50 protein-coding genes, 1 tRNA gene and 1 pseudogene (2 of these 52 running past the window's edge) are annotated in these 57,671 nt (G+C 73.7%); 41 read left to right on the plus strand and 11 right to left on the minus strand.

Annotated elements, in window-relative coordinates:
• Positions 1 to 398, plus strand: the 3' portion of a protein-coding gene (locus FHR77_RS03200; protein WP_167258783.1) for a mechanosensitive ion channel family protein. 877 nt of this gene lie to the left of the window's left edge; only the last 398 of its 1,275 coding nucleotides appear in the window; its start codon lies beyond the left edge, outside the window; it ends in the stop codon at positions 396 to 398.
• A gap of 79 nt (positions 399 to 477) precedes the next feature.
• Here FHR77_RS03200 and FHR77_RS03205 read toward each other — a convergent pair whose 3' ends face one another.
• A complete protein-coding gene (locus FHR77_RS03205) occupies positions 478 to 657 on the minus strand; it encodes a hypothetical protein (protein ID WP_167258785.1) in 180 nt (59 codons plus the stop codon).
• A gap of 114 nt (positions 658 to 771) precedes the next feature.
• Between FHR77_RS03205 and FHR77_RS03210 the strand changes: the two genes are divergently transcribed.
• On the plus strand, positions 772 to 1,926 hold the full coding sequence (locus FHR77_RS03210) for an SLC13 family permease (protein WP_167258787.1): 1,155 nt from the start codon (positions 772 to 774) through the stop codon (positions 1,924 to 1,926).
• A gap of 68 nt (positions 1,927 to 1,994) precedes the next feature.
• Here FHR77_RS03210 and FHR77_RS15855 read toward each other — a convergent pair.
• Positions 1,995 to 2,720 (minus strand): annotated as a pseudogene (locus FHR77_RS15855) (sugar phosphate isomerase/epimerase family protein); the annotation flags it as partial.
• Between the two features lie 95 nt (positions 2,721 to 2,815).
• The gene (locus FHR77_RS03215; RefSeq protein ID WP_167258789.1) at positions 2,816 to 3,811 is read right to left on the minus strand and encodes a magnesium transporter CorA family protein; all 996 of its coding nucleotides are present in this window, start codon (positions 3,809 to 3,811) and stop codon (positions 2,816 to 2,818) included.
• A gap of 17 nt (positions 3,812 to 3,828) precedes the next feature.
• Here FHR77_RS03215 and FHR77_RS03220 point away from each other — a divergent pair, with 17 nt between their 5' ends.
• From FHR77_RS03220 to serA, 17 genes are all read left to right on the plus strand, one after another.
• On the plus strand, positions 3,829 to 4,599 hold the full coding sequence (locus FHR77_RS03220) for a fructosamine kinase family protein (RefSeq protein ID WP_167258791.1): 771 nt from the start codon (positions 3,829 to 3,831) through the stop codon (positions 4,597 to 4,599).
• A 103-nt stretch (positions 4,600 to 4,702) separates the two neighbouring features.
• Positions 4,703 to 6,208 (plus strand): alpha,alpha-trehalose-phosphate synthase (UDP-forming), encoded by a 1,506-nt coding sequence (gene otsA / locus FHR77_RS03225; RefSeq protein ID WP_056053476.1) that lies wholly within the window; start codon positions 4,703 to 4,705, stop codon positions 6,206 to 6,208.
• On the plus strand, positions 6,205 to 7,023 hold the full coding sequence (otsB, locus tag FHR77_RS03230; protein ID WP_167258793.1) for a trehalose-phosphatase: 819 nt from the start codon (positions 6,205 to 6,207) through the stop codon (positions 7,021 to 7,023). The genes otsA and otsB overlap by 4 nt, the downstream gene beginning before the upstream one ends.
• Before the next feature lie 176 nt (positions 7,024 to 7,199).
• The gene (locus FHR77_RS03235; RefSeq protein ID WP_167258795.1) at positions 7,200 to 10,166 is read left to right on the plus strand and encodes a Na+/H+ antiporter subunit A; all 2,967 of its coding nucleotides are present in this window, start codon (positions 7,200 to 7,202) and stop codon (positions 10,164 to 10,166) included.
• A complete protein-coding gene (locus FHR77_RS03240; RefSeq protein WP_056053479.1) occupies positions 10,163 to 10,798 on the plus strand; it encodes a Na(+)/H(+) antiporter subunit C in 636 nt (211 codons plus the stop codon). Before FHR77_RS03235 ends, FHR77_RS03240 begins: the two co-directional genes overlap by 4 nt.
• Complete coding sequence (locus tag FHR77_RS03245; RefSeq protein ID WP_056053483.1) at positions 10,795 to 12,393, plus strand: Na+/H+ antiporter subunit D; 1,599 nt, start codon at positions 10,795 to 10,797, stop codon at positions 12,391 to 12,393. The genes FHR77_RS03240 and FHR77_RS03245 overlap by 4 nt, the downstream gene beginning before the upstream one ends.
• Entirely contained in the window at positions 12,390 to 13,025 is a 636-nt protein-coding gene (locus FHR77_RS03250; RefSeq protein WP_167258799.1) for a Na+/H+ antiporter subunit E, read from the plus strand. The genes FHR77_RS03245 and FHR77_RS03250 overlap by 4 nt, the downstream gene beginning before the upstream one ends.
• Entirely contained in the window at positions 13,022 to 13,285 is a 264-nt protein-coding gene (locus FHR77_RS03255) for an MrpF/PhaF family protein (RefSeq protein ID WP_341777198.1), read from the plus strand. The genes FHR77_RS03250 and FHR77_RS03255 overlap by 4 nt, the downstream gene beginning before the upstream one ends.
• Positions 13,282 to 13,833, plus strand: a complete 552-nt coding sequence (gene mnhG / locus FHR77_RS03260; protein ID WP_167258801.1) for a monovalent cation/H(+) antiporter subunit G — start codon at positions 13,282 to 13,284, stop codon at positions 13,831 to 13,833. The genes FHR77_RS03255 and mnhG overlap by 4 nt, the downstream gene beginning before the upstream one ends.
• Before the next feature lie 87 nt (positions 13,834 to 13,920).
• The gene (gene ilvD / locus FHR77_RS03265) at positions 13,921 to 15,633 is read left to right on the plus strand and encodes a dihydroxy-acid dehydratase (protein WP_056053492.1); all 1,713 of its coding nucleotides are present in this window, start codon (positions 13,921 to 13,923) and stop codon (positions 15,631 to 15,633) included.
• 94 nt (positions 15,634 to 15,727) lie between these two features.
• Positions 15,728 to 17,611, plus strand: a complete 1,884-nt coding sequence (locus tag FHR77_RS03270; RefSeq protein WP_167258803.1) for an acetolactate synthase large subunit — start codon at positions 15,728 to 15,730, stop codon at positions 17,609 to 17,611.
• On the plus strand, positions 17,608 to 18,114 hold the full coding sequence (ilvN, locus tag FHR77_RS03275) for an acetolactate synthase small subunit (RefSeq protein ID WP_056053495.1): 507 nt from the start codon (positions 17,608 to 17,610) through the stop codon (positions 18,112 to 18,114). Before FHR77_RS03270 ends, ilvN begins: the two co-directional genes overlap by 4 nt.
• An 83-nt stretch (positions 18,115 to 18,197) precedes the next feature.
• Positions 18,198 to 19,223, plus strand: a complete 1,026-nt coding sequence (gene ilvC, locus FHR77_RS03280; protein WP_056053498.1) for a ketol-acid reductoisomerase — start codon at positions 18,198 to 18,200, stop codon at positions 19,221 to 19,223.
• Between the two features lie 268 nt (positions 19,224 to 19,491).
• A complete protein-coding gene (locus FHR77_RS03285; RefSeq protein WP_167258805.1) occupies positions 19,492 to 20,625 on the plus strand; it encodes a mannitol-1-phosphate 5-dehydrogenase in 1,134 nt (377 codons plus the stop codon).
• Positions 20,622 to 21,128: a hypothetical protein gene (locus FHR77_RS03290; RefSeq protein WP_167258807.1), complete on the plus strand. Its 507-nt coding sequence runs from the start codon at positions 20,622 to 20,624 to the stop codon at positions 21,126 to 21,128. Before FHR77_RS03285 ends, FHR77_RS03290 begins: the two co-directional genes overlap by 4 nt.
• On the plus strand, positions 21,125 to 21,517 hold the full coding sequence (locus tag FHR77_RS03295) for a hypothetical protein (protein WP_167258809.1): 393 nt from the start codon (positions 21,125 to 21,127) through the stop codon (positions 21,515 to 21,517). The genes FHR77_RS03290 and FHR77_RS03295 overlap by 4 nt, the downstream gene beginning before the upstream one ends.
• Positions 21,518 to 21,696: 179 nt before the next feature.
• Positions 21,697 to 23,286, plus strand: coding sequence for a phosphoglycerate dehydrogenase (gene serA, locus FHR77_RS03300; protein ID WP_056053508.1), 1,590 nt, complete (start codon positions 21,697 to 21,699; stop codon positions 23,284 to 23,286).
• Between the two features lie 98 nt (positions 23,287 to 23,384).
• Here serA and FHR77_RS03305 read toward each other — a convergent pair whose 3' ends face one another.
• Positions 23,385 to 24,020, minus strand: a complete 636-nt coding sequence (locus FHR77_RS03305) for an MBL fold metallo-hydrolase (protein WP_167258811.1) — start codon at positions 24,018 to 24,020, stop codon at positions 23,385 to 23,387.
• A 93-nt stretch (positions 24,021 to 24,113) separates the two neighbouring features.
• Between FHR77_RS03305 and FHR77_RS03310 the strand changes: the two genes are divergently transcribed.
• Positions 24,114 to 24,186, plus strand: a tRNA-Glu gene (locus tag FHR77_RS03310).
• A gap of 181 nt (positions 24,187 to 24,367) precedes the next feature.
• Complete coding sequence (locus FHR77_RS03315; RefSeq protein ID WP_167258813.1) at positions 24,368 to 24,907, plus strand: hypothetical protein; 540 nt, start codon at positions 24,368 to 24,370, stop codon at positions 24,905 to 24,907.
• A gap of 22 nt (positions 24,908 to 24,929) precedes the next feature.
• Here the strand turns inward: FHR77_RS03315 and FHR77_RS03320 are convergent, their stop codons facing one another.
• From FHR77_RS03320 to FHR77_RS03330, 3 genes are all read right to left on the minus strand, one after another.
• Positions 24,930 to 25,616, minus strand: a complete 687-nt coding sequence (locus FHR77_RS03320; protein ID WP_167258815.1) for an alpha-ketoglutarate-dependent dioxygenase AlkB — start codon at positions 25,614 to 25,616, stop codon at positions 24,930 to 24,932.
• A gap of 62 nt (positions 25,617 to 25,678) precedes the next feature.
• The gene (locus tag FHR77_RS03325) at positions 25,679 to 27,289 is read right to left on the minus strand and encodes a PQQ-binding-like beta-propeller repeat protein (RefSeq protein WP_167258817.1); all 1,611 of its coding nucleotides are present in this window, start codon (positions 27,287 to 27,289) and stop codon (positions 25,679 to 25,681) included.
• Positions 27,286 to 28,755: an outer membrane protein assembly factor BamB family protein gene (locus FHR77_RS03330; protein WP_167258819.1), complete on the minus strand. Its 1,470-nt coding sequence runs from the start codon at positions 28,753 to 28,755 to the stop codon at positions 27,286 to 27,288. The genes FHR77_RS03325 and FHR77_RS03330 overlap by 4 nt, the downstream gene beginning before the upstream one ends.
• Before the next feature lie 211 nt (positions 28,756 to 28,966).
• Here FHR77_RS03330 and leuC point away from each other — a divergent pair, with 211 nt between their 5' ends.
• The 6 genes from leuC to FHR77_RS03360 all read left to right on the plus strand — a co-directional run bounded on the left by leuC (position 28,967) and on the right by FHR77_RS03360 (position 35,621).
• The gene (leuC, locus tag FHR77_RS03335; RefSeq protein WP_424955524.1) at positions 28,967 to 30,460 is read left to right on the plus strand and encodes a 3-isopropylmalate dehydratase large subunit; all 1,494 of its coding nucleotides are present in this window, start codon (positions 28,967 to 28,969) and stop codon (positions 30,458 to 30,460) included.
• Positions 30,460 to 31,059, plus strand: coding sequence for a 3-isopropylmalate dehydratase small subunit (gene leuD / locus FHR77_RS03340; RefSeq protein WP_167258821.1), 600 nt, complete (start codon positions 30,460 to 30,462; stop codon positions 31,057 to 31,059). Before leuC ends, leuD begins: the two co-directional genes overlap by 1 nt.
• Entirely contained in the window at positions 31,056 to 32,423 is a 1,368-nt protein-coding gene (gene murA, locus FHR77_RS03345) for a UDP-N-acetylglucosamine 1-carboxyvinyltransferase (RefSeq protein ID WP_056053530.1), read from the plus strand. The genes leuD and murA overlap by 4 nt, the downstream gene beginning before the upstream one ends.
• Before the next feature lie 6 nt (positions 32,424 to 32,429).
• Positions 32,430 to 33,254: a lysophospholipid acyltransferase family protein gene (locus tag FHR77_RS03350; RefSeq protein ID WP_341777200.1), complete on the plus strand. Its 825-nt coding sequence runs from the start codon at positions 32,430 to 32,432 to the stop codon at positions 33,252 to 33,254.
• 94 nt (positions 33,255 to 33,348) lie between these two features.
• Entirely contained in the window at positions 33,349 to 34,362 is a 1,014-nt protein-coding gene (locus tag FHR77_RS03355; RefSeq protein WP_056055762.1) for an NAD(P)H-dependent glycerol-3-phosphate dehydrogenase, read from the plus strand.
• Between the two features lie 104 nt (positions 34,363 to 34,466).
• Positions 34,467 to 35,621: a D-alanine--D-alanine ligase family protein gene (locus FHR77_RS03360; protein ID WP_167258823.1), complete on the plus strand. Its 1,155-nt coding sequence runs from the start codon at positions 34,467 to 34,469 to the stop codon at positions 35,619 to 35,621.
• A 34-nt stretch (positions 35,622 to 35,655) separates the two neighbouring features.
• Here FHR77_RS03360 and FHR77_RS03365 read toward each other — a convergent pair whose 3' ends face one another.
• Positions 35,656 to 36,252 carry a DUF3515 family protein gene (locus tag FHR77_RS03365; RefSeq protein WP_167258833.1) on the minus strand — a complete coding sequence of 199 codons (597 nt, stop codon included), beginning with the start codon at positions 36,250 to 36,252 and terminating at the stop codon, positions 35,656 to 35,658.
• Positions 36,253 to 36,276: 24 nt separating this feature from the next.
• Here FHR77_RS03365 and thiL point away from each other — a divergent pair, with 24 nt between their 5' ends.
• The gene (thiL, locus tag FHR77_RS03370) at positions 36,277 to 37,350 is read left to right on the plus strand and encodes a thiamine-phosphate kinase (protein ID WP_167258834.1); all 1,074 of its coding nucleotides are present in this window, start codon (positions 36,277 to 36,279) and stop codon (positions 37,348 to 37,350) included.
• A gap of 82 nt (positions 37,351 to 37,432) precedes the next feature.
• Here the strand turns inward: thiL and rsmD are convergent, their stop codons facing one another.
• Positions 37,433 to 37,999, minus strand: coding sequence for a 16S rRNA (guanine(966)-N(2))-methyltransferase RsmD (gene rsmD, locus FHR77_RS03375; protein ID WP_341777201.1), 567 nt, complete (start codon positions 37,997 to 37,999; stop codon positions 37,433 to 37,435).
• A 130-nt stretch (positions 38,000 to 38,129) separates the two neighbouring features.
• Here rsmD and FHR77_RS03380 point away from each other — a divergent pair, with 130 nt between their 5' ends.
• The 11 genes from FHR77_RS03380 (at position 38,130) to smc (ending at position 53,904) form a co-directional block, all read left to right on the plus strand.
• Positions 38,130 to 39,836 (plus strand): acyl-CoA dehydrogenase family protein, encoded by a 1,707-nt coding sequence (locus FHR77_RS03380; protein WP_167258836.1) that lies wholly within the window; start codon positions 38,130 to 38,132, stop codon positions 39,834 to 39,836.
• Positions 39,837 to 39,883: 47 nt separating this feature from the next.
• On the plus strand, positions 39,884 to 42,109 hold the full coding sequence (locus FHR77_RS03385; protein ID WP_341777202.1) for an ATP-dependent DNA helicase RecG: 2,226 nt from the start codon (positions 39,884 to 39,886) through the stop codon (positions 42,107 to 42,109).
• A gap of 111 nt (positions 42,110 to 42,220) precedes the next feature.
• On the plus strand, positions 42,221 to 42,703 hold the full coding sequence (coaD, locus tag FHR77_RS03390; RefSeq protein ID WP_167258837.1) for a pantetheine-phosphate adenylyltransferase: 483 nt from the start codon (positions 42,221 to 42,223) through the stop codon (positions 42,701 to 42,703).
• Positions 42,704 to 42,796: 93 nt separating this feature from the next.
• Positions 42,797 to 43,828: an AAA family ATPase gene (locus tag FHR77_RS03395; RefSeq protein WP_056053545.1), complete on the plus strand. Its 1,032-nt coding sequence runs from the start codon at positions 42,797 to 42,799 to the stop codon at positions 43,826 to 43,828.
• 17 nt (positions 43,829 to 43,845) lie between these two features.
• Positions 43,846 to 45,129, plus strand: coding sequence for a DUF58 domain-containing protein (locus tag FHR77_RS16555; RefSeq protein ID WP_167258838.1), 1,284 nt, complete (start codon positions 43,846 to 43,848; stop codon positions 45,127 to 45,129).
• Positions 45,122 to 47,392, plus strand: a complete 2,271-nt coding sequence (locus tag FHR77_RS16560; protein WP_167258839.1) for a transglutaminaseTgpA domain-containing protein — start codon at positions 45,122 to 45,124, stop codon at positions 47,390 to 47,392. The genes FHR77_RS16555 and FHR77_RS16560 overlap by 8 nt, the downstream gene beginning before the upstream one ends.
• Positions 47,393 to 47,403: 11 nt before the next feature.
• Complete coding sequence (locus FHR77_RS03410; RefSeq protein ID WP_341777203.1) at positions 47,404 to 47,991, plus strand: YceD family protein; 588 nt, start codon at positions 47,404 to 47,406, stop codon at positions 47,989 to 47,991.
• An 82-nt stretch (positions 47,992 to 48,073) separates the two neighbouring features.
• Positions 48,074 to 48,277: a 50S ribosomal protein L32 gene (gene rpmF, locus FHR77_RS03415; RefSeq protein WP_043593937.1), complete on the plus strand. Its 204-nt coding sequence runs from the start codon at positions 48,074 to 48,076 to the stop codon at positions 48,275 to 48,277.
• A 64-nt stretch (positions 48,278 to 48,341) separates the two neighbouring features.
• Positions 48,342 to 49,040 carry a ribonuclease III gene (rnc, locus tag FHR77_RS03420; protein ID WP_056053555.1) on the plus strand — a complete coding sequence of 233 codons (699 nt, stop codon included), beginning with the start codon at positions 48,342 to 48,344 and terminating at the stop codon, positions 49,038 to 49,040.
• 3 nt (positions 49,041 to 49,043) lie between these two features.
• Positions 49,044 to 50,030 (plus strand): bifunctional DNA-formamidopyrimidine glycosylase/DNA-(apurinic or apyrimidinic site) lyase, encoded by a 987-nt coding sequence (mutM, locus tag FHR77_RS03425; protein ID WP_167258840.1) that lies wholly within the window; start codon positions 49,044 to 49,046, stop codon positions 50,028 to 50,030.
• A 118-nt stretch (positions 50,031 to 50,148) separates the two neighbouring features.
• Positions 50,149 to 53,904, plus strand: coding sequence for a chromosome segregation protein SMC (gene smc, locus FHR77_RS03430; RefSeq protein ID WP_167258841.1), 3,756 nt, complete (start codon positions 50,149 to 50,151; stop codon positions 53,902 to 53,904).
• 111 nt (positions 53,905 to 54,015) lie between these two features.
• On the opposite strand, the gene FHR77_RS03435 is transcribed toward smc, so the two are convergent.
• Positions 54,016 to 54,597: a histidine phosphatase family protein gene (locus FHR77_RS03435; protein WP_167258842.1), complete on the minus strand. Its 582-nt coding sequence runs from the start codon at positions 54,595 to 54,597 to the stop codon at positions 54,016 to 54,018.
• 72 nt (positions 54,598 to 54,669) lie between these two features.
• Positions 54,670 to 55,680, minus strand: a complete 1,011-nt coding sequence (locus tag FHR77_RS03440; protein ID WP_056053566.1) for a TerC family protein — start codon at positions 55,678 to 55,680, stop codon at positions 54,670 to 54,672.
• Positions 55,681 to 55,872: 192 nt separating this feature from the next.
• Here FHR77_RS03440 and ftsY point away from each other — a divergent pair, with 192 nt between their 5' ends.
• Both ftsY and ffh read left to right on the plus strand, forming a co-directional pair.
• Positions 55,873 to 56,742, plus strand: a complete 870-nt coding sequence (ftsY, locus tag FHR77_RS03445; RefSeq protein WP_056053569.1) for a signal recognition particle-docking protein FtsY — start codon at positions 55,873 to 55,875, stop codon at positions 56,740 to 56,742.
• 88 nt (positions 56,743 to 56,830) lie between these two features.
• Positions 56,831 to 57,671, plus strand: the 5' portion of a protein-coding gene (gene ffh, locus FHR77_RS03450; RefSeq protein WP_167258843.1) for a signal recognition particle protein. 728 nt of this gene lie beyond the right edge of the window; the window shows 841 of its 1,569 coding nt (coding positions 1-841); the start codon lies at positions 56,831 to 56,833; its stop codon lies off the right edge, out of view.

A 57,671-nucleotide genomic window follows, 5' to 3' on the forward strand; every position in this document is an offset into this window, starting at 1 on the left:
CCACGGGAGGCTACGTGCGCGTGCGGGTCCTCGTGACGGCGAAGGACGCCGGCACGCTCTTCGACCTCCGCTGCCTCGTCCGGGAGGACCTCGTGACGTGGCTGCACGCGCAGGCCCCCGAGGGGGTCCCGCGCAGCCGCCTCCAGATGGTCGACGCCGAGCCCGTCCGCCCGCGGCGCCCGGGCGCGTCGAGCTCCGGCTCCGGCGGGCTCTTCACCGGCGAGAACGCCGACAGCGAGCGCACCGCCCTCTTCACGCAGGCCATCCCGATCCCGATCGTCCACGACGCCGACCCCGCGCCCCGGCCGTACGCCTCGTCCCTCGGCGCCGAGGCCGAGCACGACCCGCACGTCGCCGGTCGGCCCGACGGCCGGGGCGACGGGCGCCCCGACCGCTAGGCCCTTCGGCGCCCGCACGAGACGAAGGAGGCGCGCCCCGGTCACCCGGGGCGCGCCTCCTTCGACGTGTCGGGGGCTCTCAGTCGTCGGACTTGGCGGCCTCGACGACGTTGCCCACCGCGATGGCCGTCGTGGCCGCCCAGGCCACGGCGGTGAGCAGCAGGCGCCAGTCGCGGGGCCCCGCGGCGAGGCTCTTGATGAGGCTGAGGCCCGAGAAGGCGGAGCTGATGATGGCCCCGTTGAAAAGGAATTTGCGCACTGGTCTCTCCTGTGGTCGGTGGCTCCACGCTACCCGGGGGCGCCCTCAGGGGCACGGCTGTGTATGGTGAGCTGCCCGGCGCCCGTGCCGTGCCCGTCCCGCCCGAGGAGACCCGTGCGCACAGCCGTCCTGGGAGCAGCGCTGCTCGTCGTGGGGGCCGTCGCCCTCGTCGCCGGGGTCCTCACCGGAGACGAGCTGCTGGCGCTCGTCGAGCGGGTCGCCCCCGTGCTCGGGTTCGTCGTCGCCCTGACCGTCGTCTCCGAGCTCGCCGCCGAGGCCGGGCTGTTCTCCTGGCTGGCCGGGGTCGCCGCCCGTGCCGCCCGAGGCCGCGTCGTCGTGCTCTGGGCCGCGGTGGTCGTGCTCGCCCTCGTCTGCACGGTCTTCCTGTCGCTCGACACCACGGCCGTGCTGCTCACGCCCGTGGTCGTGCTGATCGCCCGGCGCGTGGGCCTGCCGCCCCTGCCCTTCGCCCTCACCACGGTCTGGCTCGCGAACACCGGCTCGATGCTGCTGCCCGTGTCGAACCTCACGAACCTCCTCGCGCTCGACGCCCTCGGCTCGCCGTCGCCGCTGAGCTTCGCGGCGCTCGTCGCCCCGGCCGCCGTCGTCGGCGCCGTCGTGCCGGTCGCCGCCGTCGGGCTCCGCTACCGCCGCGAGCTCCGCGGCCGCTTCGAGCCGCCCGCCGCGGAGGCCCCGGCCGACCGCGTCCTGTTCGGCGTCGCCGCCACCGCCGTGGCCCTGCTCGTCCCCGCCCTGGTGTCGGGCGTGGAGGTCTGGATCCCCGCCGCGGCCGCCGCGCTCGTGCTCGTCGTCGCCACCGCCGTCCGCCGTCCGTCCGTGCTGCGGATCGGCCTCGTGCCCTGGGGCACGCTCGTCTTCGCGAGCGGCCTGTTCGTCGTCGTCGAGGCGGCCCATTCGCTCGGTCTCGCCGACGCGCTCGCCGCCCTGGTCGGGTCGGGCGAGGGCCTGCCCGACCTGCTGCGCCTCGCCGGCGGCAGCGCGGTCGCGGCGAACGTCGCCAACAACCTGCCGGCCTACCTCGCGCTCGAGCCGGTCGCCGGGTCGCCGCTGCGGCTCGTCGCCGTGCTGATCGGCGTCAACGTCGGCTGCCTCGTCGCGCCCTGGGCCTCGCTGGCCACGCTGCTCTGGCACGGCCGGCTGACGTCCATGGGCGTCGAGGTCGCCTGGGGGCGCATCGTGCTCGGCGGCCTCGTCGTCGCGGTCGTCGCCGTGCCGCTCGCGGTGGTCGCGACCGTGCTGGTCGCCTGACCGACCGCGGCCCGGGGCGCGCGCAGGGCCTCGCGGGCGAACGACAGCGTGCGACGGAGGGCGTCGACCAGCGACTCCTCGCCGGCCCCGCGCCGGTCGGCGTGCACCTCGGCGACGACCGCGCCGCTCCAGCCGGAGGCGGCCAGGTGCGAGAGCACCTCGGCGACCGGCTGCGTGCCCGTGCCCGGCACGAGGTGCTCGTCGACGAGGCCGCCCGGCCGGGCCGAGACGGTGCCGTCGCAGAGGTGGACGTGACGGAGGCGCGGGCCCAGCGCCAGCGCGAGGTCGAGGGCGTCGCGGCCCGCGACGGCGGCGTGCGAGAAGTCGAGCGTGGTCGCCGCCACGTCGAGGCCGACCGGGTCGTGCCCGGGGGAGTAGACGTCGGCGACCACCGGGCCGAGGCGCCACGGGAACATGTTCTCGACGGCGAGCTCGACGCCCGTCGCGGCCTCCACGTCGCGCACGACCTCGACGAAGCGGGCGGCGATGCGGCGCTGCCAGCGGAACGGCGGGTGCACGACGACGGTCGGCGCCCCGAGCTCCGCGGCCAGCTCGGCCGAGCGCAGCAGCTTGTCGCGCTGGTCGCGACCCAGGGCGAAGTGGGCCGCCGGCAGCACCGGCGCGTGCACCGACAGCACGGGCAGGCCCCACCGGGCGACGGAGGCGCGGAGCAGCGAGGCGTCGCGGCTGCCCCGGTCGGCGGTCACCATCACCTCGACGCCGCCGTAGCCCACCCGGCGGGCGAGGCGGAAGGCCTCGTCGGCCGGTCGCGGGAAGACGCAGGACGTGCTCATGCCGACCGTGATCACGCGGCCAGGCTACGACCGGGGCGTGACCACGCCGCGGGGCCGAGCGTGAACGTCGGGCGAACGGCGGGCCAACGCGGCCGCTAGAGCCAGTCGCGCTTGCGGAACTGCCACCACAGCAGGCCGCCCACCCCCACGATCAGCACGCACGAGGTCACGAACCCCGACACCTGGCTGAAGCCCGGGTACGGCACGTTCTGCCCGTAGAAGCCGGTGATGGCCGTCGGCACGGCGATGATCGCCGCCCAGCTGGTGACCTTCTTCATCACGTCGTTCATGCGGTTGGACTGCAGCGCGAGGTTCGTGTCGAGGATGGTCGAGACGAGGTCGCGCAGGCTGTCGTTCTGCTCGGCCACCCGCAGCACGTGGTCCTGCACGTCCTGGAAGTAGGGCTGCATCACGGGGTCGACGTCGTGCAGGTCGCGCCGCAGCAGGGTGGCGACGAGGTCGCGCATCGGCGCCGACACCCGGCGCAGCAGCACGAGGCTCTTCCGCAGCGCGAACGACCGCTTCTGCACGTCGACCGTGCGCGGCGCCGGGTCGAAGAGGTCGTCGGCGATGCCCTCGATCTCGTCGTCGAGCGCGTCGGTCGCGGCCGAGTGCCGGTCGACGACGCTGTCGACGAGGCCCCAGAGCAGGAAGGGCACGCCGTGCGCGGCCAGCTCGACGTTCTGGTCGTAGGTCGCCGCGAGGTGCGCGACGTCGAACTCGGGGTGGTGGATGGTGACGAGCGCCCGCCGCGTCAGGAAAGCCTTGACCTCGCTCGTCGTCAGCACGCCCGAGGGGGCGTCGAAGGCCACGTCGTAGAGCACGGCGAAGAGGTGGCCCTCGTAGTGGTCGATCTTGGGGCGCTGCCCGCCGACCAGGGCGTCCTCGACGGCGAGCTCGTGCAGGTCGAGCTCCTCCTCCAGCTGGGCGAGGTCGTCGGCCGTGGGGTCGGTGAAGTCGACCCAGACGGTGCAGTCGCGCTCGAGGTGGTCGCTGACCTCGGCCAGCGGGAACGCCTCCGCGACGAGCCGCCCGTCCCGGTAGGCCCGGGTCTGCGTGGGCGTGCGGGTCTCGGTCGGGGCCGTCGTCATGGGGGCATGCTATTCCCGTGACCCCGCACGTGAAGCAGCGCCCCGACGCCCCCGACGGCTTCTTCGAGGCGGAGGCCGCGGGGCTCGCCTGGCTCGCCGAGGCGACGCCCGACGGCGGCGCGCGCACCGCCCGCGTGCTCGAGGTCGGCCCCGGCCGGATCGTGCTGGAGGAGGTGCGGGAGGCGCGGCCCGGCCCCGCCGCCGCCCGCGCGTTCGGCGCGGCGCTGAGCGTCACCCACGCGGCGGGCGCCGACGCCTTCGGGGCGCCTCCCGCCGGCTGGCGGGGCGCCTCCTTCATCGGGCGTCGCCCCCAGGCGACCGAGCCCTCCGACTCGTGGGGCGCCTTCTACGCGGAGCAGCGGGTGCGCCCGTTCGCGTACCTCGCCCACGACGCGGGCACCCTGACCACCGACGAGCTGGACACGGTCGAGACGGCCTGCGACGCGGTCGCCGCCGGCGCCTTCGACGACGACGCGCGGCCCGCCCGGCTGCACGGCGACCTCTGGGCCGGCAACGTCCTGTTCGGCGACGACGGCGTCGTGCTGATCGACCCGGCGGCGCACGGGGGGCACCCCGAGACCGACCTCGCCATGCTCCAGCTGTTCGGCTGCCCGCACCTCGACGGCGTCCTGGCCGGGTACGACGAGCGCTCGCCGCTGCGGCCCGGCCGGCTCGAGCGCGTGCCCCTGCACCAGCTGCACCCCCTCGCCGTCCACGCCGCGGGGCACGGCCGGTCGTACGGCCGGGCGCTCGCCGAGGCGGCGGAGGCGGTGCTGCGCCTCGGCTGAGCGGGGGAGGGGATGCGGGGGACGACCCTGATCCCCGGCGGGAGCGCGCTGATAATCTGGCCGTCCCTGCGTCGACGCGGGGGGAACCCACGGAGCTCCACCCATGCCTGACACCACCACGCCCGACCGCTACGGCTTCGTCGTCGTCTCGAACCGCCTGCCGGTCGACCGCGTCGTCGCCGACGACGGCACCGCCAGCTGGCAGCACTCGCCGGGCGGCCTCGTCACGGCCCTCGAGCCCGTCATGCGCGCGAACGACGGCGCCTGGGTGGGCTGGGCCGGGCAGCCGGACCTCGAGTTCGAGCCCTTCGTCGACCAGGGCATCGAGATCGTGCCCGTGCCGCTCAGCGCGGAGGAGGTGCAGCGCTACTACGAGGGCTTCAGCAACGACACGCTGTGGCCGCTGTACCACGACGTCATCGCCGCCCCGACCTACCACCGGGTCTGGTGGGAGGCCTACGTGCAGGTCAACCAGCGCTTCGCCGACCGCGCCGCCGAGATCACGGAGGAGGGCGGCACCATCTGGGTGCAGGACTACCAGCTGCAGCTCGTGCCGAAGATGCTCCGCGAGGCCCGCCCCGACGTGACCATCGGCTTCTTCAACCACATCCCCTTCCCGCCGCTCGGCATCTTCTCGCAGCTGCCCTGGCGCCGGCAGATCCTCGAGGGCCTGCTCGGGGCCGACGTCATCGGCTTCCAGCGCGGCGACGACGCGTCGAACTTCTCGCGGGCCGTCCGCCACCTGCTCGGCTACTCGACCACGCGCCCGTACGTCGAGGTGCCGGTCGACGACGAGGCCGCCGTCGTCTCGCGACGCGGCCGCAAGGTGCGCCGGGTGCTGGCGAAGCACTTCCCGATCTCGATCGACGCGGCCAGCTACGAGGAGCTCGCGGCGCGGCCCGAGATCCAGGCCCGCGCCCGGGAGATCCGGGAGGGGCTCGGCAACCCGAAGACGGTGATGCTCGGCGTCGACCGGCTCGACTACACCAAGGGCATCCGCCACCGCATGAAGGCCTTCGGCGAGCTCCTCGCCGACGGGCGCCTGAGCGTGGAGGACGCCACGCTCGTGCAGGTCGCCAGCCCGAGCCGCGAGCGCGTCGAGACCTACAAGACCCTGCGCGACGAGATCGAGCTGACCGTCGGCCGCATCAACGGCGACTACGCGACGATGAGCCACACCGCCATCAGCTACCACCACCACGGGTACCCCCGCGAAGAGATGGTGGCGCTGTACCTCGCCGCCGACATCATGCTCGTCACGGCGCTGCGCGACGGCATGAACCTCGTCGCGAAGGAGTACGTCGCCGTCCGCCGCGACAACGACGGGGTGCTCGTGCTCAGCGAGTTCGCCGGCGCCGCCGACGAGCTGAAGAGCGCGCTGCTGATCAACCCGCACGACATCGGCGGGCTGAAGAACACGATCATGCGGGCGATCGAGATGCCGAAGCGCGACCGCACGACGCGCATGCGCTCGCTCCGCCGCCGCGTGCTCGAGAACGACGTCGAGGCGTGGAGCGCCTCGTTCCTCCAGGCGCTCGAGAACGTGCGGCCCGGGCAGCAGATCACGCAGCCGGCGGACGCCGCCGAGACCGAGGGAGGCGACGCGTGAGCGCCGACGACCAGACCCGCAGCACCGGCGACGCCCGCACCGGGGGGGCCGACCGGGCCCTCTCGGACGCGCTCGGCCGTCTCGCGACGACTCCGCGCCTCCTCGTGGCCCTCGACTTCGATGGCACGCTCGCTCCCGAGGTCGACGCCCCGATGGAGGCGCGGGCCCTGCCGGAGTCGGTCGACGCGATCCGCAGGCTGGTCGCGATGGGCGACACCACCGTCGCCCTCGTCTCCGGCCGCGACATCTCGTCGCTGCTCCAGATCGCCGACGTGCCGGAGGAGGTCGTCCTCGTGGGCTCGCACGGCATCGAGGTGCGCATCGACGGCGAGACGACGACCCTGAGCGACGACGAGCAGGCGCGCCGCGCCGTCATCTCCGAGGCCCTGCACGGCGCCGCGGCGGGGCGCGAGGGCGTCTACGTGGAGGAGAAGCCCGCGGGGCTCGCCCTGCACACGCGCCTCGCCGACGCCGCCACGACGGAGGAGGTGCGGGCTGCCGTCCGGCAGCGCCTCGCCGACGAGCCCGGCGTGCACGAGCGCGAGGGCAAGAACGTCCGCGAGTACGCCGTGCGGCCCACCGGCAAGGACGACGGCGTGGCCCGGCTGCGCGAGCACTACGACGCGACGGGCGTGCTCTTCGCAGGCGACGACGTCACCGACGAGGACGCCCTGCGCTCGCTGGGCGACGGCGACCTCGGCGTCAAGGTGGGCCCGGCCGAGACCGTCGCGCGGCACCGCGTCGCGGACGCCGAGGCGATGGCCCGGCTGCTCACCGAGCTGGCCGACCTCCGCGACCACCTCGGGCACGCCTGACGACGTCCGTCCCCGACAGGGGCCGCGGCTGTCCGCTCGGCGCAGCGTAGTGCCCCCGCGTCGCGCGGGCGGTCCTCCCAGGTGACCGACAGGTAGGGTGGACTCTCCGCCCGACTCCTCGTCGCCGCCCGCCCGGCGCGACCGACGAACTCGACAGCCTGACGGAGGTGCCCCGCGTGATCGTCGCACTCCTGGCCTTCGCGGTCGCCTCGGTCGTCGTGGCCTTCGGCCGCCGACTCGGCACGCGCCTCTTCGTGGTCGCCGCCCTCGTCCCGGCCGCCGTCGCGGTCTACACGGCCACGCAGGGCCCCGCCGTCCTCGCCGGCGACGTCCTCGTCGAGTCGGTGCCGTGGATCCCGCAGCTCGGCATCGCCCTGACCCTGCGGGTCGACGTGCTCGCGTGGGTGCTCGCCCTGGTCGTCACCGGCGTCGGCGCGCTCGTGCTGCTCTACTGCGCGCGCTACTTCAGCCGCGACGACGAGTCGCTGCCGCGCTTCGCCGCCATCCTGGTCGCCTTCGCGGGCGCCATGTACGGCCTCGTGACGAGCGACGACGTCTTCGTGCTCTTCGTCTTCTGGGAGGCCACGAGCGTCTTCTCGTACCTCCTCATCGGGCACTACACGGCCAAGCAGACGAGCCGCGGGGCGGCGCTCCAGGCGCTGATCGTGACGACCGCGGGCGGCCTGGCGATGCTCGTGGGCCTGGTGATCCTGGCCGTGGAGGGCGGCACCTCGTCGCTCGAGGGCCTGGTGGAGTCGCCCCCGACGGGGTCAGCCGTCACCGTCGCGGTCGTGCTCGTGCTCGTCGGGGCGCTGAGCAAGTCCGCCCTCGTGCCGTTCCACTTCTGGCTGCCCGCCGCCATGGCGGCACCGACCCCCGTCAGCGCCTACCTGCACGCCGCGGCCATGGTCAAGGCGGGCATCTACCTCGTCGCCCGGCTCGCCCCGGGCTACCACGACTCGCCCGGCTGGCAGGAGATCGTCGTCACGGTCGGCGTCGTGACGATGCTCCTCGGCGGCTACCGGGCCCTCCGCCAGCACGACCTCAAGCTCGTGCTCGCCTACGGCACGGTGAGCCAGCTGGGCTTCCTCACGATCGTCGTCGGCTACGGCACGCGCGACGCCGCCCTCGCCGGGCTCGCCCTCCTCGTCGCCCACGCCCTGTTCAAGGCCACCCTCTTCCTCGTCGTCGGCATAGTGGACCACCGGGCGGGCACCCGCGACCTGCGGAAGCTCAGCGGCCTCGGCCGTCAGGCTCCGCTGCTCTTCGTCATCACCGTGCTGGCCCTGGCCTCGATGGCCGGCGTGCCGCCGACGTTCGGCTTCGTCGCGAAGGAGGCCGTGCTGAGCGCGCTCCTCTCCGACGCCGAGCACGGCAGCGCCTGGGGCGTCGTCGCCCTCCTCGGCGTCGTGCTGGGCTCGATCCTCACCACGGCCTACAGCCTGCGCTTCCTCTGGGGGGCCTTCGCGCGCAAGGCCGGCGTCGAGCCCGTCGACTTCGTCAAGGAGCACGTCGACTTCCTCGTCTCGCCGGCCGTCCTCGCGCTGCTCGGACTCGGGCTCGGCGCCGCGGCCGGCGCCCTCGACCCCGTCCTCGCGCTCTACGCCGACACCCTCCCCGCGGTCGAGAGCGACCACGGCCCGTACCACCTCGCCCTCTGGCACGGCCTCGAGCCGGCCCTCGGGCTGACGGCGCTGACCCTCGTCGTCGGCGCGCTCCTGTTCTGGCAGCGGGAGCCGGTCGCCCGCCTGCAGAAGGCGGCCTCGTTCATGCCCCGCGCCTCCGACGGGTACGTCCGCATCATGACGACCATCGACAGCACGGCGTCGCGCACCACGGCGGCGACGCAGCGCGGCTCGCTGCCCTTCTACCTCTCCACGATCCTCGTGGTCTTCGTGGCGTCGTCGATCGTCACCCTCTCGCTGAACAGGAGCTGGCCGGAGGCGGCGGTCCTGTGGGACTACCCGGCCCAGCTGGCCATCGGCGGCCTCATGGTCATCGGCGCGGTCGCCGCCGCCCGCTCGAACAAGCGGTTCCAGGCGGTCGTGCTGGTCGGCGTCACCGGCTACGGCATGGCGGCGCTCTTCGCCCTGCACGGGGCGCCCGACCTCGCCCTCACCCAGGCGCTCATCGAGACCATCACGCTCATCGCGTTCGTCCTCGTCCTGCGCCGCCTGCCCGCGCGCCTCGGCGAGCGGAACGGCCGCACCCACCGGGCGGCCCGGGCGGTCATCGCGATCTCGGTCGGCTGCGTGATGGCCGCCATCGCGGTCGTCGCCCTCGGCGCCCGGTCGATGCCGACGATCAGCGGCGCGTTCCCCGAGCTGGCGGTGACCGGGGGGCACGGCAAGAACGTCGTCAACGTCACGCTCGTCGACATCCGCGGGTGGGACACCATGGGCGAGATCAGCGTGCTCATCGTCGCGGCCACGGGCGTCGCGAGCCTCGTCTTCCTCACCTCGCGCACCGACATGCTGCCCCGGCCCGCCCGTCGCAGCCGCGCCCAGCGCTTCCTCGCCCGGGTGCGGCCCGAGATGGAGGCGGCGCCCGAGCTGCCCGGAGGCGGCCAGCTCTCGGCGACCGCGGCCGACACCAGCGACGTCGAGGGCGACCGCCGTGCTTGGCTGCTCGCGGGGCGCAAGCTCGCGCCGCAGAACCGGTCGATCCTGCTCGAGGTCGTCGTCCGGCTGCTCTTCCACGCCATCGTGGTGGTCTCGATCTACCTCCTCTTCGCCGGGCACAACCTCCCGGGCGGCGGGTTCGCGGGCGGTCTCGTCGCGGGCATGGCCTTCGTCGCGCGCTACCTCGCGGGCGGGCGGTTCGAGCTCGGGGCCGCCGCGCCCCTCGACGCGGGCAAGGTCCTGGGCACCGGGCTCCTGGTCATCGTCGCGACGGCGGTCGTCCCGCTCTTCCTCGGCGTCGACGCCCTGACCTCGACCTGGGTCGAGGGCGAGCTGCCGCTCTTCGGCCACGTCGAGTTCGTTACCTCGACGTTCTTCGACGTCGGCGTCTACCTCGTGGTCGTCGGCCTCGTCCTCGACGTGCTCCGCAGCCTGGGGGCCGAGGTCGACCGTCAAGAAGAAGAAGACGACCGGGGCGACGCCTCGGTCACCGCGACGACGAAGCAGGGGGCGGCATCGTGAGCGTCTCCCTCGTCCTCGTCGTGGTGATGGCCGCGCTGTACGCGTGCGGCATCTACCTCATGCTCGAGCGCAGCATGACCCGGGTCCTCCTCGGCTTCCTGCTCGTCGGCAACGCGACGAACATCCTCATCCTCGTGATGTCCGGCCGGAGCGGCGAGGCGCCGATCGCCGACGGCGAGGTGCCGGAGTCGTCGTTCGCCGACCCTCTGCCGCAGGCCCTGGTGCTCACGGCGATCGTCATCACCTTCGGCGTCTCCGCGTTCCTCCTCGCCCTGATCTACCGCTCCTGGCGCCTGGCCCAGGAGGACGACGTGGCCGACGACCTCGAGGACCTCGAGATCGGCATCCGCGGGGTGCCCGCCGAGGAGGAGGCCGAGCAGTCCGACGCGGACGACGAGGCCGGGGGAGACACGGAGTTCGGCTCGCGGGCGGAGGCGGCCGTCCCCGAGTCGCCGCACGACCCCGACGACGACGACGCGTGGGACCACGCGCCGCGCGAGAACGTGCCCCTGGCCGACCCCGAGCACGCGCCGCACCACGACCCGCTCCACCCCGAGCGCGCCCGCGACGTGGGCCGCTACCGCACCGACGACGACGACCGCCCGACCGGGCCGAAGGGAGGCCGACCGTGAACGTCGACTTCCTCGTGCCGCTCGTGGTGCTCGTCCCGCTGCTCGGCGCGGCCACCGCGCTCATCGCCACCCGGCGCCCCCGCCTCCAGGCGGTCCTGTCGATCGCCGCGCTGGCCGTCGTCGTCGTCATCAGCGTCGTCCTGCTGGTCGTCGTCGACCGCGACGGGGCCATCGCCGTGCAGATCGGCGGGTGGGAGGCGCCCTTCGGCATCCTCCTCGTGGTGGACCGCCTCGCCGCGCTGATGCTCGTCATCTCGTCGATCGTGCTGCTGGCGGTCTTCGTGTACTCGGTCGGGCAGGGCTCGGCGGACGGCGACGGCGACGCCCCGGTGTCGATCTACAACCCGACCTACCTCATCCTCGCCGCGGGCGTGTTCGACGCCTTCGCGGCGGGCGACCTCTTCAACCTCTACGTCGGCTTCGAGATGCTGCTCATCGCCAGCTACGTGCTGATCACGCTCGGCGGCACGGAGCAGCGCATCCGCGCGGGGGTCACCTACATCGTCGTGAGCCTGCTCTCGAGCGTGCTCTTCCTCGCGTCGATCGCCATGATCTACGGCGCGCTCGGCACCGTGAACATCGCCGACATCGCGCAGAAGATGGACCAGATCCCGCCCGACGTGCAGACGATCATCCACGTGATGCTGCTGACGGCCTTCGGCATCAAGGCCGCGATCTTCCCGCTGTCGTTCTGGCTGCCCGACTCGTACCCGACGGCCCCCGCGCCGGTCACGGCGGTCTTCGCGGGCCTCCTGACCAAGGTCGGCGTGTACGCGATCATCCGCACCGAGACCGTCCTGTTCGTCGAGAGCAACGTCAACGTCTACCTGCTGATCATCGCGCTGCTGACGATGGTGGTGGGGATCCTCGGCGCGGTGGCCCAGGCCGACATCAAGCGGTTGCTGTCGTTCACCCTGGTCAGCCACATCGGCTACATGATCTTCGGCATCGCCCTCGGCACCGTCGAGGGGCTCGCGGCCACGATCTACTACGTGGTGCACCACATCACCGTGCAGACGACCCTCTTCCTCGGCGCGGGGCTGATCGAACGACGGGGAGGCACCGCCTCCGTCCTCCGGCTCGGCGGCCTGCTCAAGGCGGCGCCCGTGATCGGCGTCCTCTTCTTCATCCCCGCGCTCAACCTCGGGGGCATCCCGCCCTTCTCCGGGTTCATCGGCAAGGTGGCGCTCTTCGACGCCGGGGCACGGCTGCACGACCCGCTCGTCTACGTCCTCCTGGGGGCGGGCGCCCTGACGTCGCTGCTCACGCTGTACGCACTGATGCGCGCCTGGAACCTCGCCTTCTGGCGTCCCGGTGCCGACGTCGAGGACCACGAGTCGCCCCTCACCGAACGTCTCGAGGAGGCTCCCGGCCGCACCGTCGTGCAGAAGCGCCGCGCGAACCCCCGCACCATGATCGGCGCGACGGCCGGCATGGTGCTCGTCTCGCTCGTGCTCACCGTCGCCGCCGGCCCGCTCTACGGCGTCGCCGAGCGCGCCGCCGGTCGCGTGTACGGCTCGAACGAGTACGTGCAGCTCGTCTTCCCGACCGGTGAGGGCGACACCGCCTCGGACGACCAGGAGGGCACCCCGTGACCCCGCGTCCTTCCGCCCACGAGGTCGGCCGGAGCCTGCTGAGGCAGCTCCCGCTGCTGGTCGGGCTCGTCGTCCTCTGGATGTTCCTCTGGAACCAGCTGACGGTGCTCTCCGCCGTCACCGGGGTGCTCGTCGCCCTGCTCGTGACGCGCGTCTTCTTCCTCCCGCCGGTGGAGCTCAGCGGGAGGTTCAACCTCGGCTGGGCCCTGGTCTTCGTGGTCCGCTTCCTGGCCGACCTCGTCGTCGCCTCGGTCGAGGTGGCGTGGAAGGCCGTGCGGCCCCGCGGCGTGACGAGCAACGCGATCGTCGCGGTGCAGCTGCACACGCGATCCGACTTCGTGATGACCCTGGTGGCCGAGGCCGCCTCGCTGGTGCCCGGGTCGCTCGTCGTGGAGGCCGACCGGGAGCGGTCGATCCTCTACATGCACGCCCTCGCCGTGGAGGACGCCGACGGCGTCGAGCGGGTGCGCGCCTCCGTGCTCGGCTTCGAGAAGAGGATCGCCCGGGCCCTCGGCAGCGCCGACGACCTGCGGCGCATCGCCGAGGGCACGCCGGCGACGGAGGACCCGGCGACCGACCCCACGGGGAACGACCGCCTCGTGAACGAGAAAGACAAGGGAGCTGCCTCGTGATCGCCGTCGAGTGGATCGTCGGGATCCTGTTCGCCTTCGCCGCCCTGGCCTCCGTCTGGCGCATCGTCCGGGGGCCGTCCATCCTCGACCGCATGATCGCGAGCGACATGCTGCTCACGACCCTCATCTGCGTGCTCGCCGCCGACATGGTGTCCGGCCACCACACCCGGACGCTGCCCGTCATCATCGTCCTCGCGCTCACGGCAGTCTTCGGGTCGATCACGGTCGCCCGCTACGTGTCGAGGCAGGACCCGTCATGAGCCAGACCGCCTACGACGTCGCCAGCTCCGTCCTCCTCCTCGCCGGGGCCCTCCTCTCCGCCGCGGCGGGGGTGGGCCTGCTCCGCTTCCCGGACGCGCTCTCGCGCATGCACGCCGCCACGAAGCCGCAGATCTTCGGGCTCATCCTCATGCTCGCCGCGATCGCGCTCGACCAGCACACCCTGGCGACCGTCGCCTCCCTGCTCGTCGTCCTCGTCTTCCAGATGCTCACGGCGCCCATCTCCGCTCACATGATCGGCCGGGCCGGCTACCGCAACGGCGACCTGCGTCGTGACCTGCTGGTCGTCGACGAGCTCGACGACGCCGTCGCGAGGGCGGGGGAGGAGCTGGTCAGCGACGGGGAGTCCCTCGCCGACGTCGACACCTCGACCCTGCCGGTGGGCTCGGCCGACGTGCTCGCCGTCGAGATCGAGCGGCTCGACGGGCTCGACGACTCGGAGGGCGACGACGAGGAGCACGACGACCCCGCCCGGGAGCGCGAGCACCAGGAGCGTCGGCACCACGACGTCGATCCCGGCCTGGACTGAGCCGGCGCTCCTCCGCCCTGCCGCGCCGCCGACGCCTCCGTCCGGGGCGTGGGCGTCGCTGACGGCGGCGGGCCCTAAACTCGACCCATGCCAGTGAAGGACACCCAGCCCGAGGTCGACATCAAGCCGCGCAGCCGCGTCGTCACCGACGGCGTCGAAGCCACCACCTCCCGGGGCATGCTGCGTGCCGTGGGCATGGGCGACGGCGACTGGGAGAAGCCCCAGATCGGCATCGCCAGCAGCTGGAACGAGATCACCCCCTGCAACCTGTCGCTCGACCGCCTCGCGCAGGGCGCCAAGGAGGGCGTGCACGCCGGCGGCGGGTACCCGCTGCAGTTCGGCACCGTCTCCGTCTCCGACGGCATCTCGATGGGCCACGAGGGCATGCACTTCTCGCTGGTGTCGCGCGAGGTCATCGCCGACAGCGTGGAGGTCGTGATGAACGCCGAGCGCCTCGACGGCTCGGTGCTGCTGGCCGGCTGCGACAAGTCGCTGCCCGGGATGCTGATGGCCGCGGCCCGCCTCGACCTGGCGAGCGTCTTCCTCTACGCGGGCAGCGTCGCCCCCGGGTGGGTCAAGCTCAGCGACGGCACCGAGAAGAACGTCACGATCATCGACTCGTTCGAGGCGGTCGGCGCCCACAAGGCCGGCAACCTCAGCGACGCCGACCTCAAGGCCATCGAGTGCGCGATCGTCCCGGGCGAGGGCGCCTGCGGCGGCATGTACACGGCCAACACCATGGCGAGCGTCGCCGAGGCGCTCGGCATGAGCCTGCCCGGCTCGGCCTCGCCGCCCTCGGCCGACCGTCGCCGCGACTACTTCGCCCACCGCTCGGGCGAGGCCGTCGTGAACATGCTGCGGCTCGGCATCACCACGCGCGACATCCTCACCAAGGAGGCGTTCGAGAACGCCATCGCCGTCGCCATGGCCTTCGGCGGCTCGACGAACGTCGTCCTGCACCTGCTGGCCATCGCCTACGAGGCCGAGGTCGACCTCACCATCGACGACTTCAACCGCATCGGCGACACCGTGCCGCACATCGGCGACCTCAAGCCGTTCGGCAAGTACGTCATGAACGACGTCGACCGCATGGGCGGCGTGCCCGTCGTCATGAAGGCGCTCCTCGACGCCGGCCTGCTGCACGGCGACTGCCTCACCGTGACCGGCAAGACCGTCGCCGAGAACCTCGCCGACATCCAGCCCGCCCCCCTCGACGGCGAGGTGCTCCGCACGCTCGACGACCCCATCCACGCGACGGGCGGCCTCACCGTGCTCAGCGGCACGATGGCCCCCGAGGGCGCGGTCGTGAAGACGGCCGGCTTCGACGCCTCGCTCTTCGAGGGGCCGGCGAAGGTCTTCGAGCGCGAGCGCGGCGCCATGGACGCCCTCACCGAGGGCCGCATCGTCGCGGGCGACGTCGTCGTCATCCGCTACGAGGGCCCGAAGGGCGGCCCCGGCATGCGCGAGATGCTCGCCATCACGGCGGCCATCAAGGGCGCAGGGCTCGGAAAAGATGTACTACTCTTGACGGACGGACGATTCTCAGGCGGCACAACCGGCCTGTGCATCGGCCACATGGCTCCCGAAGCGGTCGACGCAGGTCCGATCGCCTTCGTGCGCGATGGTGATCTGATTCGGGTCGACATCGCCGCTCGGTCCATCGACCTACTCGTCGATCCCGCCGAGCTCGAGTCCCGCCGCGACGGCTGGGCTCCTCTTCCCCCGCGCTACACCCGCGGTGTCCTCGCCAAGTACGCGCGCCAGGTCCGCTCCGCCGCGGAGGGCGCCGTCACCTACTAGACGACCGTCCCCGCCGCCTCCACCGGGCCCGCGCGATCGTCGTCGGCTGACCTCCGTCACACCGTCCACCACCACGAAGAGGGAACCGCCTCCGATGCCCCACGACACGACCCCGCTGCCCGGTGCCGCCGCGCGCCCGGCGGCCCGCCCCGGCTCCGACGCCCCGGCGCCTCCCGAGGTCCTCACCGGCTCCGGCGCGATCCTCCGGTCGCTCGAGCACCTCGGGGTGACCGACGTCTTCGGCCTGCCGGGCGGCGCCATCATCCCGTTCTACGACGAGCTGATGGCCTCGACGGCGATCCGCCACATCCTCGTCCGCCACGAGCAGGGCGCGGGCCACGCGGCCGAGGGCTACGCCGCGGCCTCCGGGCGCGTCGGCGTCGCCATCGCGACCTCCGGCCCCGGCGCGACGAACCTCGTCACCGCCATCGCCGACGCCTACATGGACAGCATGCCGCTGCTCGCGATCACCGGCCAGGTCTTCTCGACGCTGATGGGCACCGACGCCTTCCAGGAAGCCGACATCGTGGGCATCACGATGCCGATCACCAAGCACTCGTTCCTCGTGACGAAGCCGGAGGACATCCCGGCGACCCTCGCCGCGGCCTACCAGATCGCCAGCACCGGCCGCCCCGGCCCCGTGCTCGTCGACATCACGAAGGACGCGCAGCAGAACAGCGCGCCGTTCGTGTGGCCGCCGGTCGTCGACCTGCCCGGCTACCGCCCGGTGACCAAGGCCCACGGCAAGCAGATCACCGCGGCCGCCCAGATGATCGCCGAGGCGAAGCAGCCGGTCTTCTACGTCGGCGGCGGCGTCATCCGCGCCGGCGCCTCGGCCGAGCTCAAGACCCTGGTCGAGCTCACCGGTGCCCCCGTCGTCACCACGCTGATGGCCCGCGGTGCCTTCCCCGACACCCACGCGCAGCACCTCGGCATGCCGGGCATGCACGGCACCGTGCCGGCCGTGCTCGGCCTGCAGGAGAGCGACCTGATCATCGCCCTCGGCGCCCGGTTCGACGACCGCGTCACCGGCAAGGCCGACCTCTTCGCGCCCGGCGCGAAGGTCGTCCACGTCGACATCGACCCGGCCGAGATCTCGAAGATCCGCATCGCCGACGTGCCGATCGTCGGCGACGCGAAGGTCGTCATCCCCGACCTCGCCAGCGCCTTCGCCGAGGTGACCGGCGGGCGGAAGCCCGACATCGCCGCCTGGTGGGAGCGCCTCGACGGGCTCCGCGAGCAGTTCCCGCTCGGCTACACCGAGCCCGACGACGGGCTGCTGTCGCCGCAGGCGATCATCCAGCGCATCGGCCAGCTCTCCGGCCCCGAGGCGATCTACGCCTCCGGCGTCGGCCAGCACCAGATGTGGGCCGCCCAGTTCATCCAGTACGAGCGCCCGCACGCCTGGCTGAACTCGGGAGGCGCGGGCACGATGGGCTACTCCGTCCCGGCCGCCATGGGCGCCAAGGTCGCCCAGCCCGACCGCGTGGTCTGGGCCATCGACGGCGACGGCTGCTTCCAGATGACCAACCAGGAGCTCGCGACCTGCGTCATCAACGACATCCCGATCAAGGTCGCGATCATCAACAACTCGTCGCTCGGCATGGTGCGCCAGTGGCAGACCCTCTTCTACGAGGGCCGCCACTCGTTCACCGACCTCAACACGGGCCACGAGACCCGCATGGTGCCCGACTTCGTGAAGCTCGCCGACGCCTACGGCGCCCTCGGCATCCGCGTCCGGACGGAGGACGAGGTCGACGCCGCCATCCAGCTGGCGCTGGAGACGAACGACCGCCCGGTCGTCATCGACTTCGTCGTCAGCCGCGACGCGATGGTCTGGCCGATGGTGCCCCAGGGCGTCTCGAACTCCGAGATCCAGCACGCCCGTGCGCTCGCCCCGGAGTGGGACGACGAGGCGCCGGGCAGCAGCGCGTCCGACACCACCCGCGACGGCGACATGACCGGAGAGCACGCATGAGCCACGTCCTGAGCCTCCTCGTCGAGGACAAGCCCGGTCTGCTGACCCGCGTCGCGGGCCTCTTCGCCCGTCGCGGCTTCAACATCGAGAGCCTCGCGGTCGGCAAGAGCGAGCTCGAGGGCTTCAGCCGCATCACGGTCGTCGTCGACGTGGAGGAGCTCCCGCTCGAGCAGGTCACGAAGCAGCTCAACAAGCTCGTCAACGTCATCAAGATCGTCGAGCTCGACTACTCGCAGTCGGTGCAGCGCGAGCACATGCTGATCAAGGTCCGGGTCGACAACACGACCCGCTCGCAGGTGCTCGAGGCCGTGACGCTGTTCCGGGCCGCGGTCGTCGACGTCTCGACCGACGCCCTCGTCATCGAGGTGACCGGCGACACCGGCAAGACCACCGCCCTGCTGCGCGTCCTCGAGCCCTACGGCATCAAGGAGATCTCGCAGTCGGGCCTCCTGGCCATCGGCCGCGGCGCCAAGTCGATCACCGACCGCGTCTTCAAGAACTAGGCGGCCCCGGGCTCCCGGCCCGCGCCTCCTGCTGCACGACCCACCGACACGACATCCGTCGACAACCGAGGAGAAGCACCACTGTGACTGAGATCGTCTACGACAACGACGCCGACCTGTCCCTCATCCAGGGCAAGAAGGTCGCCGTCATCGGCTACGGCTCGCAGGGCCACGCCCACGCGCTGAACCTCCGCGACTCCGGCGTCGAGGTCGTCATCGGCCTCAAGGAGGGCTCGAAGAGCCGCGCCAAGGCGGAGGAGGCCGGCTTCACGGTCCACACCCCCGCGGAGGCCTCGGCCTGGGGCGACGTCATCGTCGTCCTCGCCCCCGACCAGGTCCAGCGCCACGTCTACGCCGACGACATCGCCCCGAACCTCGCCGAGGGCAAGGCGCTCGTCTTCGGCCACGGCTTCAACATCCGCTTCGGCTACATCGAGGCGCCCGAGGGCGTCGACGTCGTCCTCGTCGCCCCCAAGGGACCGGGCCACACCGTCCGTCGCGAGTTCGAGGCCGGCCGCGGCGTGCCCGTGATCGTGGCCGTCGAGAAGGACGCCTCCGGCTCCGCCTGGGACCTCGCCTGGTCGTACTCCAAGGGCATCGGCGGCCTCCGTGCCGGCGGCATCAAGACGACCTTCACCGAAGAGACCGAGACCGACCTCTTCGGCGAGCAGGCCGTGCTCTGCGGCGGCACCTCGCAGCTGATCCAGTACGGCTTCGAGACTCTGACCGAGGCCGGCTACCAGCCGCAGATCGCCTACTTCGAGGTGCTGCACGAGCTCAAGCTGATCGTCGACCTGATCTGGGAGGGCGGCCTGGCCAAGCAGCGCTGGAGCGTCTCCGACACGGCCGAGTACGGCGACTACGTCTCCGGCCCGCGCGTCATCGACCCCTCCGTGAAGGAGAACATGAAGGCCGTCCTGGCCGACATCCAGTCGGGCGCCTTCGCGAAGCGCTTCATCGACGACCAGGACGCCGGCGCCCCCGAGTTCAAGGAGCTCCGCGCCAAGGGCGAGGCGCACCCCATCGAGGCCACCGGCCAGGAGCTCCGCGCCCTGTTCGCCTGGAAGCAGACGGACTCCGACTACGTCGACGGCAGCGCTGCGCGCTGACGTCGACGTAGTCGACGCACGCTGGCGACATCGGTCGGCTCCGCCGACGGGCGACGGCAGCGCTGCGCGCTGACGTCGACGTAGTCGACGCACGCTGGCGACATGGGTCGGCTCCGCCGACGGGCGACGGCAGCGCTGCGCGCTGACGTCGCCCTGGTCGACGCAGGCTGATCCGCATCCGCACCGACGACGCCCCCCTCCGATCGGAGGGGGGCATCGTCGGTGTCAGGGCGACCAGGCGGCCCGTGGCATGATCTAGAGCATGGCGATGAGCAAGAAGGCAGTGCACTTCGGTGCGGGCAACATCGGTCGTGGCTTCGTGGCGCAGTTCCTGCACGCGAGCGGCTACGAGGTCGTGTTCGCCGACGTGAACGACGAGCTGATCGGGCTGCTGCAGTCCCAGTCGTCGTACGAGGTGCACGAGGTCGGTGAGGACAGCCGCACGACCGTCGTCGACGGCTACCGCGCCGTCAACAGCCGCACCGACGAGGAGGCGCTGGTCGCCGAGATCGCGACCGCCGGCGTCGTCACCACCGCGGTCGGCGCCCGCATCCTGCCCTTCGTGGCTCCGGTCATCGCCCGCGGGCTGGCCCAGCGTGACGCGGCGCTGCCGCCCCTCACGGTCATCGCGTGCGAGAACGCGATCAACGCCACCGACTCCCTCGCCGAGGCCGTGCGCCAGGCCGACCCGGCCGACAACGCGGTCTTCGCGAACTGCGCCATCGACCGCATCGTGCCCGAGCAGCCCGCCGGGTCGCTCGACGTCACCATCGAGTCCTTCTCCGAGTGGGTCGTCGAGAGCGGCCCGTTCGGCGAGCACCGCCCCGAGATCCACGGCGTCACCTGGGTGCCCGACCTCGAGCCCTTCATCGAGCGCAAGCTCTTCACCGTCAACACGGCCCACGCCGCCGCGGCCTACCACGGCTTCGCGCGCGGCCTGGGCAGCATCCGCGAGTCGCTCGCCGACGAGGCCGTCCACGCCGAGGTGCGCGCCGCCCTCGCCGAGACCAAGGCCCTGCTCGTCGCGAAGCACGAGCTCGACGCCGACGAGCAGCAGAGCTACATCGAGAAGAACCTCGTGCGCATCTCGAACCCGCACCTGCCCGACACCACCGAGCGCGTCGGCCGCGGCCCGCTCCGAAAGCTGAGCCGCCACGAGCGCTTCGTCGGCCCCGCGGCGCAGCTCGCCGAGCGGGGCCTCCCCAGCGACGCGCTCGTCCGCGCCGTCCGTGCCGCCCTCGACTTCGACGTCGCCGACGACGCCGAGAGCGTCGAGCTCCAGGCGCTGCTGCGCTCCGGCCGGCCCGCCGACGAGCTGACCGTGACCCTCACCGGCGTCGAGGCGGGCCACCCGCTCTCCGCCGCCCTGGTGGAGGCGGTCTCCTCCAAGCTCCCGGCATGACCGACCCCCGGCCCTCCGGGTCGGCCGGCCGCCACGACCTCCCCGACGCGACCGCGTCCGACGAGACCGATCTCGAGCTCGACCCCTACGACGCCGACGCCGACGACGCGCTCTCCTGGGGCGACGAGTCGGACGCCAGCCACGTCGAGGGGCCCGCCGCCGCGTCACGCGACGAAGAGATCGACCCGGACGCTCCCCAGGTCATGAGCAGCGCCTCCCTCGTGGGGCACGGCGTGCTCGGCGGCGTCGCCCTGCTCTCGAGCGTCGGCTGGATCGTCTCGCGCGACCAGTTCCTGATCGCGTTCGGCGGCGGCCTCGTCGAGCGCGTGCAGACGACGCTGTGGCTGACCGGCGTCTTCCTCGCCCTCGTCGCCCCGCTGCTCTGGTTCGTCGCGACCATCCTGCTGGTGCCGGCGGAGCGCTCCGGCCGTCGACTGCTCGTGATGGCCGTCGGCGCCGTGCTCCTGGCCCCCTGGCCCCTCGTGATCGGGGGCGGGGCGTGACCGCCGCGCCCGGCGGGGCGACCGCCTCCACCGGACCGCGCCGCGCCCGACGGGGCCCCCGCGTCGGGTTCGTGCTGATCGCCGTCCTCGCCGGCCTGCTGGCCGCCTACGACCTCTCGGAGGCCGTGACCAACCTCGTGCTCGTGCCGCAGGACGTCCGCTACCAGAACAACGCCTTCTTCGACGAGGTCGGCGTGGGGTCGCTCGCGGCCTCGCCGCCGTGGGCCGCGCTCTGGGCCAACGTGCTGCTGCCCCCGGTCGCGTACGTCGTCGCCCTCCTCGTCGCGCGGCGGCGGACCCTCGGCCGGGCGGCCCTCGTCTTCGCCACGGGCCTCGCCGCGGTCGCGGCGGCGTCGCTGGGCCTCACGGCGTACGTGCTCAGCATCTGACCGGCCCGTCGGGGCCGACGACGGCCGCGGACGACGGCGGGGGAGTCGCGGTGCAGGCCCCCGTGACCGCCGGCGTCATCTGCGCCTGGGCCCTCCGACGAGTCGCTAGAGTGACCAGCAGCCGCGCCCACGGCGCGTCGCGGCGCTCCCCTGCACCCTCTCGTTAGGACCCTGTCTCCGTGGCCAAGCCCGTCGTTCTGATCGCTGAAGAGCTCTCACCCGCCACCGTCGAGGCCCTCGGCCCCGACTTCGACGTGAGGAGCGTGGACGGCACCGACCGGCCCGCGCTGCTCGCCGCCCTCGCGGAGGCGAACGCGATCCTGGTCCGCTCCGCGACGCAGGTCGACGCCGAGGCCATCGCCGCCGCGCCGCACCTCCAGGTCGTGGCCCGTGCGGGCGTCGGCCTCGACAACGTCGACATCAAGGCCGCCACGACGGCGGGCGTCATGGTCGTCAACGCCCCGACGTCGAACATCATCTCGGCCGCCGAGCTCACCGTCGGCCACATCCTCAGCCTCGCGCGCCACATCCCCGCCGCGCACGCCGCGCTGGCCCAGGGGCAGTGGAAGCGCTCGAAGTACACCGGCGTCGAGCTGTTCGAGAAGACCGTCGGCATCGTCGGCCTCGGGCGCATCGGGGCCCTGATCACCGCGCGCCTCCAGGCCTTCGGGGTGAACGTGGTCGCCTACGACCCCTACGTCACGCCGGCCCGCGCGCAGCAGCTCGGCGTCACCCTGCTCTCGCTCGACGAGCTGCTGGCCACCGCCGACTTCGTCACCATCCACATGCCGAAGACGCCCGAGACGACGGGCATGATCGGCCTCGAGCAGATGAAGGCCATGAAGCCGACGGCGTTCGTCGTCAACGTGGCCCGCGGCGGCCTGATCGACGAGGCCGACCTCTACACGGCCCTGACCACGGGCGAGATCGCCGGTGCCGGCCTCGACGTCTTCACCTCGGAGCCCCCCGTCGACCAGGCGCTGCTCGGCCTCGAGAACGTCGTCGTCACCCCGCACCTCGGCGCGTCGACGGACGAGGCGCAGGAGAAGGCGGGCGTGTCGGTCGCCAAGTCCGTCCGCCTGGCCCTCGGCGGCGAGCTCGTGCCCGACGCCGTCAACGTCGCCGGCGGCGTCATCGACCCGTACGTGCGCCCCGGCATCCCGCTGCTCGAGAAGATCGGCCAGGTGTTCGCCGGGCTCGCCGACTCGCCCCTCACCAGCATCGACGTCGAGGTGCGCGGCGACCTCGTCGAGCACGACGTCAGCGTGCTCAAGCTCGCGGCCCTCAAGGGCGTCTTCACGAACATCGTCAGCGAGTCGGTCAGCTACGTGAACGCGCCGCTGCTCGCCGAGCAGCGCGGCATCACCGTGCGGCTGCTCACCGACCCGACGAGCGAGGAGTACCGCAACGTCCTGACCATCCGCGGCTCGCTCAGCGACGGCGGCCAGATCAGCGTGTCGGGCACCCTGACCGGCACCAAGCAGGTCGAGAAGATCGTCGAGATCAACGGGTACGACGTCGAGGTGCCGATCGCGGCGCACCACCTCGTCATGGTCTACGGCGACCGCCCCGGCATCGTCGCCGTCTACGGCAAGGAGTTCGGCGACGCCGGCATCAACATCGCCGGCATGCAGATCGCCCGTCGCAGCGCGGGCGGCCAGGCCCTCAGCGTCCTCACCATCGACAGCCCCGCCCCCGACGAGCTGCTCGAGACGGTGCGCGTCGCCATCGACGCGCAGCTGCTGCGCGAGATCGACGTGACTCTCTAGCTCACGTCGAGGAGCCCCCGTGACGGCGCCCCGTCTCCCGGTCGGGAGGCGGGGCGCCGTCACGCGGTGCAGGGGCCGGGAGCCGCGGGAGTCGCGGGTCAGACCTCGAGGGACTCGTGCGCCGCCAGGACGACGGCCGTGCCCCCGAGGGCCTCGACGCTCGCCCGCAGCCGGTCGGCGTGCATGCCGAAGCCCGCCGCCGACAGCGTCTGCTCGTGGACGGGGAAGAGCCGCGTCGGCGCGACGGCCGTCACGTAGTCCATCGCCTCGCCGATCTTGAGCCAGGGCGCGCCGACCGGTGCCGCCAGGGTCTCGACCGGCACCGGCGGGACGGTGAACGCGTCGCCCGGGTAGAAGAGGCGGCCGTTGACGAGCACCCCCACGTTGTCGATGACGGGGATCGACTCGTGGATGACGGCGTGGCGCGAGCCGTGGAAGGCGAGGGTGAAGGGCCCCGCCTCGACGGTGTCGCCGTCGGCCACGACGTGGACGTCGAACCCCTCGGCGGCCTCCGCGACCCCGGCCGGGCCGTAGATCGTCGCCCCGGGGTTCGTGGCGAGCAGGTGGCCGAGCTGGTCGGGGGTCCAGTGGTCGGGGTGCTCGTGGGTGACGACCACGGCGACGACGTCGTGCAGGTCGACCTGCGGCGAGGTGAAGGAGCCGGGGTCGACGACGAGCTTCCGCCCGTCCTCCTCGACGACGAAGGCGGCGTGCTCGAGCTTGGTCAGGCGCATGCGGCTGACTGTACGCCCGCTCCGCGACACGCGCGGCGGGCTCGATTTGTACTCGTTCGCGAGGCTGTGGCATACTCGACGAGTTGCAAAAACGGCCCCATCGTATAGTGGCCTAGTACGTCGCCCTCTCACGGCGGTAACACGGGTTCGAATCCCGTTGGGGTCACCGATCTGATCGGTCACCACCACCGTTCAGCAACCACGAGATCCCGCCCGGCACACGCCGGGCGGGATTCGTCGTTCCAGGGCGTCTCGACCCTCCCGGTGCACGTGGGACGTCGTCACGTCTCGGTCACGACCCGGCCGCCGCCCTCGACGGCCCGCCTCCCGTGCTCGATGCTCGGGGCATGCCCTCCGACCGGACCACGCGCGCGGGCCTGCTCGTCGGGCTCGCCTGCCTCGTCGTGGTCACGCTCGGCGCGGTGCTGCTCGCCCTGAGGTCGATCGGAGGGCCCGTCGTCGCCTGCCCGGCCGTCGCCTGGGGCACGACCGTGGTCGTGGAGGTCTCGGGGGCCGCCGAGCGCGTGGCGGTCGTCGAGCTGGTGCCCGTCGGAGCCGTCGTGTCGCCGCCCGTGCCGCAGGAGGGCCCGGTCGACGACCGGCCGGCCGCCGACGGCCCCGACATCGGGCCGTGGCTCTGGCCCGGCCCGGCCGAGCGGGCCCCCGACGGCACCTGGGTCATCTCGTCGTGGGGCGGGTCGTCGTCGCCCGACGGCTCCTTCCCCGACGAGGTCGACGTGCGGGCCTGGTCCGACGGCGGCGACGTCGGTCTCGTCCTCGCCGCGTCGCGCACCGCGGGGCTCCGCTTCGAGCGCGTCGGCGGCGACGCCGTCTGCGGCGGCCCGGGGGAGGCGCGGGTCGCCCTCGAGGTGCCCCCGGCCGCCTAGTGCCGCGCCGGGGTGCTCGTCGTCACGCCCTCGGGGCCGCGCCGGCCTGCGCGGCGCGCCCCGCGACTCCCTCGTCCCACCGGGGGCGGAACTGCACCGAGATGCGCGGCCCGACCGCCTTCCTCGTCTTCGCGATCGCGTGCTCGTGGGTGCGCTGGCAGCTCCCGCCCATGACGAGCAGGTCGCCGTGGCCGAGCGGGAACCTGTCGACCCGCCCCGTGCGTCGCGAGCGGACCGCGAGGGTGCGGGGAGCGCCGAGGGACAGGATGCCGACCATCGTGTCGCGGCCGAGGCCGGAGCCGACCCGGTCGCCGTGCCAGGCGATGCTGTCGTCGCCGGTGCGGTAGAAGCACAGCCCGGCACGGCGGAAGAGCTGTTCGTCGGGCGCGCCCCGCCGGGCGTAGTGGTCGTTGAGGTCGTCACGGGCCGCGGCGAGGACGGGGTCGGGCAGGGCGTCGCCGACGCCGTACGACGAGACGAGGCGCGGCACCTCGACGACGCGGTCGTACATGGTGCGGCGGTCCGCCTGCCAGGGCACGTCGGTGACGAGCCGCTCGAAGAGGGCGTCGGAGGCGGTCGCCCAGCCGGGCACGAGGTCGAGCCAGGCGCCGTCGCCGAGCTCGAGCCGCCGCACGCGGCCGGCGAGCGGGAGCAGCTCGGGGCCGTCGTCGAGGGAGTCGAGCAGCGAGGCGGTGAAGGGGATGACCATGGCGTCACCCTACGCTCCGTTCGAACACGTGTTCTAGTCCGCGCCCGCCCCGGGCGCGTCGCTCACCCGCCGGCGACGACCCGCGCCTCCGGGGCGGCGAGCTCGCCCGCCCGGCCCTCGACGTCGACGTCGACCGGGTGCCCGGCCCAGATCGAGACCTGCAGCTGGCCGGTGTGGGTCCACAGCCGCTCGCCGCTCGCGAGGTCGTAGGCGACCACCGTCGAGCGCCCGCCCGAGCTGCCGTAGGCGAGGGCGTAGCCCACGGTCCGGCCGACGGCGGCGAGGACGGCGCCGGTGGGCAGGTCGAAGCGGGTCAGGGTGCGCCCGGTCGCGCCGTCCAGCGCCTGCACCTCGAGCGGCCGGTCGCCCGGCGCCGACGAGCTCGCGTAGACCCGGTCGTCGGTCTGCCCGACCACCCCGGCCGCGCCGGTGGCACCGAGCCCCTCGCGGCTCCAGGTGGCCCGGCCGGTCGTCCACGAGAGGCAGGTGAGCCGGTCGCGGTCGACGTCGCTGACCAGCAGGCACGACCGGCCCTCGTCGAGCGTGCCGCGGACGTCCGAGGGGGAGCGCCACCGCACCTCGCCGTCCGCGCCCCGGGCGGTCACGCCGCCGCCGGCGCCGGTCGGCCCGATCAGCAGCCCGTCGTGGACGAGGTGCCCCGAGAGCTCGTCGAGGCGCGTGCCCCAGGGGCGGGCGACGCCCGAGGTCGGGTCGACCTGCAGGGTGCCCTCGGGGGTGGCGACGACCAGCCGGTCGTCGAGGGCCAGCACGGTGCCGCTCGTCGTGCCCCGCCCCGCCCAGGTCACCCGGCCCAGGTCGCGCACGTCGCGCAGCTCGTAGCTGTAGCGCGCCCCGGCCGCCGGCTGGCGCCCCGTCACGACGACCGTGCCCGCGGCCTGGAACCGGTCGGTCTCGGTCGTCGCCCGCGGCTCCGACGCCCCGACCGTCGAGCCGTCCGCGAGCGACAGGGTGAGCAGCACCGCCCGCTCGCCCGCGACGACGCGGACGACGACGAGGCCCGTGTCGCCGGCGAGCGAGGCCGCGGCGACGTCGACCGGCCCCTCGAGGCCGAGCCGGGCGGCGTCGTCGGCGACGTCGTGCACCCAGCTGAACGTGCCCCGCCCGGTGTCGAGCAGCGCGAGCCGGGAGCCCACGCCGGTCGTCTCGCTGCCGCAGCCCGCGTCGTTCGCGAAGCCGTACGTCCAGCCCGGCCCCGCGCTGACGAGCACGCGGCCGGTGTCGACCGTCGCGGTCGGGAAGCGCAGGCACGCGGGCCGGAACCCGGGCGCGAGGGTCTCCGCGAGCGCGACCGACCACCCGGTGGTCGGCTCCTGCCGCAGGTCGACCGTCTCGACGCCGCGCCAGGGCGGCTCGGCGCCGTACTGCGGCTGGCCCGGGGCGAGGAGGGCCGCGGGCAGGGCGGCGGCCAGGAGCAGCGCGGCGTAGCCGAGGGCGAGGCGGCGACCGCGGGAGGCGCGGTGCCACCACGCGGGGCGTCGCGGCCCCGGGGCGGCCGGGCCTCGTCCGGTCCGTCCGGCCCCCTCGCCGGCACCGGCCTCGTCGTCGTCCCGTCCGGGGGCTTCGCTCGTGCTCCCGCGGCGGGCGGGCTCCCACACGGCGACGTCCGGGGTCGGCCGCGCCGGGGCCCAGCCGGGCCGCCCCTCGGGGCTCACGCCGCGCCTCCGGCCAGCCCGGCCACCACGCTCGTGCGGTCGACGAGGCGCGTGGCCACGCCGCGGCCGTCGATCGAGACCAGGCCGCCGCCCCAGAACGACACCCGGTCGTCGGAGCGCAGCGACCAGAGTCGGGCACCCGTCGCGGCGTCGTAGGCGCTGAGGCCCCGGCCCGCGGTGGGGGAGCCGTCGGTGCGCACGTAGACGACGGTGCGGGAGGCCGCGGCGACCTCGTCGAGGACGCCCAGCGGCGCCCGCCACCGGACGCGGCCGTCGGCGGCGGCGAGGGCGGTGAGGCGGGCGCCGTCGTCGGACTGGACGACGGCGTAGAGGTCGCCGCCCACCTGGCCCGGGGCGGCGGCGGCCGAGAACGCGGCGCCGAGCTCCGTCGTCCACCGGCTCTGCCCGCTGCGGGGGTCGAGGCAGGTGGCCGTGGTGCCGCCGTCGTCGGTGGTGAGGACGCAGCCGTCGGTGGCCGAGAGGCGCGGCGTCGGGCTCGGCACGGACCACAGGAGGTCACCGTCGGCGTCGATCGCCGACACGGCGCGCCTCCCGTCGGCGTCGCGGCCGAGCGTCCAGGCCACGTCGTCGCCCCCGTCGGGCGCGGTCGCGACCACGTCGGCGGCGGCGGCCGACGGGCTGGCCTCGCCCGTCCGGCCGTCGACGCGGACGGCGCGGCCGTCGACGACGATGAGCAGCCCGTCCGGGAGCAGCTGGGGCGTCGTGCCGGCGTCGACCCGCCCCTCCCACACGGGGTCGTCGAGGGCGGCCGCGTCCACGAGCGAGTACCGGTCGGGCGAGCCGATCGCTCCGGAGGAGGTGCGCAGCTGCAGCCGCCCGACGGTCGAGACGCTGATCGAGGGCACGTCGCGGCGGCCGCGGGTGGACTCGAGCGCCCGGCCGTCGACGAGGTCGAGGGCGACGAGCACGGTCGACCCGGTGGTCTGGGTCTGCACCAGCACCCGGCCGGCCGCCGGCACGACCTGGCTCGCCGGGATGCTCAGGGGGTCGGTGTCGTCGAGGTCGTCGGCCAGGTCGTGCACCCACCGCACCCGGCCGTCCCGGGAGTCGACGAGGGCCACGCGGCTCGCCCCGTCGTCGAGGGCGGCACGGCGGCAGTCCGGACCGCCGGAGGCCGTGCCCGGGTCGAGGTCGACGGAGGCCCCGACGGCGACGAGCCCGTCCACGGCGGGGGAGGGCCAGAAGTGGAGGCAGCGTCGGGGCACGCCCGGGGCCAGGCGCTCCGCCAGGTCGAGGGACCAGGCCGTGCCGGTCGGGGCGTTCCGGAGGTCGTCCACGGCCGTGCCGCCCCAGGGCGCGCCGTCGGCGTAGCGCGGCGACGCGGCCGTCCCGCCGACGGCGACGAGCGCGCTCGCGGCGACCACGGCCAGCGCGGCGACGACGACCCGGCGCATGGGCGACGGCCGCGGCGTGCGCGCCCGCGTCGTCCCGTCCGCTCCCGCCATGCTGTCGTCGGCCTCCTCGTCGAGGGCCCCGCCGACCGTGCGACGGGTGCCGACATGCTATTCGGAACCCTCGCCGGGGGCGCTCGGGGGCGCTCGGGGGCGCGGGAATGCAGCGTGTGCCCCGCCGCTTGCACCTCACGTCGCCGGGCAGGCCCTGGCGTAGACTTCGACGATCATTCCGCTGAGAAGAACTCTGGAGAGGGGCGTGCCCGTGGGCAGGACGCTTGCCGAGAAGGTGTGGGACGACCACGTCGTCGTCAAGGGGGAGGACGGCGCGCCCGACCTCCTCTACATCGACCTCCACCTCGTGCACGAGGTGACCAGCCCGCAGGCCTTCGACGGCCTCCGCCAGGCTGGTCGTCCGCTCCGCCGCACCGACCTCACGATCGCGACGGAGGACCACAACACCCCGACGCTCGCCATCGACAGGCCGATCGCCGACCTCACGAGCCGCACCCAGATCGAGACCCTGCGTCGCAACACCGCCGAGTTCGGCGTCCGGCTGCACCCGCTGGGCGACGCCGAGCAGGGCATCGTCCACGTCGTCGGGCCGCAGCTCGGCCTCACCATGCCGGGCATCACGGTGGTCTGCGGCGACTCGCACACCTCGACGCACGGCGCCTTCGGGGCGATGGCGTTCGGCATCGGCACCAGCGAGGTCGAGCACGTCATGGCGACGCAGACCCTGCCGCTCAAGCCCTTCAAGACCATGGCCGTGACCGTCGAGGGCACGCTGCGCCCGGGCGTCACCGCGAAGGACATCATCCTCGCGGTCATCGCCCAGATCGGCACCGGCGGCGGCCAGGGCTACGTGCTCGAGTACCGCGGCAGCGCGATCCGGGCCCTCTCGATGGAGGGGCGGATGACGATCTGCAACATGTCGATCGAGGCGGGCGCCCGCGCCGGCATGGTCGCCCCCGACCAGACGACCTTCGACTACCTCGAGGGCCGCGACCACGCTCCGACCGGCTCCGACTGGGACGACGCGGTCGCCTACTGGACGACGCTGCCGACCGACGACGACGCCGTGTTCGACGCCGAGGTCTTCCTCGACGCCGACACCCTCGAGCCGTTCGTCACCTGGGGCACGAACCCGGGCCAGGGCGTGTCGCTCAGCGACTCCGTGCCCGACCCGACCGCCGTCGCCGACCCGAACGAGCGCGCCGCCGCCGAGCGTGCCCTCGAGTACATGGCCCTCGAGGCCGGCACCCCGATGAAGCAGATCCCGGTCGACGCGGTCTTCATGGGCTCCTGCACGAACAGCCGCATCGAAGACCTCCGGGCCTTCGCCTCCGTCATCTCCGGCCGCACCAAGGCCGAGGGCGTCCGCGTCATGGTCGTCCCCGGCTCCGCGCGGGTCCGGCTCGAGGCCGAGGCCGAGGGCCTCGACAAGGTCTTCACCGACTTCGGCGCCGAGTGGCGCTTCGCGGGCTGCTCGATGTGCCTCGGCATGAACCCCGACCAGCTCGCCCCGGGCGAGCGCTGCGCCTCCACGAGCAACCGCAACTTCGAGGGCCGGCAGGGCAAGGGCGGTCGCACGCACCTCGTCTCCCCGCTCGTCGCGGCGGCGACCGCGGTGCGCGGCACCCTCTCCGCCCCGGGCGACCTCGACGACCTCGCCGGCACCCCCGTGCACGACGCGCTCCTCGCCGAGCGCGCCGGGGCCTCTCCCGCGCTCGCCGAGCTGGCCGGAGGCGCCGCCTGATGCAGAAGTTCACCACCGTCACCGGAGTGGCCGCGCCCCTGAAGCGCAGCAACGTCGACACCGACCAGATCATCCCGGCGGAGTTCCTCAAGCGGGTCACGAAGACCGGCTTCGAGGACGCCCTGTTCTTCTCCGCCCGGCAAGACCCCGACTTCGTCCTCAACCGGGCCGAGTACCAGGGCGCCCGCGTCCTCGTGGCGGGGCCCGACTTCGGCACCGGCTCGAGCCGGGAGCACGCCGTCTGGGCGCTCCGCGACTTCGGCTTCGACGTCGTGCTCAGTGCGCGTTTCGGCGACATCTTCCGTGGCAACTCGGGCAAGCAGGGCCTGCTCAGCGCCGTGGTCGACGAGGCCGACGTCGAGCGCGTCTGGGCCGTGCTCGAGGCCACGCCCGGCCTCGAGATGACCGTCGACCTCGAGTCGCAGACCGCCACGGCGGGCGACCTGACCGTGTCGTTCGAGGTCGATGCCTACACTAAGTGGCGCCTGCTCGAGGGTCTCGACGACATCGGGCTGACGCTCCGCGACGAAGCGGCCATCACAGAATTCGAATCCCGACGCGCCGCCTGGCGCCCGAAGACATTGCCGGTGAAGAAGTGAACTCCCTTGTCCAAGACGCAGCAGCAGCAGGAGCCCGAGTGGGTCTGAAGAGCGACGAGATCGTCATCCGCGGCGGCAAGCCGCTGATCGGCCGCATCGAGGTCCGGGGCGCGAAGAACCTGGCCACGAAGGCCATGGTCGCGGCCCTCCTCGGCGACACCCCCAGCATCCTCCGCGACGTCCCCGACATCAGCGACGTCAACGTGGTGCGCGGCCTGCTCTCCGTCCACGGCGTGCGCATCACCGACCCGGCCCGCGGCGAGATGATCCTCGACCCGTCGAACGTCGAGTCGGCGCACTTCGCCGAGATCGACGCGCACGCCGGCTCGAGCCGCATCCCGATCCTCTTCTGCGGCCCGCTGCTCCACCGCCTCGGCGAGGCCTTCATCCCCGACCTCGGCGGCTGCCGCATCGGCGACCGCCCGATCGACTTCCACCTCGACGCGCTCCGCGCCTTCGGCGCCGTGGTCGACAAGTCGTACAACGGCATCCACCTGACGGCCCCCGACGGCCTCAAGGGCGCGAACATCGAGCTGCCCTACCCGAGCGTCGGCGCGACCGAGCAAGTCCTGCTCACGGCCGTCCTCGCCGACGGGGTCACCGAGCTCCGCAACGCGGCGATCGAGCCCGAGATCATGGACCTCATCGCCATCCTCCAGAAGATGGGCGCCGTGGTCTCGGTCGAGCCGAACCGCGTCATCTTCATCGAGGGCGTGAAGAGCCTCCGCGGGTACACGCACCGGGCCATCAACGACCGCAACGAGGCCGCGAGCTGGGCCTCCGCCGCCCTCGCCACGAAGGGCGACATCTTCGTCGAGGGCGCCGACCAGAAAGACCTGATGACGTTCCTCAACGTCTTCCGCAAGGTCGGCGGCGACTTCGACGTGCACGAGGACGGCATCCGCTTCTTCCACCCCGGCGGCGAGCTCAAGCCCGTCGTCGTCGAGACCGACGTGCACCCCGGCTTCATGACCGACTGGCAGCAGCCCCTCATCGTGGCCCTGACCCAGGCGCAGGGCACCTCGATCGTGCACGAGACCGTCTACGAGAACCGCTTCCAGTTCACCGAGGCGCTGAACGACATGGGCGCGCAGATCGTCGTCCACAAGGACGGCCTGCCCGGCCACGACCGCCGCGTTGCGCGCCGCGAGTTCGAGCAGGCCGCCGTCATCACCGGGCCGACGGCGCTGCACGGCGCCGACATCCGCGTGCCCGACCTGCGCGGCGGCTTCAGCCACCTCATCGCGGCGCTGACCGCCGAGGGCGAGTCGAAGATCACCAACGTCGGCATCATCAGCCGTGGCTACGAGCACTTCATCGCGAAGCTGCGCAAGCTGGGCGCCGACTTCGACTTCCAGGGCTAGCCCGGCGTGAGCGACGCCGCCCGCGCGCACGGGGGTCCCGCCGACCCCGACGTGCCCGTCGTCCAGCCTGCCCGCCGCGTCGGCCGCTTCGGCCGGGGCAAGGAGAAGAGCGCGGTCTTCCGCGCCGTCGCCGCCGTCGGGGCGCCGCTCTTCGACCGCCTCGCGGTGATCGAGGTCCGCGGCGCCGAGAAGCTGCCGAACGAGGGCGCCTTCGTGCTCGCGCCCAACCACTGCACCAACATCGATCCCGTGGTCGTGGCGCGCCTGATGTGGACCCTGGGCCGCGTGCCGAGGTTCCTCGCCAAGGCGTCGCTCTTCCGGGTGCCGGTCTTCGGGTCGCTGATGCGCGCCATGGGGCACGTCCCCGTCGAGCGTGGCGGACCGACGCACGCGAGCGACCCGCTCGCCGCGGGCCGTGCCCTCGCCACGAGCGGCGGCGGGGTGATCATCTACCCCGAGGGCACGCTGACCCGCGACCCCGACCTCTGGCCGATGAAGGGCAAGAGCGGGGCGGTCCGCCTCGCGATCGAGGCCGGCGTGCCCCTCGTGCCGATGGCCCACTGGGGCAGCCAGCAGGTCATGGGCCGCTACTCCTCGAAGCTCAGCCTCTTCCCGCGGAAGCGCATCCTCGCGGCGATCGGCGACCCCGTCGACCTGTCGCCGTGGCGCGGCCGGCCGCTCGACCAGGCGGCGTACGCCGAGGCGACGGCGCTCGTGATGCGCCGGGTGACCGAGCTGCTGGCCGAGCTGCGCGACGAGTCGCCGCCGGCCGAGCCGTGGGACCCGCACGCGAAGGACCAGAAGGAGACCGGCCGCTTTGAGTCGCAGTGACGACCGCCAGGGCACGAGCGAGGGCGCCAGCCGCGAGGACGCCATCGGCGCCCTCGGCGAGGGCGCGGTCACGACCGAGGCGATCTCCGTCGTGATGCGCAGCGCGATCCCGCGCACGGTCGCCGTGCTGGGCTCCGGCAGCTGGGGCACGACCTTCGCGAAGGTGCTCGCCGAGGGCGGCGCCGACGTGACGCTCTGGGCGCGCCGCCCCGAGCTCGCCCGCGAGATCACCGAGAGCAAGCGCAACAGCGACTACCTGCCGGGCATCAACCTGCCCCGCACCCTCGTCGCCACGACCGACGTCGCCGCGGCCCTGGCCGGGGCCGAGCAGGTCTACCTCTCCGTGCCGAGCCAGACCCTCCGGGAGAACCTCGCCGCCGTGCGCGACCTCGTGCCGCGCGGCGTGCCGGTCATCAGCCTGATGAAGGGCGTCGAGAAGGCGACCGGGCTCCGCATGAGCCAGGTCATCGAGCAGGAGCTCGACATCGACCCCGACCTCATCGCCGTCGCCTCCGGCCCGAACCTGGCCCTCGAGATCGCCAAGCGGCAGCCGACCGCGGCCGTGGTCTCGTCGCGCAGCCTCGAGACCGCCACGGCCGTCGCCGCCACGGCGACGAACCCGTACTTCCGGTCGTTCGTCAACACCGACGTCATCGGCACCGAGTTCGGCGGCGTGCTCAAGAACCTCATCGCGGTGGCCGTCGGCATCGTCGACGGCGTCGGCTACGGCGAGAACACGAAGGCCTCGATCATCACCCGGGGCCTCGCCGAGATGACGGCCTTCGCGGTGTCGTTCGGGGCCAAGGCCGAGACCCTCGCCGGGCTCGCCGGGCTCGGCGACCTCATCGCCACCTGCGAGTCGCCGCTCTCGCGCAACAACACCGCCGGCCGCCTGCTCGGCCAGGGCTACGCCTACGGCGACGTCGTGCGCCAGATGAACCAGACCGCGGAGGGGCTCTCCTCGGTCGCCCCGATCCTCGAGCTGGCGGCGTCGCGGGGCGTCGACATGCCCATCGTGACCCAGGTCGCCGGGGTCCTCGCCGGTACGCTGGACCCGCGGAACATCGCCCCGCACCTCACCGAGACCGACGAGCCGCAGGGCGAGTAGCCGCCGGGGGCGACCGGCACCACGCCGGGGGCGACGCTCCGTCACGAACGCCACCCGCGCCTCCCACGGTCACCCCGTCGGGCGCGACGACCCAGAGGGGCCCCATGAGCAGCGAGACCGAGACCGGCGCCTACACCGACACCGAGACCGGCGCCGTGCCGGGCGCCCCGCGGCGTCAGCGCGTCGTCGTGCTGTTCGGCGGCCGCTCCAGCGAGCACTCGATCAGCTGTGCGACCGCCGGCGGCGTGCTCGCGGCGATCGACCGCGACCGGTTCGACGTCGTCCCGGTCGGCATCACCGCCGACGGCGCGTTCACGCTCCAGCCCGACGACGCGGCCCTGTTCGCCCTCGACGCCGAGTCGCTCCCGGTCGTGCGCGACAACGGCACACGCGTCCGCTGGCCGGAGTCGTCGTCGAGCCGTGAGCTCAGCGTCGTCGAGGCCGACGGCAGCGTGCGGCTGCTCGGCGACGTCGACGTGGTCTTCCCCATCCTGCACGGGCGCTTCGGCGAGGACGGCACGGTGCAGGGCCTGCTCGAGCTCGTCGGCCTGCCCTACGTCGGCGCGGGCCTGCTGGCCTCCGCGGTCGGCATGGACAAGCACTTCACCAAGACCGTCCTGCAGCAGGCCGGCATCGCCGTCGCCCCCTGGCGGACCGTCCGGGCCGGCGAGTGGCAGGCCGACCCCGAGGGCGTCACGACCGCGGTGGCCGAGCTCGGCTACCCGCTCTTCGTCAAGCCCGCGCGCGCCGGGTCGAGCGTGGGCGTCTCGCGCGTCGACGGCCCCGACCAGCTCGCCGCCGCGATGGCGGTCGGCCTCGCGGAGGACGTCAAGGTGCTCGTCGAGGCGGGCCTCGTCGGCCGCGAGCTGGAGTGCGCCGTGCTCGGCGGCCGCGCCGGGGGCGCGCCGCGCACCTCGGTCGCCGGCGAGATCGTGCTCGGCTCCGACACGTTCTACGACTTCGAGTCGAAGTACCTCGGCGGAGCGGGCGCCGACCTGGTCTGCCCCGCGCCGCTCGCCGACGACGAGCTGGCCGAGATGCAGCGCCTCGCGGCCGTCGCCTTCGAGTCGATCGACGGCACCGGCCTCGCCCGCGTCGACTTCTTCCTCACGGCGGAGGGCTGGGTGGTCAACGAGATCAACACGATGCCCGGCTTCACGCCGATCTCGATGTTCCCGGCCTGCTGGCTGGCGAGCGGGCTCAGCTACCCCGAGCTGATCACCGAGCTCGTCGAGCTGGGCCTCGAGACCGACCGCTAGGTCGCCGGGCCGCGTGCGCGGCCCTCTCCGCCGCCTAGGGCGTGGGGGAGTCGCGGGGCGCGTCGGTGGACGCACCGCCGTCGGTCGGGGCGTCGGTGGCGTCGGCCCCGCCGCTGCCGTCGGCGCCGTCGCCGCCCGGCAGGTCGCCGACGCCCACGCAGGCGCGCCCGTCGTTCGGCAGGTAGCCCACCGCGTCGGCGAGGTCGAAGAGCGGCGTGCTGCCCACCTCGTCGGTGACGATGACCTGCACGGCCGGGGTGCGGCCGTAGGTCGTGAAGATGTAGGTGTCGGGGTCGTCGGGGTCCTGGTCGCTGAGCCAGTCGACGCCGGCGACCGGGTAGCACGGCAGGTCGGAGACGGCGGGCGCGGTGACCCCGCAGCGCAGCAGCACGGCCGTGGGGGAGCCCCAGGCGCCGGTCGCCTGCGCGTCGGTCTCACGCCGTTGGTAGGGCGCGCTGTCGGGGCCGACCTGCTCGGGCAGGTGGACGGTGACCTGGGCGCAGGCCGGGTCGTTCGCGTCGTCGGCGGCCGTCATCGGCACGGCGGCGGTGCAGCCCGCGAGCACGGGGGCGAGCACGGCGACGGTGGCGGCGAGGAGGGGCAGGCGCAGGCGCCGGGCGGGGCTGGACATCCCGGCCAGGCTACCGTCGTGCACATGGAACGCACCTCCACGTCCGCCGAGCCCGCCGACGCCGCCGACGGCGCCCCCGCCCCCGCCGACCGGGGCACCGCCGCCCCCTCCGCCGCCGACACCGTCGAGAGCGCGGGCGAGCTCGCGACATTGGCGCGCATCCTGCCCCGCCTGCCCCGCGGGCTCGACACGCAGCTCGGCCCGGGCGACGACGCCGCCGTGGTGGCCGCGCCCGACGGTCGGTTCGTGGTGACGACCGACCTCATGGTGCACGGCCCCGACTTCCGCCTCGCGTGGTCGACCCCGCACGACCTCGGCTGGAAGGCCGCCGCCTCGAACCTCGCCGACGTGGCCGCGATGGGCGCGCGGCCCACCGCCCTCGTCGTCGCCCTCGCCGTGCCGCCCGGCACCCTCGTCGCCGACCTCGAGCGCCTGGCCGACGGGCTGCGCGAGGCGTGCGCCGAGATGGCTCCCGGCTGCGGGGTCGTGGGCGGCGACCTCTCGGTGTCGACGACGTTCACGGTCGCCGTCACGGCGTTCGGCGACCTCGGCGGGCGCCCGCCGGTGCGGCGCGACGGAGCCCGGCCGGGCGACGTGGTGGCCGTCTCCGGCGCCCTCGGGCGGGCGGCCCGGGGCCTCGACCTGCTGTTCCGCCTCGGCGTCGACCACGAGGGGGCCCCCGACGCCGACCTCGCGGCGGCGCTCCGCGAGCGCGACCCCGACGTCGGCTGGCAGCTCGCCCCGACGCCGCCGATCGCCGACGGCCGGCTCGCCGCGACCGCGGGGGCGACGGCCATGCTCGACCTCAGCGACGGGCTCGCCCTCGACGCCGCCCGGGTGGCCCGGGCGAGCGGCGTCGTCGTCGACCTCGACCCGGCCCGCCTCGGCGCCGACCCGCGGGTCGCCCTCGGCGGCGGCGAGGACCACTCGCTGTTCGCCACGTTCCCGCCCGGCACCGACCTGCCGGGCGGCTTCCGCCCGGTCGGCGTGGTCCGCGAGGCCGGGGGAGGCGCGCCCCGCGTCACCGTCGGGCGTCGCGACCTCGACGAGGTCGGCGGCTGGGACCCGTACCGTCTCTGGAGCGGGCAGGCGGGCTGAGGCCGGGCCGCGACTCCGCGGAGGGCCCGGAGCCGCGGGGCCGGAGCCGCGGGCCCGGAGCCGCGGGCCCGGGGCCTCGTGCTCAGTCGCGGACGGCGAACCAGACGGTCGTGTCGCCGTACTTCTTGCGCACGTCGAGGCCGAGCCCCGTCGGCCAGGTCGGTTCACCGTCGCGCGTGGCGCGCTCGACGACGACCAGGGCCCCGTCGGCCAGCGACGGCAGGAGGGCCTCCAGGTCGCCCGCGAGCTCCGTCGCGGAGACCTCGTAGGGCGGGTCGAAGAAGACGAGGTCGACCGGCGCCGCACTGCCGACGAGGTAGGCGCGCACGGGCATGGCGACCACGTCGACCCGCGGTGCCCGGCCGCCCGGGGCGCGCCCGACCACGGCGTCGACGTTCTTCCGCAGCACGCGGGCGGCCGCCGGCGCCTTCTCGACGAGCGTGACCGTCGCGGCACCGCGCGACGCGGCCTCGAGGCCGAGCCCGCCGGTGCCGGCGTAGAGGTCGAGCACGCGCCGCCCGGCGATCTCGTCGCGGGCGTCGAGCGACGAGAACAGCGCCTCGCGCACCCGGTCGCTCGTCGGGCGCGTGCCCGTCTTGGGCACGGCGAGGGTCAGGTTGTCGGCGAAGCCGGAGATGATGCGGGACACACGGCCATCCTGACGCATCGGCCAGGCGGTTCGAGCAAGTCGACAACGCGGCGGCGGCCCGGCCGGTGAGCGGTCGTGGAGGTGGCACAAGGCGTTTGGCGGTCGAGGTCGCCGCGGGCACGATCGGCCCATGACCAGCGTCGACCGCATCGTGAGGCCCTCGTTCACCAAGTCGTTGTTCGCGGGGCGGATCGCCTCCGAGCTCGTGCTGCCCTACCCGCACATGGCGCCGGAGGAGGCGGCCAGGGTCGAGGCCGCGGCCGCGTCGGCCCGCGAGGTGCTCGCCGGCTACGACCCGCTCCGCGCCGAGCGCGAGGGCTGGGTCGGCGACGACACGATCCGCGAGCTGGGCGACCGCCGCCTGACGGGCCTCTTCGTCGCCGAGGAGTACGGCGGCCTCGGCCTCGGCCAGAGCGCGTACTGCCGGGTGATGGAGGAGTTCGGCCGGGTCGACGGCACCCTCGCCACGGTGATGGGCGTGCACCAGTCGATCGGCACCAAGCCCCTGCACCTCTACGGCACCGACGACCAGAAGGCCCGGTGGCTGCCCGACCTCGCGAGCGGCCGCAAGCTCGCGGCCTTCGTGCTGACCGAGCCGAACGTCGGCAGCGACGCCTACGCGCTCGAGACCCGCGCCGAGCGGCAGCCGGACGGCAGCTGGGTGCTGAACGGCGAGAAGCGCTGGATCGGCAACGGCGACAAGGACGTCCTCACCGTCTTCGCCCGCAGCGAGCTCGGCCACGTCGCGCTGGTGGTCGAGAAGGGCGCCGAGGGGCTCAGCACGGGCCCGCGCTTCGAGACGCACGGCCTCAAGGCGAACCACCTGCAGCGCGTGCACTTCAAGGACGTCCGGGTGCCGGCGGAGAACCTGCTGGGCGAGCCCGGCGACGGCTTCCGCATCGCCATGAACACCCTCAACAACGGCCGCATGTCGATGGGCACCGCGATCTCCGGCGGCATGAAGCGCTTCCTCCAGCTGTCGGTCGAGCACACGGAGGCGCGGCGCCAGTTCGGCCGCCCCCTGGCCGACTTCGAGATGGTCGGCGACAAGCTCGCCTGGATGACCGAGCAGATCTACGGCGTCGAGTCGATGTCGTACCTCACCACCGGTCTCGTCGACCGGGGCGACACCGACTTCGCGCTGGAGTCGGCGATGACGAAGGTCGTCGCGAGCGACACGGGCTGGTTCGCGCTCAACCGGGCGGTGCAGCTGCACGGCGGCGAGGCGTACATGGAGGGGCACCCGCTGTCGAAGGCCCTCCGCGACTTCCGCATCTTCCCGATCTTCGAGGGGGCGAACGACGTCATGCGCGCGTTCGTCGCCCTCAACGGCCTCAAGGCCCTCAGCGAGGAGCTGCCGGACGTGGCGTCGCTCCGCATCGGCGAGCCCGCCCGGGCGCTCGGCGTGCTCGCGCCCTACGTGGCGGGGCGGGTGCAGCGGCGCATCTCGCCGGAGCGGCCGGTCGGCGTGCACCCGTCGCTCGCCCGCAGCGCCGCGGCGGTGGGGGAGCAGGTCTCGCAGCTGCGCGAGCGGGCCGAGGCGGCCCTCCGCCGGCACGGCCGCCACGTGCAGGAGAAGCAGCTCGTCCAGAAGCGCCTCGCCGACGCCGCCTCCGGCGTCTACGCGCAGATGGCCGTCCTCTCGCGCGCGACCACCAGCCTGCAGGAGGCGCGGGCCGGCTCCGCCGACGAGCGTCACCTGGCCGTCGGGTTCTGCAAGCGGTCGGCGCGGGAGGTCGCCCGGCAGCTGCGGGCCCTCGAGGTCAACGACGACCGGCACGTGACGGCGCTCGCGGAGTCGACCCGCGCCTCCGGCGGGTACGCGGTCGCGCTCTGACGCCGTCGCGCTCCGACGCTGTCGGGGGCGGGCGCTAGCGTGGTGGGGTGCCCGACTCCCCGCTCGACGCGTCGCCCCTCGACGCCTCGCTAGCCGGTGCCCTCGGCGGGCGGACGGCTCAGGCGATGCAGAAGGCCTTCGGCCTCCGCACGGTCGGCGACCTGCTTTCGCACTACCCGCGGCGCTACGCCCGGCGCGGCGAGCTGACCGCGCTCGACCAGCTGCCGCTCGGCGAGTCGGTGACGATCGTCGCTCAGGTGCTCGACGTCCGCGAGCGCACGATGCGGGCGCGGCGTGGCTCGATCCTCGAGGTGCGCATCGGCGACGGCCAGGGCATCCTCACCCTCACGTTCTTCAACCAGGCCTGGCGCGCGAAAGACCTCGTGCCCGGGGCGCGGGGCATCTTCGCGGGCAAGGTCGGCGACTACCGGGGCCTCCGCCAGCTGGCGCACCCCGACTACGAGCTCTTCGACGCGTCGCACGAGGCCGTGGCGGGCGTCGGCGACGCCGAGGCGCAGGCCTGGGCGAAGCAGCCGATCCCCATCTACCCGGCCAGCGCCTCCGTCGCCTCCTGGCAGGTGCAGCGCTCGGTCGAGCTGGTGCTCGACACGCTCCCGCCGATCGACGACCCGGTGCCGGCCGCGGTGCGGGCCGAGCTCGAGCTCGTGTCGCTGCGCGACGCGTACGAGCTCGTCCACCGGCCCGAGAGGGACCGAGACCACCTGCGCGGCCGTGACGCGCTGCGCTTCCAGGAGGCCTTCGTGCTCCAGGCCGCCCTGCTGCAGCAGCGCGCCCTGCTGCGCACCGCCCCCGCGACGCCGCGCGTGGCCGGGCCGGACGGCCTGCTCGCGCGCTTCGACGCCGCGCTGCCCTTCGAGCGGACGGCCGACCAGGTGCTGGTCGGCTCCGAGATCAGCCGTGACCTCGAGGGCGACGTGCCGATGAACCGCCTCGTGCAGGGCGAGGTCGGGTCGGGCAAGACCCTCGTGGCGCTCCGCGCGATGATCGCGGTCGCCGAGAGCGGCGGCCAGTCGGCCCTCCTCGCGCCGACCGAGGTGCTCGCCGCCCAGCACCTCCGCTCGGTGGTGCGCTCGCTCGGCCCCGACCTCGCGGCGCGGCTGCGGCCCACCCTGCTCACCGGGCAGATGTCGACCGCCGAGAAGAAGCGCGCGCTGCTCTCGATCGTGAGCGGGCAGTCGCACCTCGTCGTCGGCACGCACGCCCTCCTCAGCGAGGCCGTGGGGTTCTACGACCTCGGCCTCGTCGTGGTCGACGAGCAGCACCGCTTCGGCGTCGAGCAGCGCGAGGCCCTGCGGCAGAAGGGCCGCACGCCGCCGCACGTGCTCGTCCTGACCGCCACGCCCATCCCGCGCACGGTGGCGATGACGGTCTTCGGCGACCTCGACGTCTCGACCATCACCGAGCTGCCCGCGGGCCGTCAGCCGATCGAGTCGTTCGTCGTGCCGCTGGCCGACCGGCCCGGCTGGCGCGACCGCGTCTGGCAGCGCTCGGCGGAGGAGGTCGCGAAGGGCCGCCAGGTCTTCGTCGTCTGCCCCGCCATCGACGCGGCCAGCGTCGAGGCCGGCGAGGAGGCGCCGGTCGACGACGCGCCGGAGGGCACCTCCGAGGGCGCTCCCGACGGCGACGTGCCCGCCCCCGAGCGTGCGAGCGTCGAGGGCGTGCTCGCCCTCGCCCGGTCGCTGCCCGTGCTCGCGGGCGCCCGCGTCGAGCCCCTCCACGGCCGCATGTCGGCCGACGAGAAGGACGAAGTGATGCAGCGCTTCGCCGCCGGCCTGATCGACGTGCTCATCGCTACGACCGTCATCGAGGTCGGCGTCGACGTGCCGAACGCGTCGACGATGGTGGTGCTCGACGCCGACCGCTTCGGGGTGTCGCAGCTGCACCAGCTCCGTGGCCGCGTCGGGCGCGGCGGGCACCCGGGCCTCTGCCTCCTCGTGACCTACGCGGCCCCCGACACGGTCGCCCGAGAGCGCGTCGAGGCGGTCGCCGCCACGCTCGACGGGTTCGAGCTCGCCCAGGTCGACCTCGAGCTGCGGCGGGAGGGCGACGTGCTCGGCAGCCTGCAGTCGGGCGGCCGGTCGTCGCTCCGCCTGCTGCGGGTCGCGACCGACGGCGACCTGATCACGACCGCGCGCGAGCACGCCGCGGAGGCGCTCGAGGGCGACGCCGCGCTGACCGGGCACCCGGCGCTGGCCGCCGCCATCGCCCGCCGCCTCGACGACGCCGACCGCGAGTACCTCGCGAAGAACTGACCGGGCGGCCGCCCCCGTCGGCCGACCGGTCGCGACGGGCCCCGGGCGACGTCGCTCCGAGTTCGCCGGAAGGCCCCCGGGAGCGACATCTGCACGGGCTAGGGTGTGCGGATGAACAGGATCGCCGTCGTCCCGGGGTCGTTCGACCCGGTCACCCTGGGTCACGTCGACGTGATCGCCCGGGCCGCCCACGTCTTCGACGAGGTGCACGTGCTCGTGGTCCACAACCCCGACAAGTCGGCGCTGCTGCCGCTGCCGAAGCGCGTCTCGCTCCTCGAGCGGTCGCTCCGCGAGGCGGGCCTCCCGCCGTCGGTGACCGTGCACAGCTGGAGCGTCGGCCTGCTGGTCGACTACTGCACCGAGGTGGGCGCCACCGTGCTCGTCAAGGGCATCCGGTCGCAGGTCGACGTGGCCTACGAGACCCCGATGGCGATCATGAACCGCAGCCTCGCCGGCGTCGAGACGGTCTTCATGCTGCCCGACCCCGCCCACGCCCACGTGTCGAGCTCGCTGGTGCGCCAGGTCGCGGCGCTCGGCGGCGACGTCGCCCCGTACGTCCCCGCCAGCGTAGCCGAGTACCTCGCGGCCACCTGACCCACCCGCACGGCAGCGTCGCCGGCCCCGGCCCGTCCTCCCGTGCGACCCGACCACCCCCGCACGCCCGCCCGACGCCCTCCGGGAGAGACCATGAGCACGACCAGCGACACCCGACCGTCCGACCGTGCCCTGCGGGGCGACGGCGACCTCGACGTCATGCCCCTGCCCGAGGTGCAGGCCGCCGCGCGCCGGATCATGGAGGCGGTGGCCACGGTCATCGACGGCAAGGACGGCGCGATCGGCACGGCCCTCACCGTCCTGCTCGCCGAGGGGCACCTCCTCATCGAGGACGTCCCCGGCGTAGGCAAGACCCAGCTCGCCCGCGCGCTCGCCAAGGCCGTCGACGCCCGGGTCACGCGCATCCAGTTCACTCCCGACCTGCTGCCGAGCGACATCACGGGCGTCTCGATCTACGACCGCGACCGCGGGGGCTTCGAGTTCACGCCCGGCCCCGTCTTCGCCAACGTGGTGATCGGCGACGAGATCAACCGCGCCTCCCCGAAGACGCAGTCCGCGCTGCTCGAGAGCCTCGAGGAGCGGCAGGTCACGGTCGACGGGGTCACGCACCCGCTGCCCGACCCCTTCCTCGTCGTCGCGACCCAGAACCCGGTCGAGATGGAGGGCACGTACTCGCTGCCGGAGGCGCAGCGCGACCGGTTCATGGCCCGCATCTCGCTCGGCTACCCCGACACCGAGAGCGAGCTGCGCATGCTGCAGCAGCGCGAGCGCGTCAGCCCGCTCGAGAAGGTGCGGCCCCTCGTGTCGCTCGACGAGCTGCGCCGCATGATCGCGGCGGTGCGGACGGTCTACACGGCCGAGCCGGTCGAGCGCTACGCCGTCGACGTCGTCCAGGCGACGCGTCGCCACCCCGACGTGCGGCTCGGCGCGAGCCCCCGCGCGACGCTCCAGCTCATGCGGGCCGCCAAGTCGTGGGCGGCGCTCAACGGCCGCGGCTTCGTGGTGCCCGACGACGTCGACGCGATGAGCGGGCCCGTGCTCGGCCACCGGATCATCCTCGCCGGGCGCGCCGGGGCCGGCGCGGTGTCGGCGGCGTACGACGTGGTGGCCGACGTCGTCGCCTCGACCGACGTGCCGCTCGGCGACACGGCCGGCCGACGCTGACCGTGGCGCGCGGGGGAGTGCCCACGCCGACGCGGCGCGGCGCGGTCGTGGTGGGCGCGGGGCTGCTGCTCGCCGTCGCGGGCGCGCTCCTCGAGTCGCCGCCCCTCGTCTTCGCCGGCGTGGCGCTCGTGGCCCTCGTGGTCGCCGTCGTCCTGTCGCTGCTCGTCCGCGGGGTCGACGTCGTCGTCGGCCGCCGGTTCACTCCCTCGCGGGGCGTGGCGGGCTGGTCGGCGGTCGAGACCCTGACGGTGACGCCCCGCTCCGGGCGCCCCCAGCAGGCCGCCCTGCGCGACGAGGTGCCGTGGGGCCGCGCCCGCCGCTCGGCGGCCGTGCCCGTCACGCTCGAGCCGGGGCGCACCTCCACCGTGACCTTCCGCCACCCGGAGCTGAGCCGGGGGCGGCACCGCGTCGGCCCGCTCCACGTCGAGCTCGTCGAGTCGTTCGGCGTGGCCCGTCGCCGCGTCGTCGCGCCCGGCACCGCCGAGTTCGTCGTCGTGCCCGAGGCCGTCGACCTCGGCCTCGCGCGTGAGTCGAGGTCGCTGGGCGACGGCGCCCGGCGCCAGCGCGAGCACAGCCTCTCCGGCGGCGAGGACGACCCGATCACCCGCGAGTACCGCCGCGGCGACCCGCTGCGCCGCGTGCACTGGAAGGCCACGGCCCGCCACGGCGACCTCATGGTCCGGCAGGAGGAGCAGCACGGGCTGCCGAGCGCCCGCCTCGTGCTCGCGCTCGGGTCGGCCGGCTGGTCGGACTCCGTCTCCGCGTCGGGCGCCGCGAGCGCCGACGCGACGGGGGCCGACGTCGCCCGCAGCGACGCCTTCGAGTGGGCGCTGTCGGTCGTCGCGACCCTCGGGGTCGAGTGGGGCCACGCGGGCTCCGTCGCCGTGCTCGGCACGCCGGGGGGCAGCCTCGTGGCGCGCCACGACCCCGACGCCACCGGCGCGTGGCTCGACGCCCTGGCCGACCTCCAGCTCGACGACGCCAGCGACTCCCTCGCGCCGCCGCCCGCGGCCCGGGAGCCCGTCACGGCGGTCGTCTCGGGCCTCACCCGCGCCGAGCTCGACCAGCTGGGCCGCTCCCGCGCGGCCGGGTCGACGGCCGTCGCGCTCGTGGTCTCGCCGACGCTCAGCTTCACCGCCGTGGGCGGTGGAGCCGGCTCCTCGTCGACGGAGCCCACCGCCGTCCTGTCGCCCGAGGCCGTCGCCGCGTCGCTCCGCGAGGCGGGCTGGCGCGTCGTGGAGGCCACCCCGACCGAGCCGGTCGGCGACGCCGTGCGTCGAGGCGGGCTGCTCCGTGGCTGAGCCGCGGCGGTCCCGGCGCACCGGGGGCGAGGCCGAGGGCGCTCGCTGGCCCGTGGTCGCCCTCGTCTGGCTCGTGCTCGTCGTCTCGCTCGCCAGCCTCTCGTCGCTCTTCCTCGGTGCCGGCTGGTGGTTCGCGGGCGCGGGCGTCTCCGCTGTCGTGCTCGGCGCCTCCGGCCTCGTCCGCTCGCTCCGCGGCTCGCCGTGGCTGGCCTGGCTCGTCGGGCTGCTGGCCGGCACCGCGACCGCCACGGCGGTCGTCTCGGGCGGCACCGCCGTGCTCGGCGTCGTGCCGACCGCCGCGACCCTGCAGCGGGTGCGCGACCTCAGCGACCAGGCGGCCCTCACCATCTCCGACGGCACCGCCCCGGTGCCCGTCGACGACGGCGTGCTCGCGACCGTCGTGGGCGCGGTGCTCGTCGTCTCGCTCCTCGTCGACCTGCTCGCCTCGGTCGGCCGCCTCCCCGGCGCGACCGGGCTCTTCCCGGCGGTCGTCCTCGCCGTCCCGGCCTTCGTGCCGACGGCCGAGACCCGGTGGCCCTGGGTCGTCGCGACCGTGCTGCTCTACCTGCTGCTCCTCATGGTCTCGTCGGGGCGCCGGCCGACCCCGGCCGGAGCCGTCGGCGCCGTCGCCGCCGTGGCCGTCGCCGGCCTCGTGACGAGCCTCGTGCCCCTCGGGGGCGTCTCGCCCCTCACCGGCGTCGCGTCCGGCACGGGCCTCGCCACGGGCGTCAACCCGATCATCGACCTCGGCGACGACCTGCGGCGCGGCGCGCCCGTGAGCGTCCTCACCTACCGCTCGTCGGACGAGCAGGGCACGTACCTCAAGCTCGTCGACCTCGTCGACTTCTCGGGTAGCAGCTGGAGCCCCGCCGACGTCGAGCTCGACCCCGACGCCACCGTCGACGTCCTGCCGGAGGCGCCCGGGGTCGACGCCGACACCACGCGGCGGGCGGTCGAGACGCAGGTGACGATCGGCGTGCTCCGCAGCCCGTACCTCCCGGTGCCCGTGCCGCCGACCGAGATCACCGGCATCGACGACGGCTGGTCGGTCGTCGACGAGTCGGGCGTCACGGTGCGGAGCGACGACGAGAGCACGCAGGGGCTCGAGTACACCGTGCGCAGCCGCCCGGTCGACCCCACGGAGGACGAGGTGGTCGCGACCCTCGGCGACGCACCGGCCGACATGGCCCCCTACCTCGCCGTCGACGGCGTGCCCGCGACCGTCAGCGAGCAGGCGGCCGCCGTGACGGCCGACGCCGCGAACCCCTTCGACGCGGCCGTCGCCCTCCAGGACTGGTTCCGCGACGGCGACTTCACCTACTCGGAGGAGACCCCGGTCGACCAGGGCTACGACGGCAGCGGCCTGGACGCCGTCGAGACGTTCCTGCGCGTCCGGAGCGGCTACTGCGTGCACTTCGCCTCGGCGATGGCCGTGATGGCCCGCACCCTGGGCATCCCGTCCCGCGTGGCGGTCGGCTTCCTGCCGGGGGAGTCCACCGGCTTCGCCGACGACCAGGAGCGCACGGTCAGCAGCGACGACCTGCACACATGGCCCGAGCTGTACTTCCAGGGGCTCGGCTGGGTGCCGTTCGAGCCGACCGTCGGGCTCGGCCGCCCCCAGTCGTTCCTGCAGGAGACCGGCGTCGAGCCGACCGCGGCGCCCAGCGACCCCGCCGAGGCCTCGCCGACCCCCACGGCGGAGGCGCCTGCGACCACCGGCCCCGACGCGGCCAGCGCCACGCCCAGCGACCCCGCGCGGGCGGCGGGGTCGTCCGGCAACGCCGCGGTGGCCGTCCCGGGCGGCCTGGCCGCGCTCCTCGTGCTCCTCGTGCTGGCGCTCGTCGTCCCCTCCGGCCTGCGGGCCGGCCGTCGACGTCGGCGGTTGGCCGCCGAGCCTCCCGACGCCGCGCTCCGGGCCTGGCAGGAGGTGCTCGACACCGCCTACGACCTGCGCCTCGACGTCCCGCGCTCGGCGACGCCGGGGGCGGCGGCCGAGGTCCTGGCCGCCCACCTGGGCGGCGGGCTCGGCGGGCGGCGTCGGCACGGCTCCGAGGAGTCGCGGGCCGCGCTCGACCGCGTGGTGACCGCCCTGACGACCGAGCGGTTCGCCGGCCGGCCCGCGGAGGCCGACGTGGGCAGGGACGCGCGTCGCGTCGTCGACGCCCTCCGCGCCTCCTCGACGCCCCGACGCCGCGCCGCCGCGCTCCTCGCGCCGCGCTCGCTGTGGGCGAGCACGGGCGCGCGTCGGCCGCGCAGAGCGTAAACTGTCCCCTCGTGCCTCACTTCACCCCCACCCCCTACACGCTGACGGTGTACGACCTGCTGCACCGCGCAGGCGAGATGCGCGAGCACACCGTCGACGTCACGGTGCCCGACAAGCTCGGCGAGGGCCCGGTCGCGGTCGCGGCCGGTGCCGCCCTCGAGCTCGACGTGCGCCTCGAGGGCCTGCACGACGGCATCCTCGCCTCCGGGCACGTCTCCTCGACGGCCACCGGCGAGTGCAGCCGGTGCCTGCGCGCCATCGAGCAGCCCGTCGAAGTCGATTTCGCAGAGCTTTTCGCGTACGCTGTCGACGAAGCTTTCGACTATCAGGTTCAAGACGATCACGTGGATCTTGAACCCGTGGTCAGAGACGCAGTGGTTCTGTCACTGCCCTTCCAGCCGGTGTGTCGGCCGGATTGCCCTGGACTCGACCCGGTGACGGGTGAACGTATCGAGGACATCCCCGACTACACGCCTCATGAGAACGTCGATCCCCGGTGGTCGGCCCTCGCGGGGTTCCAGGCTGAATCGGCACCTGCCGACGGCGAGCCAGCGAGCCCGGGTCACCACGACCGCGGCGAGCAGGGCGAGCAGCACTAGCACCACCGCGTCAGCACCACGCGCGTCACCACCACGACAGACCAGGCACCCGCGAGGGCGCCGCAACAGAGAAGAGAACCTCATGGCCGTTCCCAAGAGGAAGCAGTCCCGCTCCAACACGCACGCCCGCCGCTCGCAGTGGAAGGCCACTCCCGTGCAGCTCGTGAAGACCATCGAGAACGGCAAGGTCACCTACAGCCTCCCGCACCGCGCCAAGGTCGTGGAAGACAGCGCCGGCACCGCCCTGTACATGGAGTACAAGGGCCGCAAGGTCGCCGACGTCTGAGCACGTCGAGCGTGACCACGTCCGTCTTCGAGGTCTCGAAGTGACGTCCACCAGGGATCAGCCCGTGTCGAGCGCCAGCGCCGACCGGGCTGATCTTCTGTCACGCCTGCAGATCGACGTCAGCGACGAGCTGATCGACCTCGCCCTGACGCACCGCTCGTACGCGTACGAGCACGGCGGCATCGGCAACAACGAGCGCCTCGAGTTCCTCGGCGACTCGATCCTCGGCCAGGCCGTCACGGTCATGCTGTTCACCGAGAACCCCGACCTCGACGAGGGCGAGCTGGCCAAGCGGCGGGCGAGCCTCGTCAGCACGGTCGCGCTGGCCGAGGTGGCCCGCAACATCGACCTCGGCCGGCACCTGCGCCTCGGCCGGGGCGAGGAGCTCACCGGCGGCCGCGAGAAGCACTCGATCCTCGCCGACACCGTCGAGGCGATCATCGGGGCGACCTACCTCGACGCCGGCGCCGACGCGGCGACGGAGTTCGTGCTGCGCCTCGTCGCGCCGCTGCTCGTCGACCCCGACCGCTTCGGCGCCGCGATGGACCCGAAGACGAGCCTGCAAGAACTGGCGGCCTCGCTCGGCCTCGGCGCCCCGTCGTACCACCTCACCGACAGCGGCCCCGACCACGACAAGCGGTTCCACGCCATCGTCCGGCTCGGCGCCGACGACGTCGCGACGGGCCACGGCAGCAGCAAGAAGCAGGCCGAGATGGCCGCCGCGCTCGACGCGTGGACCCGGCTCAGCGCCGGGGCTCGCTGACCCGTGCCGGAGCTCCCCGAGGTCGAGGTCGTCCGCGCCGGCCTCGCGCCGGTGGTCGCCGGCGCCGTCGTCACCGACGTCGAGGTGCTCGACGACCGGTCGCTGAAGCGGCACCGCGGCCCTTCTGACGACTTCGTCGACCGACTCGTGGGCGGCACCCTCGACGCGGCGGTGCGCCGTGGCAAGTTCCTCTGGTTCCCGTTCGAGCCCGCGGCCGTGCACGACCAGCCGCTGGCGCTCGTGGCGCACCTCGGCATGAGCGGCCAGGTGCTGCTGCGCGAGCGCGACGCCGAGCCCGACCGCCTGATGCGGGTGCGGCTCGACGTCGAGAGCCCCGCGCACGGGCCGCTGCGCCTCGCCTTCGTCGACCAGCGCATCTTCGGCTCCATGGCCCTCGACGAGACCGTCCCCACGCTCGACGGGGCGCCCGCGGGCTGGGCCGGCTCCGAGCTGCTCGGCTCCGAGCCGCTGCCGACCGCGGCCGACGGCCGTCCGACCGACCCGACCCGCGCCTCCTGGGAGCTCCGCGTGCCGCAGCAGGTCTCGCACATCGCCCGCGACCCCCTCGACCCGGCCTTCGACGAGGGGCGGGTGCTGACGCGGCTGCTCGCCCGGCGCACCGGCGTCAAGCGGGCCCTGCTCGACCAGGGCCTGCTGAGCGGCGTGGGCAACATCTACGCCGACGAGAGCCTCTGGGCGGCCCGCGTGCACCCCGAGCAGCCCACCGAGAGCCTGACCCGGGCCCGTGCCCGGACGCTGCTCGCCGAGGTGCGCACGGTCCTGCTCCGCGCCCTGGGCGAGGGAGGCACGAGCTTCGACGCGCAGTACGTCAACGTCAACGGGCAGTCGGGCTACTTCAGCCACAGCCTGGCGGCCTACGGCCAGCAGGGGAAGCCGTGCCCGCGCTGCGGCACCCCGATCGAGCGTGCGGCGTTCATGAACCGCTCGAGCCACTTCTGCCCCCGGTGCCAGCGGGTGCGCGGGGCCTGAGGGGCGGGCCGGTGTCGGTCCCGGCGTCGTCGGTGGCCGCACCTATCCTGGGAGGCACGGGCCCCGGTCGTCGTCGGCCGTCCCGTTCCGTGACGCGCGAGACGAAGGGGGGCCCCGGGTGCACCTGAAGAGCCTCACCCTCAAGGGCTTCAAGTCGTTCGCGTCGCCGACCACCTTCGCCTTCGAGCCCGGCGTCACCTGCGTCGTCGGCCCCAACGGCTCGGGCAAGAGCAACGTCGTCGACGCGCTCGCCTGGGTCATGGGCGAGCAGGGCGCCAAGGCCCTCCGCGGCGGCAAGATGGAGGACGTCATCTTCGCGGGCACCTCGACCCGGGGGCCGCTCGGCCGGGCCCAGGTCGTGCTCACCATCGACAACTCCGACGGCGCCCTGCCGATCGACTACGCCGAGGTGACGATCAGCCGCACGCTCTTCCGCTCGGGCGGCAGCGAGTACGCCATCAACGGCGAGGGCTGCCGGCTGCTCGACGTGCAGGAGCTGCTCAGCGACTCCGGGCTCGGGCGCGAGATGCACGTCATCGTCGGCCAGGGCCAGCTCGACGCGGTGCTGCACGCCACCCCGGAGGAGCGCCGCGGCTTCGTCGAGGAGGCCGCCGGCATCCTGAAGCACCGGCGCCGCAAGGAGAAGACCCTCCGCAAGCTCGATGCCATGCAGGCCAACCTGACGCGGCTGAGCGACCTGGCCGGCGAGCTGCGTCGACAGCTCAAGCCGCTGGGCCGGCAGGCCGCGGTCGCCCGGGAGGCCCAGACCATCGCCGCGGTGGTGCGCGACGCCCGGGCCCGGCTCGTCGCCGACGAGGTCGTCGGCCTCCGTGACGTGCTCGCGCGCCAGGGGCGCACCGAGTCCGAGCGGCGCGCCGAGCGGCAGGTGCTCCAGGAGCAGCTCGACCAGGCCAAGGCCCGCGAGCACCGGCTCGAGCAGGCGATGATCGGCGACGCCGTCGACCAGGCCCGCCGCGTCGCGTTCGGGCTCGAGTCCGTGCACGAACGCCTCCGCAGCCTCACCAGCCTGGCCCAGCAGCGCCTCCAGCTGCTCGCCCAGCAGAGCGACCAGCCCGCCGTCGAGACGACGGTCAGCGCGGGCATGGTCGCCGACGCGCGCGAGGAGGCCGTCCGGCTGCAGGGCGGCGTCGCCGAGGCCGAGGCGGCCGTCACCCGCGCGGGCGCCGACGTCGGGGCGGCCCGGTCACGGCTCGACGCCCTCGACGAGCAGATCGCGGCGCGCAGCGCCGAGGTCGCGCGGCACGACCTCGAGCTCTCGCGGCTCCGGGGCGCGGCCGACGCCGCGCGGTCCGGCCTCGCCGCCGTCCGCGGTGAGCTGCTCCGCCAGGGTGTGGCGCTCGAGGCGGCCGAGCAGCGCCTCGCCGCGGGCCGGGCGGAGCAGGAGGAGCTCGAGCGCTCGGCGTCGGGACCGGCGTCCGACCCCGACCCCGCCGACTCCTCCGCCTCCGCCTCCGCCTCCGCCGCCGCCTCCGCCGCCGACGGGGGAGCGGACGCCGTGGCTCCCCGGCCCGTCGACCACGCCGCCGTGCGCGACGAGTCCGAGCGACGCGTCGCCGAGCTCGAGTCCCGCGTCGCCGAGCAGGAGGCGCGGGTCGACGACCTGCGCGACCGACGTCACGCCGCCGAGCGCGAGCGCGACGCCCTCGCCGCCCGTCGGGCCGCGCTGGCCATGGCCCTCGACCAGGGCGACGGCTCGTCGACGCTGGTCGCCGCCGGCCGGCCCGGGGTCCGGGGGCTCGTCGCCGAGCACGTCCAGGTCGACGAGGGGTGGGAGGTCGCGGTCGCCGCGGCCCTCGGCAGCGTCGTGGACGGCGTGCTGGCCGACGACTCCGCCGCGGCCCTCGACGCGGTCGCGCACGCGGCCGACGAGGCCCTCGGCCGCGTCGAGGTCGTCGTCGCCGAGCCCGCCCGCTCGCGCGTCGACCTGGCCGTCGCCCTGCCCGAGGGGGCCGTCGCCGCCGTGTCGGTCGTGACGGGCCCCGAGGGCGTGCTCGGCCTGCTGGCGAGCACCGTGCTCGCCGTCGACCTCGACGCCGCCCGCCGCGCGTGGGCGGCCCTGACGGAGCATCCCCTCCCCGTCACGGTCATCACGCGCTCCGGCGAGGTCCTCACCGACTGGGTCCTCCGCGGCGGGTCGGGCGGCGAGCGTTCGCGCCTCGAGCTCGTCGCCGACCGCGACGAGGCCGCCGAGCGGCTCGTCGGGGTCGGCGCCGTCGTCGACGAGCTCGCCCGAGAGCACGACGAGGCCGCCGACCAGCTGGCGGCTGCCCGCACGGCCCTCCGCGAGGCCGCCGCGGCCGTGCGGGAGGCCGCCGCCGCCGCGCGGGCGCAGGAGCAGGCCCTCGCGGCGCAGGAGCAGCGGCTCGACCGCGTGCGCGCCCGGGTCGAGGCGGCCGAGGCCGAGGTGGAGCGCCTCCGCGGCGCGCTCGGCGACGCCGAGTCGTCCGTGCAGCAGGCGGATGCGCGGGTGACGGAGGCCGTCGCGGCCCACGACGAGCACGCCGCCCGTCCGCGCCCCGTCCTCGACGCGTCGGGCCGGGGCGACGTCGTCGCCGAGGTCGAGCGTGCGCGGGGCGCCGAGGTCGAGGCCCGCGTCCGCCTGGAGACCGTCCGTGAGCGGGTGCGCACCGAGGTCGCGCGCGCCGAGGGGCTCGAGCGGCGGCGTCGGCAGCAGGCCGCCGCCGCGGAGGAACAGGCGCGGCGCACGGTGCTCCGGCAGCGGCAGATGGCGACGACCTCGGCGGTGCTCGACGCCCTGCCCCTGGTCGTCGACGCCGTCGCCCGGTCACTCGGCGAGGCCCGCACCGACCTGACCGCCCGGGAGGCCGCCCGCGCGGAGCAGAACGAGGAGCTCGTGGCGCTCCGCCGCGACGAGCGGGCCCTGCGCGAGAGACTCGGCGCCGTCACCGAGCACGTGCACGGCCTCGAGATGGAGATCTACGAGAAGAAGCTGCACGTCGGTCAGCTGCTCGAGCGGGCGGCGTCCGAGCTGGGGCTCTCCGAGGAGGTCCTCGTGGCCGAGTACGGGCCCGACGTGCCGGTGCCCGACGACGCGGCGCTGGCCACGGCGCGGGCAGCCAGCCCCGACGCCGACCCCGACACCGACCCCGACGCCGGCGCCGACTCCGGCGACCACCTCGACGGGGCCGACGGTGCCGACCCCGCCGACGACGTCCCGAGCACGCCCTACGACCGGGAGGAACAGACGCGGCGCCTCGCCGCGGCCGAGGCGAAGCTGGCCCGGCTCGGCCGTGTCAACCCGCTCGCCCTGGAGGAGTTCTCCGCCCTCGAACAGCGGCACGCGTTCCTCGCCGACCAGCTGACCGACCTCACGGCGACCCGACGCGACCTGCTGACGATCATCGACGAGATCGACGCGAAGATGCAGACGGTCTTCGCGAGCGCGTTCGCCGACACGAGCGCGGCCTTCGACCGGGTGTTCCCGGTGCTCTTCCCGGGGGGCAGCGGCTCGCTGACCCTGACCGACCCCGACGACCTCCTCGGCACGGGCATCGAGGTGACCGTGCGCCCCGCCGGCAAGAAGATCGAGCGGCTCTCGCTGCTGAGCGGCGGCGAGCGCTCACTCGCGGCGGTCGCGCTGCTCATCGCGATCTTCAAGGCCCGGCCGAGCCCGTTCTACATCATGGACGAGGTCGAGGCCGCCCTCGACGACGCGAACCTCGGCCGCCTCCTGACGATCTTCCAGGACCTCCGCGAGTCCAGCCAGCTCATCGTCATCACGCACCAGAAGCGCACGATGGAGATCGCGGACGCCCTCTACGGGGTGTCGATGCGCCAGGACGGCGTGAGCGCCGTCGTCGGCCAGCGCGTCGCGACCGAGCAGGTCGGCTGACCGACCCCCTCGGGTGCCGGGTCTCCGACGACGAGACGACCCGCGCCTCCCGGGCTCGCGGAGGAGCGGGGGAGGCGCGGGTCGTCTCGAGACGGAGAGCCCGTCGTCCGGTCAGTCGGCGTCGGCCTCGTGCAGCGCCCCGTTGACGGTGAGCACCTTCCACGACTCGCCGTCCCACTCGACGGTGTTGGCGGCGGCGTTCTCGATGTGGGGCGCCTCGCTGCCCATGATGGCCGACAGGGTGAAGCGGATGATCGTGCCGTGGCAGACGACGACGATGCTCGCGTCGGGGCCGTCGAGGGGGAGGCGCGTGTCGCGGATCATCTCGAGGGCACCGAGGCCGCGGGCCGCCACCGACTCACGGGGCTCGATGTCGGGGTACGACTCGTTCGGCTCGTCGGGGATGGGCGAGTCCGGCACCCAGCCCTCGCGCGAGGCGTAGTCGCGCTCGATCAGCTCGTCGTACGCGTCGCCGAGCTCGATCCCGAGCTCGGACGCGATGATCTGCGCCGTCTCGCGGGCCCGTCCGAGCGGCGACGACACGATCGCCGACCACGGCTCGCCCGAGAGCAGCCGTGCGGCCTCGCGGGCCTGGCCTCGACCGGTCTCGTTGAGCGGGACGTCGGACGAGCCCTGGAGCTTGTCCTGGCTGTTCCAGTCGGTCTGGCCGTGGCGGATGAGTTCGAGTCGCATGAGCGGGTGTTCCTGTTCGATCGAGGGCCGGTGCGTCGCCGCCCTCGTGGGGCGGCGACGCGGTGACGGCGATCAGCTGTCGCTGGGCTCCTTCACCGGCACCACGACCTCGCGCTTCCCGTCTCGACGCACCTTGGCGAGACTGAGGACCGTGGCGACGGCGATCGTCGCGAGGATGAAGCTGAGGGAGAACCAGATCGGGATCTCGGGGACCCACTCGACCGGCTGACCGCCGTTGATGAACGGTACCTCGTTCACGTGCAGAGCGTGGAAGAGGAGCTTCACGCCGATGAACGCGAGGATGACCGCGAGGCCCTGGGCCAGGTACACGAGGCGCTCGAGCAGGCCCGAGATCAGGAAGTACAGCTGGCGGAGGCCGAGCAGCGAGAAGGCGTTCGCGGTGAAGACGATGTACGCCTCCTGCGTCAGGCCGAAGATCGCCGGGATCGAGTCGAGCGCGAAGAGCACGTCGGTGAGGCCGATCGCGACCATCACCAGGAAGAGCGGGGTGAAGAGGCGCTTGCCGTCGATCTTGGTGGTGAGGCGGTCCTCGACGTAGTCGGGGGAGGTGGGGATGATGCGGCGCAGGAAGCGGATGAGCTTGCTGTCGGCCTGGTCGCCCTCGTCCTCTCCGCCCTTGACCTGGCTGTAGGCGAGCCAGAAGAGGAGGAGGCCGAAGAGGTAGAAGACCCACGAGAAGTTGTCGATGATCGCGACGCCGGCGGCGATGAAGAGGCCGCGCGAGATCAGCGCGATCGCGATGCCGACGAGCAGGACCTTCTGCTGGTAGATCCGCGGGACGGCGAACGCCGTCATGATGATCAGGAAGACGAAGAGGTTGTCGACCGACAGGGCCTTCTCGGTGATGTAGCCCGCGAAGTACTCACCGCCGAACGTCCAGTTCGAGAAGATGCCGACGCCCACGCCGAACAGGATCGCGATGCCGATGTAGACGGCGGACCAGATGGCCGACTCGCGGATGGTGGGCTCGTGCGGCGTGCGCACGTGGCTGTAGAAGTCGAAGACGAGGAGCCCGAGGATTCCGGCGATCGTGATGATCCAGGTGACGAGTGAGACGTCCATGCAGTTCCCTTCAGTACGCATGAATGTGTACTGAAGGTCTCTTCCACTCGATCGTCAGATGATCGAGCCGATGCACCGGGTCGAGACTGGGCTCTTCCGTATTGACGACGCACCGTGAACGGAATACTCCCCTTCAACGTCTCGACACTAGCAGCAGGTCGGTCCGCCGCCGACTGCGAATAGGCTGAGCGCATGGCTTCCCCCTGGTCCCTCTCCGGTGCCCTCCGTGGCATGTTCGCGAAGAAGACGATCGACGAGACCACGTGGGACGACCTGGAGGAGGCGCTGATCGGCGCCGACTTCGGCCCCGACGTCACCGAGCAGGTCATCGACGACCTGCGCGAGAAGGTGCAGCGCTACTCGACGACCGACCCGGCCGACCTCAAGCGCATGCTCCGCGAGACGCTGGAGGAGCGCCTCTCGGCCCTCGACTCCACCCTCAAGCTCAGCGCCCGGCCGGCCGTCGTGCTGATGGTCGGCGTCAACGGCGTCGGCAAGACCACGACGATCGGCAAGTTCGCGAAGTTCCTCCGCAACTACGACCGGTCGGTCGTGGTCGGCGCGGCCGACACGTTCCGCGCCGCCGCCGTCGAGCAGGTCGCCACCTGGGCCGAGCGCGCGGGCGCGCAGATCGTCCGCCCCCAGCAGCCCGGCCAGGACCCGGCCTCGGTCGCGTTCCAGACCGTCGAGTACGCGATGCGCACCGGCGTCGAGATCGTCCTGATCGACACCGCGGGGCGCCTGCAGACGAAGTCGGGCCTGATGGACGAGCTCTCGAAGATCAAGCGGGTCGTCGAGAAGCAGACCGAGATCGCCGAGGTGCTGCTCGTGCTCGACGCGACGACGGGCCAGAACGGCCTCGCCCAGGCGCAGGCCTTCATCGAGCACGCCGGCGTGACCGGCCTGGTGCTGACGAAGCTCGACGGCTCGGCCCGCGGCGGGTTCGTCCTCGCCGTGCAGGAGCAGACCGGCATCCCGATCAAGCTCGTCGGGCAGGGCGAGGGCATCGGCGACCTCACCGGCTTCACGCCGCACGTCTTCGTGCAGAACCTCATCGGCTGACCGGTGCCCCGCCGGGCGGCCCCGGGGGAGGCACGGGTCGGCCCACGGGGGCGACCCGCGGCCCGTCGTCGGTTAAGATGGCGACACCATGGCCACATTCGGAACCCTCTCTGACCGCCTCGCGGACACGTTCAAGAACCTCCGCAACAAGGGCAAGCTCAGCCCCGCCGACGTCGACGGCACCGTCCGCGAGATCCGTCGTGCCCTGCTCGACGCCGACGTCGCGTTCGACGTCGTCAAGGCGTTCACGAACACGGTGCGCGACCGGGCGCTCGGCGACGAGGTCAGCAAGGCCCTGAACCCGGCCCAGCAGGTCGTCCAGATCGTCAACGAAGAGCTCATCGAGATCCTCGGCGGCCGCCAGCGTCGACTCGAGTTCGCGAAGAACCCCCCGACCGTGATCATGCTCGCCGGCCTCCAGGGCGCCGGCAAGACGACCCTCGCGGGCAAGCTCGCGAAGTGGCTCGCGAAGGACGGCCACACGCCTTTGCTCGTGGCCTGTGACCTCCAGCGCCCCAACGCCGTGCAGCAGCTGCAGGTCGTCGGCGAGCAGGCCGGCGCGGCCGTGTTCGCCCCCGAGCCGGGCAACGGCGTCGGCGACCCCGTCAAGGTCGCCAAGCAGGCCATGAAGTTCGCGCGCGACAAGGTCTACGACACCGTCATCATCGACACCGCCGGCCGTCTCGGCGTCGACGCCGGGATGATGAAGCAGGCCGCGAACATCCGCAAGGCGGTCGACCCCGACGAGGTGCTCTTCGTCATCGACGCGATGATCGGCCAGGACGCGGTCGCGACCGCGAAGGCCTTCCAGGCGGGCGTCGACTTCACCGGCGTCGTCCTGTCGAAGCTCGACGGCGACGCGCGGGGCGGGGCCGCGCTCAGCGTGGCCTCGGTCACGGGGCGGCCCATCATGTTCGCGTCGACGGGCG

The organism is Frigoribacterium endophyticum, assembly GCF_011759585.1.
In the GTDB taxonomy this organism is placed as follows: Bacteria; Actinomycetota; Actinomycetes; order Actinomycetales; family Microbacteriaceae; genus Frigoribacterium; species Frigoribacterium endophyticum.

What these genes read in the sequence shown, in the direction of transcription:
- mnhG (WP_167258801.1), top strand. Translation starts at nt 13,282, where the DNA reads ATGAGCCAGACCGCCTACGACGTCGCCAGCTCCGTCCTCCTCCTCGCC.
- coaD (WP_167258837.1), top strand. Translation starts at nt 42,221, where the DNA reads ATGAACAGGATCGCCGTCGTCCCGGGGTCGTTCGACCCGGTCACCCTG.
- FHR77_RS03330 (WP_167258819.1), bottom strand. Translation starts at nt 28,755, where the DNA reads ATGGCGGGAGCGGACGGGACGACGCGGGCGCGCACGCCGCGGCCGTCG.
- ilvN (WP_056053495.1), top strand. Translation starts at nt 17,608, where the DNA reads ATGAGCCACGTCCTGAGCCTCCTCGTCGAGGACAAGCCCGGTCTGCTG.
- FHR77_RS03365 (WP_167258833.1), bottom strand. Translation starts at nt 36,252, where the DNA reads ATGTCCAGCCCCGCCCGGCGCCTGCGCCTGCCCCTCCTCGCCGCCACC.
- FHR77_RS03355 (WP_056055762.1), top strand. Translation starts at nt 33,349, where the DNA reads ATGCGCAGCGCGATCCCGCGCACGGTCGCCGTGCTGGGCTCCGGCAGC.
- otsA (WP_056053476.1), top strand. Translation starts at nt 4,703, where the DNA reads ATGCCTGACACCACCACGCCCGACCGCTACGGCTTCGTCGTCGTCTCG.
- FHR77_RS03285 (WP_167258805.1), top strand. Translation starts at nt 19,492, where the DNA reads ATGAGCAAGAAGGCAGTGCACTTCGGTGCGGGCAACATCGGTCGTGGC.
- ftsY (WP_056053569.1), top strand. Translation starts at nt 55,873, where the DNA reads ATGGCTTCCCCCTGGTCCCTCTCCGGTGCCCTCCGTGGCATGTTCGCG.
- rpmF (WP_043593937.1), top strand. Translation starts at nt 48,074, where the DNA reads ATGGCCGTTCCCAAGAGGAAGCAGTCCCGCTCCAACACGCACGCCCGC.
- FHR77_RS03290 (WP_167258807.1), top strand. Translation starts at nt 20,622, where the DNA reads ATGACCGACCCCCGGCCCTCCGGGTCGGCCGGCCGCCACGACCTCCCC.
- ilvD (WP_056053492.1), top strand. Translation starts at nt 13,921, where the DNA reads ATGCCAGTGAAGGACACCCAGCCCGAGGTCGACATCAAGCCGCGCAGC.
- FHR77_RS03305 (WP_167258811.1), bottom strand. Translation starts at nt 24,020, where the DNA reads ATGCGCCTGACCAAGCTCGAGCACGCCGCCTTCGTCGTCGAGGAGGAC.
- FHR77_RS03380 (WP_167258836.1), top strand. Translation starts at nt 38,130, where the DNA reads ATGACCAGCGTCGACCGCATCGTGAGGCCCTCGTTCACCAAGTCGTTG.
- FHR77_RS03320 (WP_167258815.1), bottom strand. Translation starts at nt 25,616, where the DNA reads ATGGTCATCCCCTTCACCGCCTCGCTGCTCGACTCCCTCGACGACGGC.
- FHR77_RS03215 (WP_167258789.1), bottom strand. Translation starts at nt 3,811, where the DNA reads ATGACGACGGCCCCGACCGAGACCCGCACGCCCACGCAGACCCGGGCC.
- FHR77_RS03360 (WP_167258823.1), top strand. Translation starts at nt 34,467, where the DNA reads ATGAGCAGCGAGACCGAGACCGGCGCCTACACCGACACCGAGACCGGC.
- leuD (WP_167258821.1), top strand. Translation starts at nt 30,460, where the DNA reads ATGCAGAAGTTCACCACCGTCACCGGAGTGGCCGCGCCCCTGAAGCGC.
- thiL (WP_167258834.1), top strand. Translation starts at nt 36,277, where the DNA reads ATGGAACGCACCTCCACGTCCGCCGAGCCCGCCGACGCCGCCGACGGC.
- FHR77_RS03435 (WP_167258842.1), bottom strand. Translation starts at nt 54,597, where the DNA reads ATGCGACTCGAACTCATCCGCCACGGCCAGACCGACTGGAACAGCCAG.
- FHR77_RS03270 (WP_167258803.1), top strand. Translation starts at nt 15,728, where the DNA reads ATGCCCCACGACACGACCCCGCTGCCCGGTGCCGCCGCGCGCCCGGCG.
- FHR77_RS03315 (WP_167258813.1), top strand. Translation starts at nt 24,368, where the DNA reads ATGCCCTCCGACCGGACCACGCGCGCGGGCCTGCTCGTCGGGCTCGCC.
- FHR77_RS03395 (WP_056053545.1), top strand. Translation starts at nt 42,797, where the DNA reads ATGAGCACGACCAGCGACACCCGACCGTCCGACCGTGCCCTGCGGGGC.
- FHR77_RS03440 (WP_056053566.1), bottom strand. Translation starts at nt 55,680, where the DNA reads ATGGACGTCTCACTCGTCACCTGGATCATCACGATCGCCGGAATCCTC.